This is a genomic window from Stenotrophomonas sp. 96582_Sma (assembly GCF_056480905.1).
Map to the genome: position 1 here is coordinate 842,496 of NZ_CM151122.1, position 57,671 is coordinate 900,166.

A 57,671-nucleotide genomic window follows, 5' to 3' on the forward strand; every position below is an offset into this window, starting at 1 on the left:
GGCCTCCCGCTGCGTGGCCAGCGCACCCGTACCAACGCCCGCACCCGCAAGGGTCCGCGCAAGGCGATCAAGAAGTAAGGGACTGAGAAATGGCTAAGCCCGCTGCTAAGACCAAGAAGAAGATCAAGCGCGTCGTCACCGACGGCGTTGCCCACGTCCACGCTTCGTTCAACAACACCATCGTCACCATCACCGACCGCCAGGGCAACGCTCTGTCGTGGGCGACCTCCGGTGGCGCTGGCTTCCGCGGTTCGCGCAAGTCGACCCCGTTCGCTGCCCAGGTGGCTGCTGAAAAGGCCGGTCGTGCTGCGCTGGACTACGGCGTGAAGTCGCTGGAAGTCCGCATCAAGGGCCCGGGTCCGGGCCGTGAGTCGGCCGTGCGTTCGTTGAACAACGTCGGCTACAAGATCACCAACATCATCGACGTGACGCCTATCCCGCACAACGGGTGCCGTCCGCCGAAGAAGCGTCGCGTCTAAAGGGAGCGATAAGAAATGGCTCGTTATATCGGTCCTACCTGTAAGCTCGCCCGTCGCGAAGGCGCCGACCTGTCCCTGAAGAGCCCGGCGCGTGCGCTGGACTCGAAGTGCAAGCTGGAGCAGAAGCCCGGCCAGCACGGCGCCACTGCCCGCAAGGGCAAGCTGTCCGACTACGCCACCCAGCTGCGTGAAAAGCAGAAGGTCAAGCGTATCTACGGCCTGCTGGAGCGTCAGTTCCGCAACTACTACAAGAAGGCCTCGACCAAGAAGGGCAACACCGGCGAGAACCTGCTGCAGCTGCTGGAAACCCGCCTGGACAACGTCGTCTACCGCATGGGCTTCGCCGTGACCCGTCCGGCTGCCCGTCAGCTGGTGTCGCACCGCGGCGTCACCGTGAATGGCAAGTCGGTCAACCTGGCTTCGTACCAGGTCAAGGCTGGCGACGCCATCGCTCTGTCTGAAAAGGCTGCCAAGCAGCTGCGCGTCCAGGAAGCCCTGACCGTCGCCGCCCAGCATGACCTGAGCCCGTCGTGGGTTGAAGTGGATTCCGGGAAGTTCACCGGCATCTTCAAGGCTGTTCCGGATCGTTCGGATCTGCCTGCGGACATCAACGAAGCGCTGATCGTCGAGCTGTATTCGAAGTAATTCACATTGGAGAGCCCCCGGCGACGGCCGGGGGTTCACTAGGAGAACCCGCAACATGACGGTTACCGCCAACCAGGTTCTGCGTCCTCGCGGTCCGCAGATCGAACGCCTTACCGACACCCGTGCAAAGGTCGTTATCGAACCTTTGGAGCGGGGTTACGGGCATACGCTGGGTAATGCCCTGCGTCGCGTGCTGCTGTCGTCCATCCCGGGCTTCGCCATCACGGAAGTCGAAATCGACGGCGTGTTGCATGAGTACACCACGGTCGAAGGTCTGCAGGAGGACGTGCTCGAAGTCCTGCTGAACCTCAAGGACGTGGCCATCCGTATGCACTCCGGCGACAGCGCCACCCTGTCCCTGTCCAAGCAGGGCCCGGGCGTTGTCACCGCTGCCGATATCAAGGTCGACCACAATGTGGAGATCCTGAACGGCGAACACGTGATCTGCCACCTGACCAAGGATACGGCGATCAACATGCGTCTGAAGATCGAACGTGGTTTCGGCTACCAGCCGGCTGCCGCGCGTCGTCGTCCGGACGAAGAAACCCGTGCCATCGGCCGTCTGGTCCTGGATGCCTCGTTCTCGCCGGTCCGCCGCGTCGCCTATGCCGTGGAAGCGGCCCGCGTCGAACAGCGTACCGACCTGGACAAGCTGGTCATCGATATCGAGACCAACGGCACCATCGACGCCGAGGAAGCCGTGCGCACCGCCGCCGACATCCTCAGCGACCAGCTGTCGGTGTTCGGTGACTTCACCCACCGCGACCGCGGTGCAGCCAAGCCGGCCAACAACGGCGTGGATCCGGTGCTGCTGCGCCCGATCGACGATCTGGAGCTGACCGTGCGTTCGGCCAACTGCCTGAAGGCTGAAAGCATCTACTACATCGGCGATCTGATCCAGAAGACCGAAGTGGAGCTGCTGAAGACCCCGAACCTGGGCAAGAAGTCGCTCACCGAGATCAAGGAAGTGCTGGCTCAGCGCGGCCTGTCGCTCGGCATGAAGCTGGAGAACTGGCCGCCGGCCGGTGTCGCCAGCCACGGCATGCTGGGCTGATATCGGTAATGCCTGAAGGCTCCACCGTTCGCGGTGGGGCCTTCAACGCAACACAACATGCCATGACGAACCCCAGGTTCGCGTGGCAGGTCGTCCAGGACGGGCGGCCAGGACCAACCGCAGTCCGCGCAGCAACGCCAGGATGGCGACAACGATCCGCACAGTCTCATCATTAACCAAGGAATATCACCATGCGTCACCAGAAGTCTGGCCGTAAGTTCAGCCGTACCAGCGCCCACCGCGAAGCGATGTTCAAGAACATGGCTGCCTCGCTGTTCAAGCACGAGCTGATCAAGACCACCCTGCCGAAGGCCAAGGAACTGCGCCGCGTTGCCGAGCCGCTGATCACCCTGGCCAAGGTCGATTCCGTCGCCAACCGCCGTCTGGCCTTCGCCCGCCTGCGCGACAACGAAGCCGTGGGCAACCTGTTCACCATCCTGGGCCCGCGCTACGCGAACCGTCCGGGCGGCTACCTGCGTCTGCTGAAGTGCGGCTTCCGCGCTGGCGACAACGCGCCGATGGCCTACGTCGAGCTGGTTGACCGTCCGGTCGTGGCCGAGGAAGTGGCCGAGTAATCGGACCGCTCCAATGCGACACAGCGAAAGCCCGGCCTCTGCCGGGCTTTTGCGTTTCCGGGGGCGGATCCCTTTCTGCAGGACAGGGCTCTGACCCACACCGTTCCGACAGGCGTCACCTGTGGCGGTTCGAATGGCGCGCACTCTCGGTTACGCTTGGCGCCTGATCCATTCGAGCGTTGACGATGAATCCACTGCGCTGGCCCTTCCGCGCCCAGTTCTTCCTGGGCTTCCTGATCTGCGCGGGCCTGCTTGGCTACGCGATCTTCCTGCAGCTGAAGATGGGCCTGGAGCCGTGTCCGCTGTGCATCTTCCAGCGCCTGGCCTTCGCTGCGCTTGGCCTGCTGTTCCTGATCGGTGCACTGCATGGTCCGTCCAACCGCCCCGGACGCGCGACCTATGGCGTGCTGGCGTTCATTGCCGCCGCAGTGGGCGTGGGCATCGCCGCGCGCCACGTCTACGTGCAGATGCTGCCGCCGGAAATGGGGTCCACCTGTGGCCCGCCGCTGGCCTTCCTGAGCGAAACCATGGGGCCGCTGGAAGTGTTCCGCACGGTGCTGACCGGCACTGGCAACTGCGGCAACATCGACTGGACCTTCCTGGGCCTGACCATGCCGATGTGGTCGGGCGTGTGGTTCGTGCTGCTGGCGCTGTGGGCGCTGGTGGTGTCGCTGCGCAAGGTCAAGCGCTGAAGCAGGGTAGTGCCGGCCGCTGGCCGGCACACCGCGGGAATGCCGGCCAGCGGCCGGCACTATCTCAGAAATCCTGCTGCAGGCTCAGGTAGGCGCCGCGGCGCGGTCCCCATTGCGGGGCGAACACGCCGACGCCACCGCCATCGCGCAGCTGGTAGCTGCGGTCCAACGCGTTGATCACCGCCAGCTGCACATGCAGTGGATGGCCGCTGTCGACGTTGAAGTCGTGCCCGGCGCTGAGGTTCACCTGCAGGTAGGACGGCAGCTCGCCACCGTTGGGTACGCCCTCGATGTCCGAACGCAGGCCACTGCCGAACACGTAGTTGGCCCCGATCCGGTTGTGCCCGGCGAAGGCGTAGCTGAGGCCACCCGACGAGGTCAGCTTCTGGTCGTGGTCCAGGTGGATCCAGTGGTTGGCCACATAGGCCAGCGCCTCGGGATCGAGGTTGTACTGGCTGGTGATGACATCCGTACCGATGGCCTTGTTCAGCGCCGCATTGAAGTAGGCGCTGAACGGGCCGTTGCTGTAGTCGGCACTGAACTCCAGGCCACGGATGTGTCCGCGGCGGTAGTTGAAGGTCGAGTAGATGTAGGCGGCGCCGAACTGGCCTTCGTCCTGCAGGCGGGCGACGCGGCGGTCGTAAGCGTCCAGGCCCAGGGTCAGGTGTTCACCCAGCTGCTGCGAGACGCCGATGTCGTAGTAGTCGCTGCGCTCGGCCAGCGGCGTGTTGTTGCCGCCGCTGGGCTGCTGGTTGGTGGTGCCGTCGTACAGGGCGATGTCGCTGCTGGCGATCAGTTCACTGGCCGGTGGCGTGAAATAGCGCGAATAGCCGGCATGCACGGTGGTGCTGTCGCTGGCATTCCAGACCACGCCCACGCGCGGGCTGAGCTGGCCCTCGGTGCGGCCGAAGGCCTTGTAGCGGTCACCGCGCAGACCGTAGTTGACGGTCCAGTCGTCGCCGATTTTCCACTCATCCTGTACGTACAACGCCAGCATGCTGGCATGGAAGGCGCTGTGGTCAGGAATCAGCAGCGGCGTGGTGCTGGACTGCTGGCCGCCGTCATCAACCGGGAACACCCAGGTGTTGCTGCTGGCCCGTGCGTTCTCGTAGTTGCCGTACAAGCCGTAGCGCAGCGTGTGGTCGTTGCCCAGTGGTGTGGAGAAGTCGGCCTGCAGGGTGTTGGCACGGTTGCTGCGCTGCACCTGCGAGGCGACGCCACTGAACACCAGATCGCCGATGACGTCCGGGTTGAACGCTGCATCGCTGTAGCGCTGCCCGGCGGACAGCTGGTAGGCGGTGTTGCCCAGCGTGCCCTGCAGTACCAGCATGCCGAAGCGGGTGGTCTCGCGCTGGGTCTCATCCAGCTGGCTGGAATCGAAGGTGGTGGTGTCCAGGTAACCGAACTGCGGCGTCTGCCCTGGATTGACCGGAATCTGGAAACGGTTGTTGGCGAAACCGGCGAACACGCTCAGGCGGGTGTTCTCGTTGACCAGGTAGGTCAGGTCGGCGAAGGCCTTGCCCTGGTGGGTATCGTCGTGCAGCGGCTTGCGCGAGTTGGTCGGATTCTCCAGGCCGACTTCGTTCTGGTCGTAGTTGCCGGTCAGGAACCAGCTCCAGCGTCCCTGGTTGCCCCACCAGGAGGCATTCGGGTTCACCTTGCCGAACGAGCCGGTGGTCAGTCCGGCGCTGCCACCGTTGCCCAGCTCGGCGCCATTGCGGGTGGTGATGTCGACCACCGCCGCGGTGCGCTCGCCGAACTGCGCCGGCAACGCGCCGTCCATCAGGCGGATTCTCTTGATGGTGCGCGCATCCAGGGTCTGGCCGAAGCCGGAAATCGACTCGGGCAGCAACACGCCGTTGATCCGGTACTGCAGGTTGGCGTGGTCGCCGCGCACGTGCACGCCGCCATAGGAATCCTGGACCACGCCGGGTGCCTGCAGCAGCACCTGGCTGAGCGGCGCGGAGGCGCCCAGCGGCTGCTTCTGGATGTCCTCGGCGGTGATCTGGTACTGGCTGCTGCCGATGTCCGGCGACAACGCGTTGCGGGCCTGGTCGAGCTGGGCGCTGACGGTGACCGTGTCCAGGTCCTTGACCGCAGGCCCGGCGCCATCGGCGGCGGCCGCGAAGGCGGGCAGGCTGGCCAGGGCCAGGGCGAAGGTGATGCCGGTAGCGAGGGGCGAGGGCTTCATGATGGGAAGAGTGATGGCAGGGCGTGGAAGGGGCCGGTCCATGACGTGGAAGTGTTACTCCGTAACAGATCATGCGCCAGCCTTGAGCGGCTGACCATGCGGGATCTGGCTGCTCGCATCGGCCTTTCCCTGCCGTTCAGGCGGCCTGGCCGAGCAGGTCGGCCCTTTGCGCCAACGGCTGGCTCTGCGACCATGACCGCCCCCCATCCCGGAAGTCTGCAATGAGCCTGTCCGCCGTTCCGCCCGTGCCCGATCCCGCCGCAGCCGCCACTGGCGCCGCCTGGTCGCCGGAGAGCTGGCGTGGCAAGACCGCGCTGCAGATGCCGACCTACCCGGACCCGGTGGCGCTGGACGCCGCTCTGCACGAACTGAAGCGGCTGCCGCCGCTGGTCACCTCCTGGGAAATCCTGGCGCTGAAGCAGCAGCTGGCCGAGGCGCAGGAAGGCAAGCGCTTCCTGCTGCAGGGCGGCGACTGCGCGGAGAACTTCAGCGACTGCGAATCGGGCACCATTTCCAACCGGCTGAAGGTGCTGCTGCAGATGAGCCTGGTGCTGGTGCATGGCCTGCGCCAGCCGGTGATCCGCGTCGGCCGTTTCGCCGGCCAGTACGCCAAGCCACGTTCGGCCGATACCGAGACCCGCGACGGCGTGACCCTGCCCAGCTACCGCGGTGATGTCATCAACGCGCCGGCCTTCACCGAAGCGGCACGGCTGCCGGATCCGAAGCGGATGCTGCAGGCCCACGCGCACTCGGCGATGACCATGAACTTCGTGCGTGCGCTGATCGACGGCGGTTTCGCTGACCTGCACCACCCCGAGTACTGGAACCTGGAATGGGTGAGCCATTCGCCGTTGGCCGCCGACTACCAGAAGATGGTGGCCTCGATCGGCGATGCAGTGCATTTCATGGAGACCCTGGCCGGGGCCCGCGTGCACAACCTCAACCGCATCGATTTCTACACCTCGCATGAAGCGCTGCTGTTGCCCTACGAGCAGGCGTTGACCCGGCAGGTGCCGCGCCAGCAGGGCTGGTTGAACCTGAGCACGCACTACCCGTGGATCGGCATGCGCACGGCCGCGCTCGATGGCGCGCACGTGGAATACCTGCGTGGCGTGCGCAACCCGATTGCGATCAAGGTGGGCCCGTCGGTGACGCCGGACCAGCTGCTGCGCCTGATCGATGTGCTCAACCCGCATGATGAGCCGGGCCGACTGAGCTTCATCCACCGCATGGGTGCAGCGCAGATCGCCGAGAAGCTGCCGCCGCTGCTGGATGCGGTCAAGCGCGATGGCCGCCGCGTGCTGTGGGTGTGCGATGCGATGCATGGCAACACCGAAAGCACTGCCAATGGTTTCAAGACACGCCGCTTCGACAACGTGCGTGGCGAAGTGGAGATGTCGTTCGATCTGCACGCGGCCGCAGGTACGCGACTGGGCGGTGTGCACCTGGAGCTGACCGGCGAAGACGTGACCGAGTGCACCGGTGGCGCGCGCGAACTGACCGAACGTGACCTGGAGCGCGCCTACCGTTCGACGGTGGACCCGCGGTTGAACTACGAGCAGTCGCTGGAGATCGCGATGGCGATCGTGCGCAAGCAGGAACAAGTGCGGTAAGGGTTTTTCGGCAGGGCTTGCAGCCCTGCACCTGCTGCAGTCAACGTCAACGTCAACAGCGGGCATTCCGTGGGTTGGCGGGGCGGTGTCGGAGTGCGGGGACGCCGCAAGTACGTCCATGTAGGCTTGGCAGCCGCATCCATGCGGCTGACACCCCGCACTCCGACACCGCCCCGCCTCTGACAGATTCCGGCGGCTGTTGGTAGGTGTCGACCTTGGTCGACACGGTAGATCCACGCTATGCGTGGATGAATTTCCAATGGAATCGAATATTTCGATATCTGTGAGATTTGAGCCGAGCATGGCTCGGCTCTACAAAAAATGCCGACAGATCGCAGAAAACTGTCGAAGGCGGGGTGGGGCCGGTTGCGGGGGCGTGAGCCGCATGGGCCCGAGGCATGCCTCGGGCGGGTTGGGCAGGACGCCCAACCCTGGTCTTGCCGTGTGCGCAGGACTGCGCACACGAGCAAGCGGCGACCGAGCTTACATGGGTGAGGGCGCTTTGCTTGCGAAGCACTGCTTTGCAAGCGCCCGAACGCACAGCCGCCGGCGGCTGGGCCGGGCCCCGGAGGGGGACTTGCAGCGTCCCCCGCAACCGGACCCGCCCCGCCACCCCACAGGAAACCCGCTTCTGCTTCGGCTGTTGCTGTTGCTGTTGCTTCGGCTCGCAGCAGGTGCAGGGCTGCAAGCCCTGCCGACCAACACCCTCCTTACGAACGACTGACGTGACACTCATGCGTCATGCGCGAGGCTGTCCGCTTGCTGTTCGAGTGGAGGTGGCAACGGTGCACTGGCAAAGCGCACAGGCCTACGCATGGCCGTTGGGATTGGCAGCAGTAGTGGGTGGCATCGGCGCGTGGCTGATCCTCTGGATCTACCATCGATTGAAAGGGCGTGATCGCCGGCGTGCACGCATCGGTCGCGTGCTCGGGTTACCACTGGCCACCGCATGGCCGCTGCTGTTGTTGATCCCCGCATTGCAGGCCACGCCACTGCAGGAGCCGGTGCTGGGCAACCTGCAGCATGTGCTGCACATCGCGCTGACCGCGTGCTTCATCTGGTTGCTGGTACGCGCGGTGGCGGCGGGCGAGCGCGCGATCCTGCGCAGTCATCCCATCGATGTCTCCGACAATCTGGAAGCGCGCCGCATCCAGACCCAGACGCGGGTGCTCAGCCGCGTGCTGATGGGCGGCATCATCGTGCTGGGCGCATCGCTGGTGCTGTTGACCTTCCCGATGGTGCAGAAGATCGGCACCGCGCTGCTGGCATCGGCAGGCCTGATCGGCCTGGTGGCGGGTATCGCGGCCAAGCCGGTGTTCGGCAACCTGATCGCTGGCCTGCAGATTGCGGTGACGCAGCCGATCCGGCTGGATGACGTGGTGATCGTCGAGGGCGAGTGGGGCCGCATCGAGGAGATCGGCAGCAGCTATGTGGTGGTGCGCATCTGGGATGAGCGACGGATGGTGGTGCCGCTGACCTGGTTCATCGAAAACCCGTTCCAGAACTGGACGCGGCGCAGCGCCGATCTGCTCGGCACCGCGTTCCTGTGGTTGGACTACCGTGCGCCGATTGCCGCGATCCGCGCTGAGCTGGAACGCATCTGCCGTGGCGAAGCGCTGTGGGATGGCCGGGTCTGCGTGACCCAGGTGACCGAGACCAGCGAGCGTGCGATCCAGGTGCGCCTGCTGGTCAGCGCGCGCAGCTCGGGCGATGCCTTCGATCTGCGTTGCCTGGTGCGCGAGCGCATGCTCGATTTCCTCGCCCGTGAGCATCCGCAGTCGCTGCCGCAGGTGCGTGCGCGGCTGCAACACGAAGATGAGCTGGATATGCCGCGCGGTCCACGTGCACGCACCGCGGATGTGCGTTCGCCGGGTGCTGAAGATGGTGAGGCGGCAATCGTGCCGGTGGAGCCGGAACCCGGACGGTAGCGCCGGCCGCTGGCCGGCAACTCCGGATCTGCCGGCCAGCGGCCGGCACTACCGGATCACGGCTCGCCAGCGTCGATCAGTGCGTCGGTATCGAAGTGCGGTGGGCGCCGCGCGCGCGTGCGCTGTTCGTAGGCGTAGGCCATCTCGATCAGCTTCGGCTCGCTCCAGGCGGTGCCCATGAACAGCAGACCCACCGGCAGACCATCGATCTGCCCCATCGGCACGGTGAGGCTGGGATAGCCGGCCACGGCGGCGGCGCTGTAGCTTTCACCGGGGAAGTCGTCGCCTTCGCTGCGGATCGGCCATGCCACGCCGGTGGTGGGCGCCACCAGTGCATCAAGCTGGTGGGCGGCGAGGGCGGCATCGATGCCTTCCGGGCCGGCCAGCCGGCGCGCATCGCTGCGGGCGCGGATATAGGCGGGGTCGGCCAGGCCGGCGGTGGCATCGGCCTCCACCAGCAGCTCCTGGCCGAACAGGCCCAGTTCCTGCTTGCTGTGCGCCTGGTTGAAGGCGATCAGTTCGGCCAGGCTGCGCAATGGTGCGCGGTGGGTGCTGAAATAGCGCTCCAGCCCGGCCTTGAATTCGTACAGCAGCAGCGTGCGCTCGGCCTCGGCCCAGGCGCCCTGGTTGGGCAGCTCCACCGGCACCACCACGGCGCCGGCGCGGCGCAGCTCGGTTGCCGCCTGTTCGATCAGTGGCGGCATGCCACGGTACTTCAGCAGCGGTGTCTGCAGCAGGCCGATGCGCTTGCCGCGCAGGCCCTGCGGGTCCAGTCGCGCGGTGTAGTCGTAGACCGCACGGCCGGGCATGGTCGCGGTGGCCGGATCGGCATCGTCGCGGCCGGCGATCGCGGTCAGCACGGCGGCAGCGTCGGCGACGCTGCGTGCCATCGGCCCGGCAGTGTCCTGGCTGAAGGAAATCGGGATGATGCCCTCGCGGCTGACCAGGCCGACCGTCGGCTTCAGGCCGACCACGCCGTTGATCGCCGCCGGGCAGACGATGCTGCCGTCGGTTTCGGTGCCGATCGCCACGCTGGCCAGGTTGGCGGCCACGGCCACCGCGCTGCCGCTGCTGGAACCACACGGCGAATGGCTGATGCGATAGGGGTTGCGGGTCTGGCCGCCACGCGCGCTCCAGCCGGAGATCGAATCATTGCCGCGGAAGTTGGCCCATTCGCTGAGGTTGGTCTTGCCCAGCACCACCGCACCGGCGTCGCGCAGCCGGCGCACCAGGTAGGCGTCATCCGGGCGGAAGCCCTGCAGGGCCAGCGAACCCGCACTGGTGGCCATCGGCGCGGCGTTGATGTTGTCCTTCAACAGCAGCGGGATGCCATGCAGCGGGCCGCGCAGGCGGCCGTCACGGCGTTCGCGGTCGCGCGCGGCGGCTTCCTTCAGGGCATCGGGGTTGAGCTCGATCACCGCGCGCAGGCGCGGCCCGGTGCGGTCCAGCGCGGCGATGCGCTGCAGGTAGGCCTGGGTCAGGGTGGTGCTGTCCAGTTCCCCGGCGGTCATCCGCGCCTGCAGGTCGGCGACATCGGTTTCGGCGTACGGGAACGGCACGTTGCGGCTCGCAGGTTCGGCCGCATGCGCGCTGGGCGTGGCCGGGCTGCAGCCAGCCGAAAGCAGCGCCGGCAGCGCGGCGAGCAGGCAGGTCAGCAGAGGCGGCAAGGACGGGCGCATGGGGCGGCTTGGTCGGCTCCAATCCCCAGTGTAGCCGGTGCTCAGCGGTGGCGCTTGCGCAGGTCGCGGGCGAGCACGTAGACCACGATCAGGTTGATCGCCAGGATCGTCCACGACGGCCAGCCGGGGTGGCGGATGATCGCGAAGATGTCGAAAGGCAGGTACAGGGCGGCGGTCAGGCAGCCCAGCCAGGAGGCCCAGGCCTTGGCCCGCCACAGGCCCCAGGCTTCGACCAGGTGCAGCAGGCCGTAGCCGATCATCCCCGCCGCGGCCAGGTGGACCGCGTCGGGGCTGATCATGTGCAGCAGCGAGGGCAGGGTGCCATGGTCCGGATCCAGGCTGAAACGCCGGATCAGGGCCATGATGCCGTGCCGTAGCGGCTGCGGTCCGAGCACTTCCAGCCCGGTGGCGGCCAACAGCGCCAGCATCGCCTTGCTCGCTTCGAGCAGGGCGATGACATGGAGACCCGGATGCCGGTGTGGATCCGGGTTGTAGCCGCTCTGGTTCACGGGGTGCTGGCTCAGCCGCCGCGCGAAGCCTTCTTGCGGTCGCTTTCGGTCAGGAACTTCTTGCGCAGACGGATCTCCTTCGGGGTGATCTCGACCAGCTCGTCGTCTTCGATGAAGTCCAGGGCCTGTTCCAGCGAGTACTTGATCGCCGGGGTCAGCTGGATCGCATCGTCCTTGCCCGAAGCGCGCATGTTGGTCAGCGGCTTGGTCTTGATCGCGTTGACGGTCAGGTCGTTGTCCTTGGAGTGGATGCCGACCAGCTGACCTTCATACACGTTGTCGCCTTCAGCAGCGAACAGCTTGCCGCGCTCCTGCAGCGGGCCCAGCGAGTAGGCCGGCGTGGTGCCCGGCGCATTGGCGATCATCACGCCGTTGATGCGCTTGGCGATCGCGCCCTGTTCCTTCGGGCCGTAGTGGTCGAACACGTGGAACAGCAGGCCCGAACCCTGGGTCAGGGTCTTGAACTCGTTCTGGAAACCGATCAGGCCACGGGCCGGGATCGAGTATTCCAGGCGCACGCGGCCCTTGCCGTCCGATTCCATGTTCTTCAGCTGGCCCTTGCGGGTGCCCAGCTTTTCCATCACGCCGCCCTGGTGGATTTCTTCGATGTCCACCACCAGCTGCTCGATCGGCTCCATCATCTGGCCGTCGATCTCCTTGATGATCACTTCCGGGCGCGACACGGCCAGCTCGTAGCCTTCGCGACGCATGTTCTCGATCAGCACCGACAGGTGCAGTTCGCCACGGCCGGAAACCAGGAACTTGTCGGCGTCTTCCAGCTGCTCGACCTTCAGGGCCACGTTGTGGACCTTTTCACGGTCCAGGCGGTCCTTGATCTGGCGGCTGGTCAGGAACTTGCCACCGGACAGGTCCTTGTTGCCGGCGAACGGCGAGTTGTTGACCTGGAAGGTCATCGAGATGGTCGGCTCGTCGACGGTCAGTGCCGGCAGCGCTTCCGGGAAGTCCGGTGCGCAGATGGTGTCGGAGATGGTCAGCTCCTGGATGCCGGAGATGGCCACGATGTCGCCGGCCTCGGCGGTATCCTGCTCGATGCGCTCCAGGCCCATGAAGCCCAGCACCTGCAGCACCTTGCCGTTGCGCTTCTTGCCTTCACGGTCGATGACCGCGACCTGCATGTTCTTCTTCAGGGTGCCGCGCTGGATGCGGCCGATGCCGATCACGCCCACGAAGTTGTTGTAGTCCAGCTGGCTGATGCGCATCTGGAACGGGCCTTCCGGGTCCACTTCCGGACGCGGCGCGTGCTGCATGATCGCTTCGTACAGCGGGGTCATGTCGCCGTCGCGCACGGTGTCTTCCAGGCCGGCATAGCCGTTCAGGCCGGAGGCGTAGACGATCGGGAAGTCCAGCTGCTCGTTGGTGGCGCCGAGCTTGTCGAACAGGTCGAAGACCTGGTCGATCACCCATTCCGGACGGGCGCCCGGACGGTCGACCTTGTTGACCACGACGATCGGCTTGAAGCCCATCGCGAAGGCCTTCTGGGTCACGAAGCGGGTCTGCGGCATCGGGCCGTCCATCGCATCGACCAGGATCAGCACGGTGTCGACCATCGACAGCACGCGCTCGACCTCACCGCCGAAGTCGGCGTGGCCGGGGGTGTCGACGATGTTGATCCGGTTCTTGATACCGGTCTTCTTGTCTTCCCAGGTGATGGCGGTGTTCTTGGCCAGGATGGTGATGCCGCGTTCCTTTTCCTGGTCGTTGCTGTCCATCACGCGCTCGGCGAGGACGGTACGCTCGGACAGGGTGCCGGACTGCTTCAGCAGCTGGTCGACCAGGGTGGTCTTGCCATGGTCGACGTGGGCGACGATGGCGATGTTGCGAAGATTTTCGATGGACATACGAAAGGGGGCCAGTCGGCGCCGGATTTGGAAAAAGAAGTCCAACATTATACGTCGAACTTGACGATTCGCGAAAAGGTGGATTTCACGCCCGTCACGGGGCCCATTCAGCTGGCGGTCCGCGGCGCCGGTCGAGGCCGCCTGGCCTGCACCACGGGGCACCCCGTCCCGTGGCTGAAGCCCGGATCTGCGCCCATGGTCGAAGCCGCCGCCGCCACGAGGCAGGTGTAAACTAGGTGGCTAGACGCGTTCCCCTCTGCATCAAGGATCTTCATGTCCCTCATCGCCACTTTCGACACCACCCAGGGCCCGATCAAGGTCGAGCTGTTCGCCGACAAGGCGCCGCTGACCGTGGCCAACTTCGTGAACCTGGTCAAGCACGGTTTCTATGACGGCCTGATCTTCCACCGCGTGATCGCCGACTTCATGATCCAGGGCGGCTGCCCGCAGGGTCGTGGCACCGGCGGCCCGGGCTACAAGTTCGAAGACGAGAAGAATGGCGTGAAGCACGAGGTCGGCTCGCTGTCGATGGCCAACGCCGGCCCGAACACCAACGGCAGCCAGTTCTTCATCACCCACATCAAGACCGACTGGCTGGACGGCCGCCACACCGTCTTCGGCAAGGTCCTGGAAGGCCAGGCCATCGTCGATTCGGTCAAGCAGGGCGACGTGATCCATTCGATCACCCTGGAAGGCGACGTCGACGCCGTGCTGGCCGCCCAGGCCGAGCGCGTCGCGGAGTGGAACAAGCACCTCGCCGCCTGATCCCCCTTCGAAACGGCCACCCTCGGGTGGCCGTTTCCCTGTTCCCCGCCGCCCGCCAGGCCTGCGTGGCCACGCCCGCGGCGTCCCATCAAACGCTTGCAAGCAAGAGGAAACCCCCATGAAAGCACCCGTTCGTGTTGCCGTGACCGGCGCCGCCGGCCAGATCGGTTATGCCCTGCTGTTCCGCATCGCCTCCGGCGAAATGCTGGGCAAGGACCAGCCGGTCATCCTGCAGCTGCTGGAACTGCCGGTCGACAAGGCCCAGGCCGCCCTGAAGGGCGTGATGATGGAGCTGGAAGACTGCGCCTTCCCGCTGCTGGCCGGCATGGTCGGCACCGATGATGCCGAAGTCGCGTTCAAGGACGCCGACATCGCCCTGCTGGTCGGCGCGCGTCCGCGTGGCCCGGGCATGGAGCGCAAGGACCTGTTGCTGGAAAACGCCAAGATCTTCACCGCCCAGGGCGCGGCGCTGAACAAGGTCGCCAGCCGTGACGTGAAGGTGCTGGTGGTCGGTAACCCGGCCAACACCAACGCCTACATCGCGATGAAGTCGGCCCCGGACCTGAAGCCGGAGAACTTCACCGCCATGCTGCGCCTGGACCACAACCGCGCGCTGAGCCAGCTGTCGACCAAGCTCGGCAAGCCGGTCGGCGGCATGGAGAAGCTGGTCGTGTGGGGCAACCACAGCCCGACCATGTACCCGGACTACCGTTTCGCCACCGCCGATGGTGCGTCGATCGCCGATGCGATCAACGACCAGGAGTGGAACGCCAACACCTTCATCCCGACCGTCGGCAAGCGCGGCGCGGCGATCATCGAAGCCCGTGGCTCGTCCTCGGCTGCTTCGGCCGCCAACGCAGCCATCGACCACGTGCGTGACTGGGTGCTGGGCAGCAACGGCAAGTGGGTCACCATGGGCGTGCCGTCCGACGGTTCCTACGGCATTCCGGAAGGCGTGATCTTCGGCTTCGCGGTGACCACCGAGAACGGCAAGTACACCCTGGTCAAGGATCTGCCGATCGACGACTTCAGCCAGAAGTACATCGACAAGACCCTGGCCGAGCTGGAAGAAGAGCGCGCCGGCGTCGCCCACCTGCTGGGCTGATGCAGGCGGTACCGGCGCGAGCCGGTACGTCTTCCATCGAGGTAGGTACCGGCCGTTGGCCGGTACGCAGCAACGGGGAAGCTCAGGCTTCCCCGTTTCTGTTTGAGGAATACAGGAACTGATGATCCACCTGCATTACATCGACGACGCGCTGCTGGTGGCCGAGAAGCCGGCCGGCCTGCTGTCCGTGCCTGGCCGCAGCGCCGAGAACCAGGACTGCGTGGTCGCGCGCCTGCAGGCGCTGTACCCGGATGCATTGACCGTGCATCGCCTGGACCAGGTGACCTCCGGCCTGCTGCTGCATGCGCGCGGCAAGGAGATGCAGGTGGCGTTGTCGATGCAGTTCGAGCAGCGCCAGGTTGGCAAGCGTTACGAAGCGATCGTGGAGGGGCTGCTCGAAGGCGATGCCGGCGAGGTGGACCTGCCACTGATCGTGGACTGGCCGAACCGGCCGAAGCAGATGGTCGATCACGAACGCGGCAAACCGGCGCTGACACGTTGGCACGTAATGGCACGTGATGTTGAAGCGCAGCGCACCCGCGTGGCGTTGGAACCGATCACTGGCCGCAGCCATCAGCTGCGCCTGCACATGGCCAGTCTCGGCCATCCCATCGTTGGCGATGTGCTGTATGACGCCGCGCCGGCGCAGCGTGTGCATCTGCATGCGCGCAGCCTGCGGTTCACCCATCCGGTGACGGGCGAAGCGCTCGCGTTCGAGTCCGCGACTCCGTTCTAGGGGTTCGGCAGGGCTTGTCTAGGGGTTCGGCAGGGCTTGCAGCCCTGCACCCGCAGAATCAACGTCAACGTCAGAAGCGGGCTATCCGTGGGTTGGCGGGACGGTGTCGGAGTGCGGGGACGCCGCAAGTACGTCCCTGTAGCTGCGCCTGCACATGGCCAGTCTCGGCCATCCCATCGTTGGCGATGTGCTGTATGACGCCGCGCCGGCGCAGCGTGTGCATCTGCATGCGCGCAGCCTGCGGTTCACCCATCCGGTGACGGGCGAAGCGCTCGCGTTCGAGTCCGCGACTCCGTTCTAGGGGTTCGGCAGGGCTTGTCTAGGGGTTCGGCAGGGCTTGCAGCCCTGCACCCGCAGAATCAACGTCAACGTCAGAAGCGGGCTATCCGTGGGTTGGCGGGACGGTGTCGGAGTGCGGGGACGCCGCAAGTACGTCCCTGTAGGCTTGGCAGCCGCATCCATGCGGCTGACACCCCGCACTCCGACACCGTCCCACCTTCGACAGATTCCCGCGGCTGTTGGCAACCACGGCCGTTGTTCCGCGCGGCAGTTGGTAGGTGTCGACCTTGGTCGACACGATTTCTCTGTCAGATATCGAATGAATCATCCACGCATGGCGTGGATCTACCGTGTCGACCAAGGTCGACACCCACCAGAGCAGTCGACCAAGGTCGACATCTACCAGAGCAATACGCCTTTCCGACAGATCGCAGGAAACTGTCGAAGGCGGGGTGGGTCCGGTTGCGGGGGCGTGAGCCGCATGGACGCGGCGACCGAGCCTCCATGGACGGATTTACGGCGCCCCCCGCAACCGGACCCACCCCGCCATCCCTCAATGGCCCCGCTTTTGACGTTGACGTTGACGTTGACGTTGATTCTGCAGGTGCAGGGCTGCAAGCCCTGCAGAACAAAACCCCACCCCCTACCAAGGTAGGGCGGCCCGCGCGGCAGCACCGGACTATCCTCGAACCCATGACTTTGTCTGGGAGGGCTGCGTCATGAACTACGAGGAAACCTACCGTCGCTCGATCGACGAGCCGGAGGCCTTCTGGGGCGAGGAAGCCAAGCGCATCCATTGGCACAAACCGCCGCAGCAGGTGCTCGACTACAGCAACCCGCCGTTCCGGCGCTGGTTCGTCGGTGGTGAAACCAATCTCTGCTACAACGCCGTCGACCGCCACCTGGCCGAGCGCGCCGACCAGCTCGCACTGGTTGCCATTTCCACCGAGACCAACAGCACCCGCGAGATCACCTACCGCCAGCTGTATCGCGAGGTGAATGACTTCGCCGCCGTGCTCAAGCACCTGGGTGTCGGCCACGGCGATCGCGTGGTGATCTACATGCCGAACATGGCCGAGGCGGTATTCGCGATGCTCGCCTGTGCGCGCATCGGCGCCGTGCATTCGGTCGTGTTCGGTGGCTTTGCCGCGCACAACCTGGCGCTGCGCATCGACGATGCCAAGCCCAAGCTGCTGATCGCCGCCGATGCCGGCATGCGCGGTGGCAAGCTGATTCCGTACAAGCCGATGGTCGATGCAGCCTGCGCCGAAGCCACGTCGCCACCGCCGCACGTGCTGATCGTGTCGCGTGGGCTGGATGCCGCCGAACCACGCGTGCCGGGCCGCGATGTGGACTACGCCGAGCTGCGTGCGCAGATCGGTGAAGTCGACGTGCCGGTGCAGTGGCTGGAAGCGAGCGAGCCGAGCTATCTGCTGTATACCTCCGGCACCACCGGCAAGCCGAAGGGCGTGCAGCGCGATGTGGGGGGCTATGCGGTGGCGATGGCACAGTCGATGGAAACGGTGTTCGACTGCAGGCCGGGCCAGGTGATGTTCTCCACCTCCGACGTCGGCTGGGCGGTCGGCCATTCCTACAACGTGTACGGCCCGCTGATCGGCGGCTGTACCTCGCTGCTCTACGAAGGGCTGCCGACGAATCCGGACCCGGGCATCTGGTGGGCGCTGTGCGAGCAGTACAACGTGCGCACGATGTTCTCGTCGCCCACCGCCATCCGCGTGCTGAAGAAGCACGACGCGGACTTCATCCATCGCCACGACCTGGGCGCGCTGAAGTACCTGTTCCTGGCCGGCGAGCCGCTGGACGAACCGACCGCGCACTGGATCAGCGAAGCGCTCGGCAAGCCGATCATCGACAATTACTGGCAGACCGAAACCGGCTGGCCGGCACTGACCCTGCTGCCGGGCCTGGAGATGAAGCCGGTGCGTTTCGGCTCGCCCGGGTTCCCCAATCTCGGCTACCGGATGAAGGTGATCGACGAGAACACCGGCGAGGAAGTGGCACCGGGGCAGAAGGGCGTGCTGGTGGTGTCGCCGCCGCTGCCGCCGGGCTGCATGAGCACGGTGTGGAACGACGACAGCCGTTTCCTGCAGAGCTACTTCAGCCACTTCAAGGAGCTGCTGTACAGCTCGCTGGACTGGGCGATCCGTGACGACGATGGTTATACCTTCATCCTCGGCCGTACCGACGATGTGATCAACGTGGCCGGGCACCGCCTGGGCACGCGCGAGATCGAGGAGGCCATCTCCAGCCATCCGCGCGTGGCCGAGGCGGCGGTGATCGGGGTCAAGGATGAACTGAAGGGGCAGGTGCCGCTGGTGTTCGTCACCCTCAAGCAGGGGCTGGATGGCGAGGATCCGGCGCCGGTGGTGGCCGAGATGATGGCCACGGTGACCACCTCGCTCGGCGCGGTCGCACGCCCTGCGCATGTGCACGTGGTCAATGCCTTGCCCAAGACCCGCTCTGGCAAGCTGCTGCGGCGCTCGCTGCAGGCGTTGGCCGAGCAGCGCGACCCGGGTGACCTGTCGACGCTGGACGACCCCAGCGCGCTGGAGGAGATCCGCCGCGCGCTGGGACGCTGACCCGGTAGTGCCGGCCGCTGTCCGGCACCCCCATCAATCCTGAGGTTGCCGGCCAGCGGCCGGCACTACCCGCAGCACTTGCGCTAAGCTCGGCCTGTCATCGACCTGCAACACGCGGTGCGCGCCGGGGAAGGCGCGTGCCGTCCGGGGATGGCACACAGGGGAGCGTGCCCTCAAGGGCGCGCAGGCATTGCGCATCGAGGGAGGGGGAAGCAATGGCATTGCTGCACGCCAAGACGGCTGCTGGCCGTCAGGAAATCGAAGACCGTGGTCGGCGTCTGCCGGCGGCACTGCGTTCGATCCTGCTGATGGTCGACGGCCATCGCGATGACACTGAACTGCGCGGCCTGTTCGAAGGCCTGCGGGCACCGCCGGATGCACTGGAGCAGTTGGCCGCGCAGGGCCTGATTGAAGTGATCGGCGGAAGTGTCGAAACCGCACCGACGCGCAGCATCAGCACCGGCCGTGAACAGGACCCGGCGCTGTACCAGCAGCTGTACGACGCGATGAGTGAGGCCGTGCGTCGGCATCTGGGCCTGAAGGGCTATTTCATGCAGTTGAAGATCGAACGCTGCACCGATGCGCTGGCACTGGAACGCCTGTGCCCGGAACTGCTGGCGGCGGTGGGCAAGGCGCGCAGCCCGGCATTGGCGCAGCGCTGGTGGCAGGAGACCCAGGCGGCCGTGGTCAATGGTGGCGGCGAGGTCGTGCAGGCCTGAGCCACCGCGTAAAGTGATCGGTTCACTTCCCCACAAGGAGTCCCGCGTGCAGGACGACCACGACGACACCGATACCCCCGGCTGGGACGCGATCAATGCGGCGCTGGCGCCGCTGTATGCCGGGCAGGAGCCGCGTCACTACGGCACCGCGCTTCCGTACACGCTCGGTGGCCAGGATCCGCTGGATGGCATCAGCGTGTACTGGGCGGATGCGCCGGTACCGCATTGGCATTACATCACCTACGGCTTCTCCGAGCTGTACGCCAAGGAGAGCAGTGATGCCACCGCCAGCGGCTATGGTTTCGAGCTGACCTTCCGCCTCGCTGCCGACGTCGGTGAGAACGCCGGCAGCACGCCGCCGGTGTGGCCGATGAACCTGCTGCAGAACCTGGCGCGCTATGTGTTCGGCAGTGGCAACGTGTTCGAGGATGGCCACCACCTCAATGCCAACGGCCCGATCGCGTTGGAGACCAACACGCGCTTGTGCCATCTGGCCTTCGTCGCAGATCCGCAGTTACCCGCACGCGACACTGCCAATGGCCACCTGCAGTTCCTGCAGCTGGTCGGGTTGACCGATGAGGAGATGGAAGCGGTCAAGCGCTGGTCGACGCGCGGCGTGCTGCAGGCGCTGCAACCGGCGATGCCGCTGTGGATCAGCGACCTGCATCGCGGCAACCTGCTGGAGGATCCGGCATTGGCCGCACAGGTGCAGGCCGGCAGCGAGCGCGAGGGCTCCAGCACCGGCATGTTGTTCATCGAGACGCTGGACTGGCGCCAGGAGGCGGGCGTCACCACCCTGGTGCTCGGTGCGGGCCAGGTGGCCAGCGTGTGCGAGCTGCTGCCATTGCGCCTGCGCCACGGCAAATCGCTGGAACTGGTCAGCCGCGAGCGGCAGTGGGAATTCATTCCGGCCGCGCGCGGTGAAACCGGCGAGGTATCGGCCGACAGCGCGCGCTGGGCACTGGACGAGACGGGTCTGGAAGCCTTGGCGGGCGTGCGTGCCGAGCGCGGCATCTACCCGGTGGCGGCGGCGCTGCGCATCGAAGTGGTGCCGACCTACCTGCGCGATGCCAAGGGCGAAGTGATCCGCCAGATCGGCTGAGTGTGGCGATTGCACCGATGGGGGCAGAGCCGTCTGCTGTGCAGACGGCTCCGACCCATGGTCTGGCTCAGGCCAGGCCTTCGGCCTTCAGCGCGGCCTGCACGCCGGCATCGGCATCCATGCGCGCCTTGTAGGCGGCCAGGTTGTCCAGGCCGGACAGGTCGACCTTGGTGCCGGCGGCCCAGCGCAGCGTGATGTAGAAGTACGGGTCGGCGAAGCTGCGGAAGCCGGCCAGCCACGGCTTGTCGGCCAGCTGCTTGTCGGCGGTCTCGAACAGGGCGCGCAGGCGCTTGTGCGCGGCGGCGCGGATCGCATCGAAGTGGCTCTCGTCGGCAATGAACTTGCCCGGCGCGAACAGCGGCGAGAAGGCAGGATGCACATCGGAATTGACGAAGGCCAGCCAGCGGGTGGCTTCGGCGCGCTGGCGCGGGCTGCCGTCGCCGCCGAGGCCGGCCTGCGGGAAGCTGTCGGCGATATAGCCCATGATCGCGGCGTTCTGCAGCAGCACGAAGTCGCCGTCGACCAGTGCGGGGACGGCACCGGCCGGATTGATCTTGAGGAATTCCGGGCCCTTCAGGGTGTCCTTGTTCAGCAGTTCAACCTCGAACGGCTGGCCGGTCCACTGCAGGGCGATGTGGTCGGCGGTGGAACAGGCACCGGGCTTGCTGTACAGCTTCATGGGAACTCCAGGTGATGCGGGCGGGAAACGCCCACTATCCCAGAGCTTGCCAGCGGGCGGCAACGCTGCCGCCAGCACGGATCGTTACGACTGCCGCGGCTTGAGGTTCTGCACCTTATAGAAGGTGTGATCGCCGATGGTGGCCACCTGGTAGGCATTGCGCCAGTTCGGGCTGGCAATGGACAGCGCGGCGAAGTGGCTGGCACCGGGCACGATCTCGCGGCGCTCGCCGGCCGGCAGCGCCCAGTTGCGCTCGGCGTCGAAGGCCACGTTCATCGCCTCGCTCCAGGCCGCATCATTGCCCAGCTGGGTGCCGGGCGAGACGATGGTCGGTGCGAACTGCTTGCGCGCGGTGACCACCTGGCACATGGAGTCGCCCCACAGGCCACTGTCGAGGCGGCGCAGGGCGACCTCGGCGACGGCCTGCTGGCCACGCAGGGTCTGGTCGCGGGCTTCCAGGTAAACGGTGGTGCTCAAACACAATGAATCAGCGGCCGGTTGAGGCAACAACTGCGACAGCCAGAGAATCCAGGCCAGTTTCATATAACTCCTTGCTCCGTGTGGGCCGCACCCTCCGGTTCCGGCCGCAGGGGCGACAGGAGGCGGGGTACGACTTGGCGTCATGGGGAGGCGGCCATCGGGGCCGCCCCGTGGGCAGCCCCAAAAGAAACGATCAGTACCGATCGAGGGGGCTGCGCCGGCTCACCGGAAACTGGCTGGTGAGCGGAAAGATGGCGCAAGGTAGGGGGGGATAGCCGAACGCATCGTGAACCGCCCGGCTTGACATTCAGGTTCGGCAGGGGTGACGGAAATCACATTCCGCCCCCCATTCAGGCGCTCATCAGAGCGCGGCGGCGACCCGGCTGCCCTGGTCGATGGCTCGCTTGGCGTCCAGTTCGGCCGCTACATCGGCACCCCCGATCAGCTGCGCGTTGATGCCGGCGGCCTGCAGTTCGGCCTGCAATGCACGATTCGGTTCCTGCCCGGCGCAGATCACCACATGGTCGACCGGCAGCAGCTGTTCGCTGCCTTCCACGCGGATGCGCAGGCCTTCGTCATCGACGCCCAGGTACTCGACGCCACCGAGCATGCGCACGCCCTTGGCCTTCAGCGTGGCGCGGTGGATCCAGCCGGTGGTCTTGCCCAGTCGCGCGCCGGGCTTGCCCGGGCTGCGCTGCAGCAGCCACAGCCGACGCGGTGATGCCTCGACCTCGGGCCGGCCCAGCGAGCCGCGGGCCTCGAACGCGCTGTCCACGCCCCATTCGGCCATCCAGCGTTCCGGATCGAGGGAGGGGGACTCACCGGCGTGGCTGAGGTACTCGCCGACATCGAAGCCGATGCCGCCGGCGCCGATGATCGCCGCATTGGTGCCCACTTCAACCCGGCCCAGCAGCACGTCCAGGTAGCTGACCACCTTGGCGTGGTCGGCGCCGGGGAAGTCGACCTTGCGCGGGGTGATGCCGGTGGCCAGCACCACCTCGTCGAAGCCGGCCAGGGTGGCGGCATCGGCGCGGGTGCCGAGGCGCAGCTGCACGCCGGTTTCGGCCAGCGTGTGGCGGAAGTAGCGCAGGGTCTCGTGGAACTCTTCCTTCCCGGGGATGCGCTTGGCCACGTTGAACTGGCCGCCGATCTCCTCGTTGGCATCGAACAGGGTGACCTGGTGGCCGCGCTGGGCAGCGACGGTGGCACACGCCAGGCCTGCCGGGCCAGCACCGACCACGGCAACTTTCTTCGGCGTGGCGGTGGGGCGATAGACCAGCTCGGTCTCGTGGGCGGCGCGCGGATTGACCAGGCAGCTGGCCAGCTTGTTCTCGAACACGTGGTCCAGGCAGGCCTGGTTGCAGGCGATGCAGGTGTTGATTGCCTCGGCGCGGCCGGCACGGGCCTTGTTCGGCCATTGCGGGTCGGCCAGCAGCGGACGCGCCAGCGACACCATGTCGGCACCGCCGCTGGCGAGGATGCGCTCGGCGACGTCGGGCATGTTGATGCGGTTGGTCGCCACCAGCGGCACCTTCACATGCGGCTTGAGCTTGGCGGTGACCCCGGCGAAGGCGGCGCGCGGCACCGAGGTGGCAATGGTCGGAATACGGGCTTCGTGCCAGCCGATGCCGGAATTGATGATCGTCGCGCCGGCGGCCTCGATGGCCTGCGCCTGCTGCACGATCTCCTCCCAGTTGCTGCCGTCCTCCACCAGGTCCACCAGCGACAGGCGGTAGATGATGATGAAGTCCGGGCCACAGGCCTCGCGGATGCGGCGCACGATCTCGACCGCGAAGCGCATGCGCTGGTTCGCATCGCCGCCCCAGCGGTCGGTGCGCTTGTTGGTGCGCGGGGCGATGAACTCGTTGATGAGGTAGCCCTCCGAGCCCATCACTTCCACACCGTCGTAGCCAGCCTCGCGGGCCAGCTTCGCGCTGCGTGCGTAGTCGGCGATATGGCGCTCGACGCCACTGGCCGACAACGCACGCGGGGTGAACGGGTTGATCGGTGCCTTCAGCTTCGACGGCGCCACCGACAGCGGGTGGTAGGCATAGCGGCCGGCATGCAGCAGCTGCAGGCAGATCTTCGCGCCGTGCTGGTGCGCGGCGGCGGTGAGCTGCCGATGCGGGCGTACTTCCCAGGGCCAGGACAGCTTGCCGCCGAACGGCTTCAGCCAGCCGACCACGTTCGGCGCGAAGCCGCCGGTGACGATCAGGCCGACACCGCCCTCGGCGCGTTCGGCGAAGTAGGCCGCCAGCCGCGGGAAGTCGCGGGCGCGATCCTCCAGGCCGGTGTGCATCGAGCCCATCAATACGCGGTTGCGCAGCTGGGTGAAGCCCAGGTCCAGCGGGGCGAACAGATGGGGGTAGGCGCTTTCGTTGGCTGGCGACATTGTCGATACGCTTGCGTACGGAAGCGCGAAGCGTGCCGCGAAACGGCGGCCGGGGCAAGGGCCGCTGGATCGCGCCTGCGGCGCTGCCCCCGAACTCCGGGGGGCGGTAGTGCCGGCCGCTGGCCGGGTACGCTCGGCACATACGTGCTGTCGCTCCCGCAATTCGCTGCGCGAACCGCGGGCCCCACTTACCGGCCTCCACGCCCCCGCGCCTGCGGCGCTCCCCCCGAACTCCGGGGGGTAGTGCCGGCCGCTGGCCGGGTACGCTCGGCACATGCGTGCTGTCGCTCCCGCAATTCGCTGCGCGAACCGCGGGCCCCACTTACCGGCCTCCACGCCCCCGCGCCTGCGGCGCTCCCCCCGAACTCCGGGGGGTAGTGCCGGCCGCTGGCCGGCATCCTGGGCAGATCAGGGTGCTTGCGGTTGCCGGCCAGCGGCCGGCACTACCGGGGTGCGACCGATCCCGAACCAGCCCAGCGTGACACCACACAGCGGACCGATCAGCAGGGCGAAGGCGAGGGTGCCGAGCCCAACATTGCCGCCCAGCCACCAGCCCAGCAGCAGCACGCTGCCCTCGATCAGGCTGCGCACCTTCCAGATCGGCCAGCCGGTGTGGGCATGCAGGCCGGTCATCAGGCCGTCGCGCGGGCCAGGGCCAAGCCTGGCGCCGATGTACAGGCCGGTGGCCAGGGCGACCAGCAGCATGCCCGCGCAGAACATCGCCAGCTGCCAGCCAAGGCCGACGGCCGGCGGCAGCAGCCATAGCCCGAACTGCGCGGAGGGGCCGATCAGCATCACGTTGAGAACGGTGCCGACACCCGGTTTCTGCCGCAGCGGCCACCACAGCAGCAACACCAGTGCGCCGATGACATTGGTCGCCAGGCCGAACGACAGCGGCGTCTGCGCGGCGATGCCCTGTGACAGGACATCCCAGGGCGCCACGCCGATGGCCGCACGGATCATCAGCGAGGCGCCGAAGCCGTATAGGAACAGGCCGGTGATCAGTTGCAGCAGGCGCAAGGGCAGGGCGGTGGGCATGGCGGTCTCGGGGGAGAGGAATCTGTTTCCACCGTAATCCCGATTCAGTCACTTCCATAGATACAGATGCCGACCAATCCGCCGCTACAGTGTCGTCGAGCGTGCTCGACTGCTCCTGATGAATCAGTCGAGCACGCTCGACGCTACGATCAGACCGCACGGCCGGGCATGGGCTCGGCTTTACAGCGGCGTTCCAGCTTGGCTCAGTCGCCCCAGCCTGCCAGCGCCAGCTTGCCCACCGTGCGTCCGCTGGCCAGGCGCTGATGCGCGATGTCCAGATTTGCCGCATTGATCGGGCCCAGGCTTTCACTGAGGGTGCCGCGCAGCTGGCCGGCATCGATCATGCTGGCCGTGCGGCTGAGGATGCGGTGCTGCTCGATGCAGTCGGCAGTGGCAAAGCGCGAGCGCGCGAACATGAACTCCCAGTGGATGCCGATGCACTTGGCTTTGTAGGGATCGCCGATGCGCAGCGGCCCACGCGGCTCGACGATCAGGCCTACATGTCCCTGCGGCGCCAGCAGCAGGCCCAGTTCGTCCCAGTAGTGATCGGTGTCGGCCAGGTTGAGTGCGACCTGCACCGTGTCGATGCCCAGCGCCTGCAGCTGGGCCTGAAGTGGTTGCCGGTGGTCGATCACGTGCCGGGCACCCATCTGCCGGCACCAGTCGGCCGAGGCCTCGCGCGACGCCGTGGCGATCACCTCGAAACCCGCATGGCGGGCCAGCTGGATTGCCATCGAGCCGACCCCACCCGCACCGCCGATCACCAGCAGGTGCTGGCCGGCGTGGCGGCGATCGTCCAGCCGCAGCGGCATGCGCTCGAACAGCAGCTCCCAGGCGGTGAGCGTGGTCAGCGGCAGCGCTGCGGCTTCAGCGAAATCCAGCGTGGTTGGCTTGCGCGCGACCAGGCGTTCATCCACCCAGTGGTACTGCGCATTGCAGCCGGGGCGGGTGACATCGCCTGCGTAATAAACCTCGTCACCGGAGGCAAACAGGCTCGCCTCGTCGCCGATTGCCTCGACCACGCCGGCAGCGTCCCAACCCAGCACGCGGGGTGCCTGGAGCGTGGCCGGATCCGTGCTGGCACGCTGCTTGCCATCGACGGGGTTGACTGAAACCGCCTCGACCCGGACCAGCAGGTCACGCCCCCGGGGAGGCAGCGGCGGAGGCAGGTGCATATCGCGCAGGGCAGGGGCGGATTCACGACTCAGGGCGACGGCTTTCATCACGGCTCCGGCTGGGTTCGTGGCTCCATCATAAGGTTCCTCACGTTTCCGCAGACGCGCTGAACCGTTTGATGCAGCGCGTTGCGCAATATGTCGTTTTCCCCGCCTAAACCCCGTCAAACCCTTGCAGCGTGAGGGTCTTGCGGATTTTCATCATCCTGTATAGGGTTTCAACGTCGGACCGGCGGACGGTCGGGCGCAACACTTCACATGTTACGGGACTGTTAACATGGCCTTCACCCGCCTGAGCATAATGTTCGCGGCGGTGGCGTGCTGAATCGGCTGTCGTACATCGACGCACTTGTGCTGGCCCATGCCTCTACCGGTTTCATACCCCCGAAATAGGAGCTGTACTCAATGAACAAGAAGATCCTTACTGCCGCGCTGCTGGGCGGCCTGGCTTTTGCCCAGGCAGCTTCGGCGCAGGAGTTCGATGACCGCTGGTACCTGACCGGTTCGGCCGGCTTCAACTTCCAGGACAGCGACCGTCTGACCAATGACGCTCCGTTCGTGACCCTGGGCCTGGGCAAGTTCATCAGCCCGAACTGGTCGCTGGACGGTGAGCTGAACTATCAGAACCCGAACTTCGATTCGAACAAGGACCTGAACTGGTCGCAGTACGGCGTCTCGCTGGACCTGCGTCGCCACTTCATCAAGGAAGGCCGCGGCTGGAACCCGTACATCGTCGGTGGCCTGGGCTACCAGAAGTCGGAAGAAGAGTACCCGGCGCTGAATGCCAACGGTCCGCGCCAGCGTAAGGACGGCAACGTTGCCGCCAAGCTGGGCGTCGGCCTGCAGACCACCTTCGAAAAGCGCGTTGCTGTCCGCGCCGAAGTGGCCTACCGCGCTGACTTCGACGACCAGAGCGTTGCCGCTCCGAAGGAAGACTGGTTCGGTGACGTGCTGGCTTCGGTCGGCGTCGTGATCCCGCTGGGCCCGGCTCCGGTCGCGGCTGCTCCGGCTCCGGCTCCGGTTGCCCCGAGCTGCGCCGACCTGGATGACGACGGTGACGGCGTCAACAACTGCGACGACAAGTGCCCGAACTCGCAGCCGGGTCAGACCATCGGTCCGGACGGTTGCCCGGTTCCGGTCTCCATCGACCTGAAGGGCGTCAACTTCGACTTCGACAAGTCGAACCTGCGTCCGGACGCCGTGGCGATCCTGAGCGAAGCCACCGAGATCCTGAAGCGTTACCCGGATCTGCGCGTTGAAGTTGCCGGTCACACCGACTCGAAGGGTACCGACGCTTACAACCAGAAGCTGTCGGAGCGTCGCGCTACCGCCGTGTACAACTACCTGACCAAGAACGGCGTTGACGCCGGTCGCCTGGTCGGCCCGATCGGCTACGGCGAGAGCCGTCCGATTGCTCCGAACACCAACCCGGATGGTTCGGACAACCCGGAAGGTCGCGCCAAGAACCGTCGTACCGAGCTGAACGTCCAGAACTAAGTTCTGACGCTCTGCCAGTAGGACACAGCAGGACCCGGCTTCGGCCGGGTCTTGTTGTTTCTGCGGCCCGAAATCCGCGTGTCCGTCGGTCCGGGAACAACCGTTCGTCGGGTTTTTATCCGTAAAACCAATGAGTTGCCGTATTCATTGAAAGTGGCGCTTGAAAGCTGTCGCGGCATTGCTAAACTCGCCGCGTCACTTCCTTTCCTGGATGCCCTTCATGTTGCGCTCTGCATCGGCCGCCTTCCTGGCGCTGGCCCTGGTTCCCGCCGCCCACGCTGCGGTCGATTGCTCGGTCAACACCAGCGCTTCGCCGCTGCCGTTGCCGGCCACGACCATCGCGCCGGTGGCCGACGAGCTCTACATCCGTGGCAACCAGCTGGGCATGCCGGCCGGCGTGCTGAGCAGCAACTACGATCCGTCGCAGTCGCTGGACCAGGTGCTGCAGCGCCTGCGCATCGATGGTTGCCAGAACATCGCCAAGGCCATTCCGAGCGCCCCGGCAGTGAAGCCGAACGATCCGGCGGCCTACAAGCCGCAGACCGAATTCGACAACACGCCCTGGCGCTTCGACATGAGCCAGAACGGCAAGCGCATGACCGCCGAAGAGTTCGACGCCTGGATGAAGGCGCGTGGCGTGCGTGTGGTCAAGGCGCGTCCGGCTCCGGCCGCCACTCCGGCCCCGGCCGAAGCACCGGCTGAGACCAAGCCGGTCGACAAGAAGTAAGCGCCGCGGGGAGCAGAGGCTTGCGCACGCGCCGCCCACCTGCCGCCCCCGCCGCCCGCTCCCACGCATCGCGTGGGCGTGCGACTCCCGCTGCCACAGCCGCCGGTGTCCGTCATGGCCTGGCGCGCGTGCTGTCCAAGGCCGGTGTGTGTTCGCGCAGCGAGGCCGCGCGCTGGATCGCCGATGGCCGCGTGCGCGTCTCCGGCCGCATCGTGCGGGATCCCGAATTCCCGATTGGGCAGCCGGCGCCGCCGATCGAGGTCGATGGCCAGCCGATGGGCGCGCCGCAGCGCCTGTACCTGATGCTCAACAAACCGCGTGGGGTGGTGACCACCGCGCAGGACGAACGTGGCCGCGACACCGTGTACCGCTGCTTCGATGGTGCCGGTCTGCCGTGGATCGCGCCGGTCGGGCGCCTGGACAAGGCCAGTGAAGGGTTGTTGCTGTTCAGCAACGATCCGCAGTGGGCCGCGCGCCTGACCGATCCAGAGACCGGCCCGCAGAAGACCTATCACGTGCAGGTGGATCGTCTGCCCGATGAGGACACCCTGGCCGCGCTGCGCGCCGGTGTCGAAGACGAGGGCGAGTTCCTCGTCGCCCAGGCTGTGCGCGTGCTGCGCAGCGGCGATAAGACCGCGTGGCTGGAGGTGGTCCTCGACGAGGGCCGCAACCGCCACATCCGCCGCCTGTTGGCGGCCTTCGACCTGCAGGTGCTGCGCCTGGTCCGGGTTGCGATCGGCGGGCTGCAGCTCGGCGATCTCGGCAAGGGCCAGTGGCGGGTGCTGGAGGTCAGTGACCAGCAGCGGCTGGGGGCCGCTGCACCGGGCTGATCATCGCCCGCGGCCGGCGGTTGCCGGCCACCGTTCCAGGCGTAGGGGGCGTCTGGCTGCTGAATTTCCCGAACGGAGCCTGCCCATGTACCACCCGACCCTCAACCAAACCCTGCGCTGCGCAGGCCTGCTGCTGCCGATGGTGCTGCTGACCGCCTGTGGTGGCCACAAGAAGGTGGCCAAGGCGGAAATGCCGGCCGAGACCCCGGTGGTGGAAGTGAAGACCCCGGAGCTGGATGGTCGCGGCAGCTACCGCTTCCTGATGAGCAACGGCGACAAGAAGATGACCGCCGATGAGTTCGATGCCTGGATGAAGGCCAATGGCATCCGCGTTGCCAAGGGTAACGGCCAGGATGCTGCCGCCAAGCCGGTGGTGGTGGCCAGCAAGGACGAGCCGAAGGGCAAGAAGAAAAAGAAGTGATGCCGGGAAGGTGCCGACCTCGGTCGGCACGCCCTCACGCCCGGTAGGTGCCGACCTTGGTCGGCACGCTTTGGCCGGTGGGGATCAACCCTTGATCACGCCCAGCTCGACACCGATGCGGGTGAACGCATCGATCGCGCGGTCCAGATGCTCGCGACTGTGCGCGGCGCTGATCTGGGTGCGGATGCGGGCCTGGCCCTTGGGCACCACCGGGAAGAAGAAGCCGATCGCGTAGATGCCTTCTTCCAGCAGGCGCTCGGCGAACTTCTGCGCCAGCGGTGCGTCGTACAGCATCACCGGGCTGATCGGGTGTACGCCCGGCTTCACGTCGAAACCGGCGGCGACCATCTTTTCGCGGAAGTAGCGGGTGTTTTCCACCAGGGTGTCGCGCAGATCGTCAGCGGCGGCCAGCATCTCGAACGCTTTGATGCCGGCGGCCACCACATGCGGCGGCAGCGAGTTGGAGAACAGGTACGGGCGCGAACGCTGGCGCAGCAGCTCGATCACCTCGGCGCTGGCGCAGGTGAAGCCGCCCAGTGCACCACCCATGGCCTTGCCCAGGGTGCCGGTGATGATGTCGATCTTTTCCAGCACGCCCTTCACTTCGGCCGAGCCGCGGCCGCTGGCACCGAGGAAGCCGGTAGCGTGGCATTCGTCGATGTGCACCAGCGCGTTGTACTTCTTCGCCAGCGCGGTGATCTCGTCCAGCGGCGCAATGAAGCCGTCCATCGAGAACACGCCGTCGGTGGTGATCAGCTTGGTCTTGCAGCCGGCGGCGTCGGCGGCCTGCAGCTGGGCTTCCAGGTCGGCCATGTCGCAGTTGGCATAGCGGAAGCGCTTGGCCTTGCACAGGCGCACGCCGTCAATGATCGAAGCGTGGTTCAGCGCATCGGAAATGATCGCGTCGTTCTCGCCGAGCAGCGGCTCGAACAGGCCGCCGTTGGCATCGAAGCAGGCCGCGTACAGGATGGTGTCCTGCTTGCCGAAGAAGTCGGCGATCTGCTTCTCCAGCTGCTTGTGCAGGTCCTGGGTACCACAGATGAAGCGCACCGAGGCCATGCCGAAGCCGTGGGTATCCAGCGCATCCTTGGCGGCCTGGATCAGGTCCGGATGGTCGGCCAGGCCCAGGTAGTTGTTGGCACAGAAGTTCAGCACCTTGCGGCCGTCCTCGAGGGTGATCTCGGCCGACTGCGGGCTGGTGATGATCCGCTCGGACTTGAACAGGCCCTGGGCGCGGATGGCGTCCAGTTCCTCGGCGTAGTGGCGGGTCAGGGCGGAGGAGGCGTCGGTCATGGCGTGGGCACGGCTCTGAACGGGGAAACCGCTGATTCTACCGGGCATCGCCGCTTGCCGACCGGCCCGGATGGGGCATCGCCACGGCCGGCACATGTTGCATCGCAATAGCAAACTGGTTAAAAATTCGTGAACCGGAGCTGTCCCGCTCCGGCCGCTACGCCCGCTCCCCGCCTTCCACGCCACCGCCCCCACCGGAGACGCTCATGAAGCACGCCCGTGCCTGCCTCGCCATTGCCGCTGCCCTGACCCTGGCCGCCCCGTTCGCCGCCAGCGCCCAGGAAAACGAATCGCCGTACAGCTGGAACGTCACCGCTGTTTCCGATTACCTGTTCCGTGGTGTGTCGCAGACCGACGAGGATCCGACCCTGCAGGCCGGTTTCACCTACACCAGCCCGGTTGGCCTGTATGCCGGCGTTTGGGGTTCGGGCGTGGACTTCGGTGCAGGTGATCCGAAGACCGAGGTCGACTACCTGATCGGCTACGGCGTGGACGTCACCGAGCGCGTCAACGTCGACGTGCTGCTGAACCGCTACACCTACCTGAAGTCCAGCCACCAGAACTACAACGAGCTGATCACCACCACCACGCTGGATGACACCTACAAGCTGACGGTGGCCTACACCAACGATGTATGGAACAGCAGCACCGATGGCTGGTACTTCGGCCTGGGCGGCAGCTGGGGCCTGCCGAAGGATTTCACCCTGAATGCCAATGTCGGCCGCAGCACGTTTGAAGACGGCATCGCCAAGGATTACACCGACTGGAATGTCGGCGTTGAGCGCCAGTTCGGGATGGCCAAGGTCGGCCTGGGCTACTACGGTACCGACGGCAACGGCCGCGACAACTCCGGCAAGCTGGCCCACAGCCGCGTGATGCTGAGCGTGGCCATCGGCAAGTAACGCCGCAGGCGTTACCGGTAGTGCCGGCCGCTGGCCGGCAACATCGGGATGGCAAAGAAAAAGGCGCCCATCGGGCGCCTTTTTCAATTTCAAGGTGTGCCGAGCAAGCTCGGCACCCACCCATCGCGCGCGGCGAAGGGTCAATTCCAGCTCAACACCACCTTGCCGGCCTTGCCTTCTTCCATCAGGTCGAAGCCCTTCTGGAAGTCGTCGATCGGCAGCTGGTGGGTCATCACCTTGCCGAGCGGGAAGCCGGACAGCACCAGCTGGGTCATCTTGTACCAGGTCTCGTACATCTTGCGGCCGTAGATGCCCTGCACGGTCAGGCCCTTGAAGATGATCTTGTCCCAGTCGCAGCCGGCGCCCTTGGGCATGATCCCGAGCATGGCGATCTTGCCGCCGTGGTACATGCAGTCGAGCATGTCGTTGAACGCGCGCGGGTTGCCGCTCATTTCCAGGCCCACGTCGAAGCCCTCCATGTGCAGTTCCTTCATCACGTCCTTCAGCGACTGGTTGGCCACGTTGACCACGCGGGTGGCACCCATGTCGGCGGCCAGCTTCAGACGGAAGTCGTTGACGTCGGTCACCACCACGTTGCGTGCACCGATGTGCTTGCAGATGCCGGCGGCGATGATGCCGATCGGGCCGGCACCGGTGATCAGCACGTCTTCACCGATCACATTGAACTCCAGCGCGCAATGCGCGGCGTTGCCGTACGGATCGAAGAACGCGGCCAGCTCGGACGGAATCTGGTCCGGGATCGGCCACAGGTTGCTGGCCGGCATCACCATGTACTCGGCGAAGGCGCCGTTGACGTTGACGCCGATGCCGACGGTGTTCGGGCACAGGTGCGGGCGGCCGCCACGGCAGTTGCGGCAGTGGCCGCAGACGATGTGGCCTTCGGCCGAGACGCGCTGGCCGATTTCATAGCCGGTCACGGCCGAGCCGAGTGCGGCGACGCGACCGACGAACTCGTGGCCGATGGTCAGGCCCGGCTTGATCGTGCGCTGGCTCCACTCGTCCCACAGGTAGATGTGCAGGTCGGTGCCGCAGATCGCGGTCTTCTCGAGCTTGATCAGGACCTCGTTCGGGCCCGGGGTCGGAACCGGAACTTCTTCCAGCCAGATGCCCTTGGCCGCTTCGCGCTTGACCAGGGCCTTCATCGTTTGCTGCGCCATCGGGGTGGAACTCATCAGGGGGAAAGCGCGGATTATAGGGTGCCGCGCGGATTTCCCATGTTGCGCTGCGGGTGCAGTGACGGAACGAAAGGCGTGTGTTGGCGGGCGTTTCGAACGTGCTGCAAACAGCGGCGCCTCCCTGATCCGGGAAAGGGGGCGTGGTCACCCTGGCCAGGACACGCAAAAGCCCCTCCATGGTGCTCGATGGCGCCATCCGTGGCGCCAACGGTCCCGGCCAGGGTGACCACGCCCCCTCTGGACGATTCCATGTGCGCGGCCGACGTGCGCATGGCAGAGCAAGAAGTAGGCCCATGACTTCCGGGGTTCGGGCCGGGGCAGGGCGGCGGGCTACAATCGAAGGTTCCACTACCAGGGGCCGCTCCATGCGCTCGAACCTGCTTGCATTCTCCATCGTCGCCAGCCTTGGGCTGGCCCAGGTCGCCCATGCCGCTGAAGGCATGTGGGTGCCGCAGCAGCTGCCGGAAATCGCCGGCCCGCTGCAGAAGGCCGGCCTGAAGCTGTCCCCGGAACAGCTGGCCAACCTGACCGGCGACCCGATGGGCGCGGTCGTCGCCCTCGGCGGCTGCACCGCCAGCTTCGTCTCGCCGCAGGGCCTGGTGGTCACCAACCACCACTGCGCCTACGGCGCCATCCAGCTGAATTCGACCGCGCAGAAGAACCTGATCAAGGACGGCTTCAACGCGCCGACCCTGAAGGACGAACTGAGTGCCGGCCCGAACGCCCGCGTGTTCGTGCTCGACCAGATCACCGACGTCACCGCCCAGGCCAAGGCCGCCATTGCTGGCGCCGGCAACGATCCGCTGGCCCGCAGCCGCGCGCTGGACGCCTTCGACAAGGCCCAGGTCGCCGCCTGTGAAGCCGATGCCGGCTTCCGCTGCCGCCTGTACAGCTTCTCCGGCGGCAACACCTACCGCCTGTTCCGCAACATGGAAATCAAGGACGTGCGCCTGGTCTACGCGCCCCCGGGCAGCGTCGGCAAGTTCGGCGGCGACGTCGACAACTGGATGTGGCCGCGCCACACCGGCGACTTCTCGTTCTACCGGGCCTATGTGGGCAAGGACGGCAAGCCGGCCGCCTTCGCCGCCGACAACGTGCCGTACCAGCCCAAGCACTTCCTGAAGTTCGCCGACCAGCCGCTGGGCGCAGACGACTTCGTGATGGTGGCCGGCTACCCGGGCCGCACCAACCGCTATGCACTGGCCGGTGAGTTCAACGAAACCGCCAGCTTCACCTACCCGACCATCGCCAAGCACTACAACGCAGTGCTGAAAATGATCGCCGACGCCGGCAAGGCCGACGCCGACGTCAAGGTGAAGTACGCAGCGACCGCCGCCAGCATGAACAACGTGGCCAAGAACTACCTGGGCCAGCTGGAAGGCTTCAAGCGCATCGACGCCGCCGGCCAGAAGCAGGCTGAAGAAGCCGCCGTGCTGGCCTGGCTGAAGAAGCAGGGTGCTGCCGGCAAGCCGGCCCTGGCCGCCCACGCGCAGCTGCTCAAGCATCTGGATACCAGCAAGTCGACCCGCGAACGCGACCTGTTCGTCGGCCAGTTCAACAACACCTCGGCCGTTGGCGCAGCGATCACCCTGTACCGCCTGTCGATCGAACGCAGCAAGCCGGATGCCGAGCGCGAAGCCGGTTACCAGGAACGCGACCTGACCACCATCGAAGGTGGCCTGAAGCAGATGGACCGTCGCTACGTGGCAAAGATGGACCAGCAGCTGCAGACCTACTGGCTGGACCAGTACGTGGCCCTGCCGGCCGCGCAGCGCGACAACGAAGTGCTGAACAAGTGGCTGGCCGGCAGCGATGCCGCTGCGGTCAAGTCGCTGGTGAACAAGCTGGGCGGCACCGAGCTGGGCAGCCTGGACAATCGCCTGAAGTGGTTCAAGGCCGACCGTGCCGCGTTTGAAGCCAGCAGCGATCCGGCCATCCAGTACGCCGTGGCCGTCATGCCGGCACTGCTGAAGCAGGAAGAGCAGAAGAAGATCCGCGAAGGCGAATCACTGACCGCCCGCCCGCTGTACCTGCAGGCCGTGGCCGACTACAAGAAGAGCCAGGGCGAGTTCGTCTATCCGGATGCCAACCTGTCGCTGCGCATCACCTTCGGCAACGTCATGGGCTATGGCAAGGACGGCGTGAAGTACACCCCGTTCACCACCCTGGAAGGCGTGGCGGCGAAGGAAACCGGTGAAGATCCGTTCGATTCGCCGAAGGCGCTGCTCGATGCGGTCAAGGCCAAGCGTTACGGCGGCCTGGAAGACAAGCGCATTGGTTCGGTGCCGGTGAACTTCCTGTCCAACCTGGACATCACCGGCGGCAACTCCGGTTCGCCGGTGCTGGATGCCAACGGCAAGCTGGTCGGCCTGGCCTTCGATGGCAACTGGGAATCGGTCAGCTCCAACTGGGTGTTCGACCCGGTGATGACCCGCATGATCGCCGTCGACAGCCGCTACATGCAGTGGATCATGCAGGAAGTGGCGCCGGCGCCGCAGCTGCTGAAGGAACTGAACCTGGTCAAGTAAGGTTCGCGGTTCGGGGCGGTCCATCCACGCATGGCGTGGATCTACTGCCTGTACCGAGGGTAGTGCCGGCCGCTGGCCGGCAACCTCGACCAGATATCCGGAGTTTCCGAAACCCCGCGACCCACGTCGCGGGGTTTTTTCATGCCCGGCCCGGCCCGGTGCGCCGAACAGGTATCATCCCTGTTCCGCGTACTTCACAGGATGTGAACGAAACGCGGAAACCTCCTCCCCCCAGGACCCCTTGCACGCATGCGCATCCTGCTTGCCCGCCACGGCGAAACGCCGTGGAACGCCGAAGGCCGCTACCAGGGCCAGATCGATATTCCGCTTTCGCCGATCGGTGAAGCCCAGGCCCAGGCACTGGGTGCCCGCCTGGCCTCGGTGGACATCACCCGTGCCGTCGCCTCGCCGCTGTCGCGCGCCCAGCGCACCGCGCAGCTGGCGCTTGGCGCCGCGCGTGCCGACATGCTGCTGACCGAGCCGGAGCTGCAGGAAATCGCCCACGGTGAGTGGGAAGGCCTGCTCGCCAGCGAGATCAACGAAAAGGATCCGTCGCGCCTGCAGGCCTGGCGCGAGGAGCCCGATACCGTGCTGATGCCCGGTGGCGAATCGCTGCGCCTGGTGCTGGAACGCAGCTGGCGTGGCCTGGCCCGTGCCACCGAAGGCCTCGGCGAGCACGACACCCTGCTGGTGGTTGCCCATGACGCGGTCAACCGCGTGATCCTGTGCAAGGTGCTGGGCCTGCCGATTTCCCGCCTGTGGACCTTCCGCCAGGCACCGACCACGCTCAACCTGCTCGAAGGCGCCGACCTGGACAGCCTGGAAGTGGTGCGCCTGAACGACTGCGCCCACCACACGCCGTTCTTCGGCGAAGCCAAGCACCGCGCACTCTGACCCGCCACACCGAACCACCTGTACCTGCTGGAAGCACTGCCGTGACGAACACCCCGACCACCCTGGCCGATTGGCTGGATTACATTGAACGCCAGCACCCGGCGACCATCGACATGGGCCTGGAGCGCGTGCGCGCCGTGGCCACGGCGATGGGTCTTGGCGCGCCGGCCGGGCGCACCATCGTGGTCGGTGGCACCAACGGCAAAGGCTCCACCGTGGCCTTCATCGAGGCCATCGGCCGTGCTGCCGGTTGGAAGGTGGGTGCCTACACCTCGCCGCACCTGCTGCGCTACAACGAGCGCGTGCGCATCGACGGGCAGGACGTGGACGATGCGGCGCTGGTTGCTGCGTTCAATGCCGTCGAAGCGGCACGCGGCGACACCACGCTGACCTATTTCGAGTACGGCACGCTCGCTGCTTTGCAGCTGTTCGCCGACGCCGGGCTGGACCTGGCGGTGCTGGAGGTGGGCCTGGGCGGCCGCCTGGATGCGGTCAACATCGTCGACGCCGATGTATCGGTGATCACCACCGTGGACATCGACCATGCCGAGTGGCTGGGCGAGGACCGCGAAGCGATCGGCGCCGAGAAGGCCGGCATCATCCGTGGCTGGAAGCCGGTGATCCTGGGCGAGACCGATCCGCCGTCCAGCGTGCTGGCGCGTGCCTATCTGGTCGGTGCCAACGCGATCCGCGGCGGCAGCGATTACTTCTACGAGCCGATCGACGCCCAGCGCTGGCGCTGGCGCGACGTCGGCCTGCGCATGGAGCTGCCGACCCCGGCGCTGGCCGGCCCGATCCAGCTGGCCAATGCCGGTGCTGCCATCGCCGCCCTGCGCGCGCTGGACAAGCCGGTGCCGCGTGCGGCGTGGGCCGCGGGCATCGCAGCAGCGCGTATCTCCGGCCGCATGCAGGCATTCGAGCGCGACGGCGTGCAGATCCGCGTGGACGTGGGCCACAACCCACAGGCGGCGGGCCAGCTGGCGCGTGCGCTGAAGGCCGAAGTGTCAGCCGGCCGCACCCTGGCGGTGTACGCCTCGTTGCAGGACAAGGACGCGGCGGGTGTGGTGCAGGCCCTGCAGGACGTGGTGGGCGAGTGGACCCTGGCCGGGCTGGACGGTCCGCGTGGGCAGAGCGCCGCTCAGCTGCAGGCACGCCTGAGCGGTACGGTGGCGGCCAAGGCACCGCTGGCCGATAGCGTCGAACAGGCCCTGGCGCAGGTGCTGGCCCAGGCTGAGCGGGGTGACCGGGTGTTGGTGTTCGGCTCCTTCCATACCGCCGCTGCGGCCCTGCAGTGGCTGCAGGGCGACGCCTGATCCGCGTTCAGCCAACGCCGACGCCGGCCGGTCCGGCACCCGTATAATCGACGGCAATCTCCGGACAGTTGCCTGCCTCACGTGGATACGCCTCTGAAACAGCGTCTGATTGGTGCCATCGTGCTGGTGGCACTGGCCGTGATTTTCCTGCCGATGCTGGTCAAGGGACCCGCACCCGACAGCGGTGTCGCCAATGTGCCGATCGCCGCGCCGGATGCGCCGGCCGATGGCCAGTTCGAAACCCGTGAGCTGCCGCTGGTCGCCCCGGCCGGTGGTGCCACCGGCCTGCAGACCGGGCAGGCCAAGCCGCTGCAGGAGGCTGCCACGCCGGCTACGCCGCCGACCGTGGACACCTCGCCGGCAGTCGCCGCCGGCAACTATGCGGTCACCTTCGGTGCCTACGGCAGCAAGGCCGACGCCGATGCGGTGATCGCCTACCTGAAGCGCTCGCAGCTGCCGGGCTTCGCTGAAACGGCCACCATCAACGGCCGCCAGGCATGGCGCGTGCGCGTTGGACCTTACGCCGACCGTGCCCAGGCCGAAGCGGCCCGCCTGCAGGCGGTGAAGATCCGTGCGGATGTGAAGGCCGAAGTGATCACCCTGGACGCGGCGGCCGGCAGCAGTACTCCGGTTGCGGCCGCCCCGGCACCGGCTGCGCCGAGCGCCAGCACCCCGTCCGCAGCTGTTGCGCCCTCGGCCAGCGGCAACCCGGTCCGCAGCGAAAGCCTGCCGCCGAGCACGCCAACGGCGACCGCGCCGCCGGCCGCCAAGCCGGAACCGCCGAAGCCGGCGCCGAAGCCCGAACCGAAGCCGGAGGCCACCGCCAGCAAGCCGGCGACGGTGCCGACCACACCGGCAGCACCGGCTGCCAGCGGCGTCGGCTTTGCCGTGCAGCTGGGCGCGTTCGGTCAGGCCAACGATGCCAATGCCCTGCGCGACAAGGTTCGTGCCGCTGGTTTCAGCGCTTTCGTCGAGCAGGTGCGCACGGACAAGGGAACCCTGCATCGCGTCCGCGTCGGGCCGGTGGCCAACCGCGCTGACGCCGAGCAGCTGAAGGCGCAGGTCGCCGCCAAGGTCGGCGTGGCCGGCATGGTCCGACCGCACCCATGACCCACGCGCAGCCCCGTTGCCAGCGCCGCCGAAGGAGCGGGGCGCCATGATCGACGTGGTGCTGCTGATCGTGATCGCCGCCTCGACCCTGCTGGGGATGCTGCGCGGCTTCGTCGGAATCGTCATCGGCACCCTGTCGTGGCTGCTGGCCGCGTGGGCGGCCTTCGCCTTCGGTAATGACGCGGCCCACTGGTGGGCCGCGCCGGCGGCCCCCGGAGGCGAGCACTTCGTCGGTGGCTACCTGGGGGTCGGCATCGGCGTGATGATCGTGGTCGCGGTGATCGGCATGGTCATCAAGGCCCTGGTCCACCGCAGCATGCTGACCAGCCTGGACCGCCTGCTGGGCGGGGTGCTGGGCGCGGTGCGAGGCGGCCTGATCGCCGCGGTCCTGCTGCTGCTGGGCAGCTTCACCCCGCTGACCGCCGAACCCTCCTGGCAGCGCTCGGCGGTGCGTCCGTTGCTGAACCCGACCGTGGCCTGGATGAACAGCAAACTGCCGCACTGGGAGGTTCCCGGGGCCGATCTGCTGCCCAAGGCCTTGCCGACCGACGCGCTGTCCCCATCTGCATTGATGGAGTTGGGCAAGAACGCAGGCGCCGGGTTGGGAAAGCCGGGCGCGGCAGGCGATAATGGCATCCTCAACCAGGTAGTGGCAGGCAGCGGATGGCTGCGGCCTGCGAAAGCGGAACAGGGCGATTCCTACGATCCGGCCGAAGTGCGCCCGGACGCTCCTGCACTGCCGGACAGTATCGAGCCGGGCGATCCGGCCAACGTCGACCGCGCGCGCGGCGACCACCGCGGCCAGGTACGGCCACCTTCCTTGTAACTGGGCACAGCCCAGCGGAGACCTCGCACCATGTGTGGCATCGTCGGAATCGTCGGCAACCAGAACGTCGCCGGGCAGTTGTATGACGGCTTGACCGTTCTCCAGCACCGTGGCCAGGATGCGGCGGGCATCGCCACCGCCAGCGGCAGCCGCCTGCGCGTGCAGAAGGCCACCGGCCTGGTCCGCGATGTGTTCGATGCCCGCACCATGTCCACCCTGGAAGGCAGCGTCGGCATCGCCCATGTGCGCTACCCGACCGCCGGTTCGGAAGGCATGGACGAGGCACAGCCGTTCTACGTCAATTCGCCGTACGGCATCGCGCTGGCCCACAACGGCAACCTGATCAACACCGAAGCGCTGCGCCAGCAGGTGTTCGAACAGGACCGCCGCAACGTCAACACCGATTCGGACAGCGAAGTGCTGCTGAACGTGTTCGCCTATGAACTGGAGCAGCAGCGCCAGCTCAGCCCGGAAGCCGCGATCCGCGCGGTGGCCGGCGTGCACCGCCGCTGCAAGGGTGGCTATGCGGTGGTCAGCGTGGTGCTGGGCCTGGGCCTGGTCGCCTTCCGCGATCCGCATGGCATCCGGCCGCTGGTACTGGGCAAGCGCAGCCACGCCGAAGGTGACGAGTACATCGTCGCCTCCGAGTCGGCCGCGCTGGACGTGCTGGGCTTCCAGCGCGTGCGCGACGTGCAGCCGGGCGAAGCGCTGGTGATCACCGCGCGTGGCGAGCTGTTCTCGGAAATCTGCGCCGAGCCGGCCGAGCACACCCCGTGCATCTTCGAATACGTGTACTTCGCGCGCCCGGATTCGATGATCGACAACGTCTCGGTGCACAAGGCGCGCATGCGCATGGGCATCAAGCTGGGCGAGAAGATCCTGCGCCTGCGCCCGGACCACGACATCGACACCATCATCCCGATCCCGGATACCTCGCGCGATGCCGCGCTGGAGATCTCCAACGTGCTCGGGGTGAAGTACCGCGAAGGCTTCATCAAGAACCGCTACATCGGCCGCACCTTCATCATGCCGGGCCAGGGCGAACGCGTGAAGTCGGTGCGCCGCAAGCTCAACCCGATCCACCTGGAGTTCCGCAACCGCGTGGTGCTGCTGGTGGACGATTCGATCGTGCGCGGCACCACCAGCCAGCAGATCGTGCAGATGGCCCGTGATGCGGGCGCGCGCAAGGTCTACCTGGCCAGCGCGGCACCGCCGGTGCGCTACCCGAACATCTACGGCATCGACATGCCGGCGGCCGAAGAGCTGGTCGCGCACAACCGCACCGTGGAAGAGATCGAAGCCCACCTGGGCTGCGACTGGCTGATCTACCAGGACCTGGAAGACATGGAAGCGGCGGTGAGCGAGGGCAACCCGGCGCTGCGCAACTTCGATTCGTCCTGCTTCAACGGCCACTACCCGACGGGTATCGAGCCGGGCTACTTCGAGCGCATCCAGCAACTGCGTTCGGACGACGCCAAGCACAAGCGCCGCGCCTGAGGTCCAGGCGTGGTCGATGTACCCGACGTTGGTGGCGACCTGCTGCGCGCTGCGCAGCAGTGCCTGGCCGAAGCCGACCCGCTGCGCAAGGTGGCGCTGACCCAGGCCTATGCCGCCGCGTTCCGTGCTGGCCGCCTGAAGGTGGCGGCCGACGCGCTACCGCCAGAGCCGATCCGCATGCCCGGCCGGCCGCCGCAGCTGGTGCTGGTGCATCCGCGTGAAGTGCCGCGGCGTGGACTGGGCGGAGTGGAAGGGCGTGCCGCCTTCATCCACGCCATCGCCCATATCGAACTCAACGCGATCGACCTGGCCTGGGATGCGGTATACCGCTTCCGTGGCCTGCCGCCGGCGTTCCATGCCGACTGGGTCAGCTGTGCCGACGACGAATCGCGGCACTTCATGCTGTTGCGCGAACGCCTGCAGGTGCATGGCCACGACTATGCCGATTTCCCAGCGCACAACGGCCTGTGGGAAATGTGCGAAAAGACCGCCCATGACGGCCTGGCACGCATGGCACTGGTGCCACGCGTGCTGGAGGCGCGCGGCCTGGACGTAACGCCCGGCATGATCGGGAAGCTGCGCAATGTCGGCGATGGCGAAACCGCCGATGTGCTGGAAGTGATCCTGCGCGAGGAAGTGGCGCACGTCGCTGCCGGTTCGCGCTGGTACCGCTGGTACTGCGACCGCGCCGCTGTCGAGCCGCGTGCGCGCTTCAAGGAACTGCTGGTGGAGTACGCCGGCGGCTACCTGCATGGGCCATTCAACATCGAAGCGCGCCTGCTGGCCGGGTTCGATGCGGATGAGTTGGCCAACCTGATTGAACAGGCCGGTTGAAGAAAAGGGGACGGAGGGGATTAAGTCGTTTGTGGCACAAACGACTTAATCCCCTCCGTCCCTTTTTTCATGCGTTCGGCAACACCACGCGCTTGCCATCCACCGTTGGCCGGTTGATGTAGAACAGGCCGGGACCCGGCCGGTACGGCAGTTCGCTGACGCCGGCATCGGCGGCGTAGGTCAGTGCGGTGTCGCCCAGTGCATCGAAGTTCCAGTGCGCCGACTGCATCAGGTAACGCCGTCGCAGCAGCGCCTCCTGTGTCTGCGTCAGCGGCTGTCCGGCCACCAGTCGGCGTGCAATCGGCTGCAGGGCGGACGGCAGCTCCCAGCCGGGAACTCCAGCGGCATTGGCGGTCCATTGCACGCCAGCATCGATGGCCTGCTGCTGCATCACCTGCAGTGCGATCAGCTGGTAACGCCAGTCGATGCGCCGACGCAGCACCACCGCGGCGGTCACATACAGCACCGGCGACAACAGCACGCTGCGGCTGCCGGCGCGACGCTGCTGCTGCCACTGGTGCCAGACATCCACCCAGATCTCCTTTTCACCCACGCCCAGCTGCTGCCGCCAGCGTTCGGCGTCGGCCTGCGTTTCGGCGTAGGCCGTGGTGGCCTGCAGCAACGCCAGTGGAGGGACCTGGTAGTCGGAAACCGCTGGGCGGCGCAGCTGCTGCCGGCGCGGACGGCTGAGCAGCTTGGGCCCTTCTTCCAGCTGGTTGTAGCCACCGCCGATGTTGGCGTGCACGCCGGGCAGGGCGATCTCGGTGAACGTTGGCGCGACGCTGGTCAATGGATAGTGTTGGCGATGCTCGTCACGCGCGGCCAGTTGCACGACGTGTGCCGCGATGCCACTGCGCAGGGCGAGCTGCGGGTGTTGATCGGCGCGGCCACCATTGACTGCAACCACGGTGTCGAACAGTCCGATGAAGCGCAGCACCGGCGTGACGGCGGCGAAGTCCGCAGTGCAGGGCAGGCCGGCGCCCTGCAGCAGCTGGCGCCAGCGCGCGCTGTCCCAGGCCTGCAGCTGGTTTGCGATATCACGTGCCGCGGCAGCACCGCGCGAATAGCCGAACAGATCCAGCTGCACGCCACGCAGCGGTCGCTGCCAGCGCGCGGACAGCTCGGCCAGTGCCGCCGGCAGCAGCACCTGCAGCGCGCGCTGCACTTTCGCGCGAACGCCACTGGCACCGATGCCGAAGGCCAGTCCGATCAGATCGTCATCGGCATCATCGCGGGTCCCCACGCCCTCGACATAGATCGACAGCGAAGGCGCGGCCATCGCATCGCGGCGGCTGTCCGGATACAGCTGCTGCAGGCGCGCGATGTTGGTCAGGCCGTTGTCGTAGCTGCTGGTCAGCCGGCTCTGGTAGGTCGAATCATCATCCGCGCGCAGCTGCGCCGGGCGTGGCTGCGGAACCTGTGGGCGACCGCGTGCCAGGTTGTGTGCGTTGTTGCGGGTGCCATCGAAGAACAGGCCGATCCGCAGCAAGCCGACATCTTCGTCCGTGTCCTGCGATGGTGCCATGTGCATTCCCCGTCGTGGCTGCGTCACGGTAGCGCGAAAGCGGTGTATTGGCGAAGTGTAGTGACGCTTTTGACCTTACTTAACGCAGATGCGGTCGATCACAGTTCCTGATTTTCATTCCCATCTTCTATTGAATTCACACGACCCGCGCAGGCCAGATGGCCAGACCCGGTAGACCCGGGCGTGCTGCATCAACGCTGTTCACATCATTCAAGGAGCGACGCAATGTTGTCCAGATCGATTGGCAAAGCGGCAGGTGGCCTGGTGTTGGGTTTGTCGGTGGCAGCGGCCGCGCATGCGGCACCGTTGTTCGAGCCGGTGACGGTCATCAGCCGCGCATCGGCAAACAGTGAGCCCGCGCTGGGCAAGCTGCTGGCCACCCCGTCCACCGCGACGGTACAGGAAGTGCGTGTCGACGCTGCTGCCACTGCGCAGCCGCAGCTGGAGTTCGAACTGCTTGGCCAGCGCGTGCAGGCGGTGCGCAGCAAGATGGAAGCCCTGCCCGATGGCGGCAGCATCTGGTACGGCCAGTTGCGCTCGCCGTCCGATCGGCTGACTGCCGCCACTTCGAATGGCCAGGATGATCCTGGTAATTCAGTGATCCTGGTGCGTTCGGGCAACACCCTCACCGGTTCGATCCGCAAGGACGGCAAGCTGTATCGCCTGCGCCCACTGGGCAACCGGCATGTACTGGTGGAAGTGGATGAATCGCGGATGCCGGCCGACCATCCGGCCGACTACAACCAGCTGCCGAAAATCCCGATGGGCAACAATGACCGCATCGGCATCGCGCAGGCCTCGTCCGGTACCCCGGCCACCATCCGCGTGCTGGTGGTGGCAACCAATGCAGCGGTAACGGCCTATGGCGGCAACATGCAGTCGCTGGTGCAGCTGGCGGTGGCCGAATCCAACCAGGGCTACGTCAACAGCAACGTGGGCATCACCCTGCAGCTGGCCGGCTATGAAACCACCAGCTACACCGAATCCGGCAACTTCACCACCGACCTGACCCGCTTCCGCAACACCAGCGACGGCTACATGGACAGCATCCACACCAGCCGCAACAACACTGCGGCCGATGTCGGCGTGCTGCTGATCAACAACACGAGCTACTGCGGGTTGGCCTCGGGCATCGGTTCGACGGCATCGACGGCGTTCGCGGCGGTGTACTGGGATTGCGCGACCGGCTATTACTCCTTCGCGCATGAGATCGGCCACCTGCAGAGTGCGCGGCACGATATCGCCAGTGATCCCAGCACGTCGCCCTATGCCTATGGGCACGGCTATCGCTACGAGCCGTCCTCCGGTTCGCGCTGGCGCACGATCATGGCTTATGACTGCTCGGCCGGCTGCCCGCGCCTGAACTACTGGTCCAACCCGAACATCAACTACAACGGCATCCCGATGGGCAATGCCAGCACCGCCGACAACCAGCGCGTGCTGGTCAATACCAAGGCCACCATCGCGGCCTTCCGCTGAGGCCAACCGCCGACCGAGGTCGGCGTCTACCCGGGTGCGTTCACCTGCCCTGGTAGATGCCAACCTTGGTTGGCACCCCGCGATCCATCATTCGCGCGCGAGCGTATCCAGCGACCAGCCGCCGGCATCCACGCGCAGCACCGATCCCTGTTCGTACCAGTCACCCAGCACGATGCGGTTGCAGGCGCGGCCACCGGCCTGCAGCGTGTGCACCGCCGGGCGATGGGTGTGGCCGTGGATCATGGTGTCCACGCCATGGCGCACGAAGGTGGCATCGACTTCGGCGGGTGACACGTCGGTTACCGACTCGAACTGCGCACGATCATCCTGCTTCATTTCCGACTGGCGGGCCTGGCTGGTTTCCCGGGCCTTCTGCGCGAAGGCGATGCGTGCGGCCAGCGGCTGCGACAGGAACTGCGCTTGGAACACCGGGTCGCGCGTCTGTGCACGGAACTGCTGGTAGGGGATGTCATCGGTGCACAGCAGGTCGCCGTGCTGCAGCAGCACCGGGCGGCCGTACAGCTCGATCACGCACGGGTCGGGCAGGATGCGCAGGCCGGCGCGGCGTGCGTAGTCCTCGCCGAGCAGGAAATCGCGGTTGCCTCGGATGAAGTATGCAGGCACGCCGCTGTCGGTCAGCACCTTCAACGCATCGGCCACCGCATCGGCGGCGGGCGAGGGGGTGTCGTCGCCGATCCAGGCTTCGAACAGGTCGCCGAGGATGTACAGCGCATCGGCGCCGGGCGCCTGCTCGCGCAGGAAGCGCAGGAACAGGTCGGTGATCTCCGGACGGCTGGGGTCCAGGTGCAGGTCGGAAATGAACAACGTGGTCATGCAGGCATTCTAGGGCATCCACCGCCGGGCATGGCCCGGCGCTACCGAAGGGATCTGACCCCGGGGGCTACACCGGCAGCGGCAACCAAGCCAGGCTGGCCGATGCCAGCAGGATGGCAATGCCGGTGGCGGCCAGTACATCGGACGGGTAGTGCAGGCCCAGCACCACCCGCGACAGCGCGACGCCGAAGGTGAACGGCACCAGCAGCGGCGCCAGCCACGGGTAGTAGGCCAGCGCGACGATGGTGAACGACACTGCGTGCAGGGTGTGCCCGGAGGGGAAGCTGAACTCGTCCAGCGGCGCCACCCAGGCACGGATGCGCAGATCGGCCGCATACGGGCGGGGGCGCCGTGTCCAGCGCTTGAGGCCCTTGTAGAGCAGCAGGGCGGCCAGGCCGGTGGCGGCCATGTGCACCGATGCACGCAGTCCGTCGAAGCCGTCCACCGCCACCAGCGCGCCCATCAGCACGTACCAGAACACGCCATCGCCGAGCCGGCTGATGACCGAGAACAGGCGACGCACGCGGCGACGCCGGCAGTAGTGGTTGGCCCGGCGGCAGAGCCGCGCCTCGCGGCCGGCCAGCAGCTCAAGCGGCGTGGTGCGCATGGCCGCTCCTCCGCGACTGGGCCAGCTCGGCCAGCAGGGCATCGAATTCGGCAACCACCTGCTGTGGATGCAGGCGCTTCATCGCACGCGCGGCGCTGCTGCCGAATTCGCGGCGCCGTGCATCATCGGCGGCCAGCTGCACAGCTGCCTCGATGAACTGCTCATCGTTTTCCACGGCCGCACCGTTCTCGCCATCACGCAGGTATTCGCGGGCCGCACCGTAGTCGAAAGCGACGGTGGCCAGGCCGCTGGCCATGCTTTCCAGGGTCACGTTGCCAAAGGTCTCGCTGCGGCTGGGGAACAGGAACAGGTCACCGCTTGCGAAATGCCGTGCCAGGGATTCGCCGCGCTGGATGCCGCAGAAAATGAAATCGGGGTTTTCATGTGCCAGTTTTTCGCGGGCCGGACCATCACCCACCCAGACGAAGCGGGCTTTGGGCCGGATCTGCTGCAGGCGGCGGAAGGCTCTCACCGCCAGGCCAAGGTTTTTTTCCGCAGCGATGCGGCCGACATGGATCGCGACCAGGCCGTTGCCGTCCACGCCCCATTCCTCGCGCAGCGCCGGGTCGCGCCGGCCCGGATCGAACTGCTGGCTGTCGACCGCGCGTGCCAGCAGGCGCACGCGTTCGAAGCCCTGTTCACCGAGGAACTGCTGCAGCTCGCGGGTGGGCACCAGGGTTGCATCGGCCTGGTTGTGGAACCGGCGCATCCAGCGCATCGCGGCAGCCTGCAGCCAGGCCACGCCGTAGTCGGGCAGGTACTCGTCGAAGCGGGTATGGAAACCACTGGCGACCGGAATGCCAAGGCGGCGCGCGGTGCGCAGCGCCGACCAGCCCAGCGGGCCTTCGGTGGCGATGTAGACCGCATCGGGACGCTGCTGCTGCCAGTGACGGTTGAGCCGGATCGGTGCAGGCAGGCCGAAGCGCAGGCCGGGGTAGCGCGGCAGTGCGGCGCCCGGCACCAGCAGCGTGCCCGGTGCCGAGTCCAGTGCTTCGCTGGTCTGGCGTGGCCGGATCAGGTCGATGTCATGGCCGGAATTGCGCAGTCCCTGCTCCAGGCCCTGCACGGTGAGGGCAACGCCGTTCACTTCCGGCGGGTAGGTCTCGGTGACGATGGCATAGCGCATGGCGGGCCTCCGGGTTTCCGGCATGCTCGGGCCTGGCGATGTAGCCGATATGACCGCTTTGCGACCACGGGATGACGGTGGTCAGGTCCCTGTACGAAGCCACGGCCCCGAAGGGCCGTGGCGGTCGTGCAGGGGGCGCGGTGGATCAGAAGCGCTGCTGGTATTTCATGTAGATGAAACGACCAATGTCGAAGCCACCGTAGTAGGAGAAGTTGGCGCTCGGCTGGCTGTACATGGCCGGTCCCTGGCGGCCGAACACATTGTTGGCACCGATCGAGACGGTCGCATCCCATGGCAGGTTGTAGCGCGCCTGCACGTCGTGGAAGGTGACCGATCCGCGACGGTTGTAGTCACGGCTGCCACTGAACCACGGCGCGCGCTGGCCCGGGTGCGAGCACTCACCCGGATACGTGGCTGCATCCAGGCAACGCTCCTTGACCGCGGAGAAATAGCGCAGGCCCCAGTTAAGGCCGAGGTTGCCACGCTCCCAGCCCAACGATGCGTTGGAGCGCACACGGAAGCCGATGCCGCCGTTGCTGGCGATGCCATTGCTGGGAATGGGCGGCGCATCCGCCTCGTTGGTGGTCCGTTCTTCCGCGGCGACCACATAGGTGGTCTTCCAGTCGGCGCTCAGCGTGCCCCAGGACGTTTCGATCTTGTGGCCGATCTCCAGGTCATAGCCTTCGGCCTGGCGGAACCCGCTGTTGCGGCTGCCATAGTTGAGCGTGTTGACGATGCCCAGTTCCGGGTCGCGGGTGAAACTGCCGCAGCGCTCGGCGATGCCCAGTTCGTAGCAGTCGCGGAGGATGTCGTTGGGATGGTCGGCGACGATGGTGTTGTCGATGCGGATCTTCCACCAGTCCAACGCAATGTTCAGTCCTTCGGCAAACGTCGGGCTCCAGACCAGCCCCAGCGTGCGGCTGGTCGAGGTTTCCGGCTTCAGGTCGGGATTGGAGCCGTTGGTGAAGGGCAGGGGCGTCTGCCCGCTGCTGCCGGTGATCGGCTCGTTGCCCTGGCCGAGCTGGCGGTAGCTGTCCGCGTTGGCGATGTCGGCGGCGCAACGTGCACGTACCTCCGGGCTGCTGGCGGCGGCGCCATAGACCGTATCGCAGGGGTCACGGAAGCCGGTGGTGAAGGTCTGCGAGCCGCCGCCGTACAGATTCGAGATGGTCGGCGCACGGAAACCCTGGGCCCAGGTGCCACGGACCAGCAACTGGTCGATCGGCTTCCACGAGATGCCGAACTTGCTGTTGAGGGTTCCGCCGAAGGTGGTGTAGTCCGAGTAGCGCGTTGCCATGTCCAGGGTCAGCTGGCGTGCACCGGGGAGGTCGCTCAGCACCGGCACGCTCAGCTCCAGATAGGCCTCGTCGACACGGTAGCCACCGCCGGTCGGGCCCGCCGCCAGGTTGGTGGTGGCGCCGGTCTGGGCCAGCGCGTCGGGAATGAAGCGACCCTCCTCGCGGCGGCTCTCCACACCCAGGGCGAAGCCCAGTTCCCCGGCGGGCAGCGTGGCAAGGCCGCCACTGAGGCTGGCGAACAGGTTGCGGGTGGTGTTGCGGCCACGGGTGAGTTCCTCGGGGAACAGCCAGTCCTGCAGTTCGCCATTGCCGGTCAGGCCGTACGGGTCCTCCTGGCCATACGGCACCAGTGGATTCCAGGGCTTGCAGCCGGCAATCGGTGCATCCGGTGTACCGCATTCCACCTTGCCGGTGGCCGGGTTGTAGAACGAAGGACCGGTGGAATCGGCAACGCGCTGCTTGTGCAGGTCGCCGGTGGCACGCTGCTCCAGCTCGCTGCGGTTGTACTGGTAGCCGGCTTCCCAATCGAAGTCGCGACCGGCGAACTGGAAGCTGCCTTCAAACGCTGCAATACCCTGCCAGGTGGTCAGTTCGCTGGTGCTGATGCGTGGAATCTCCCAGGTGCGGCGGTTCCAGTGCACGTCGCTTGGGCGTTCATAGCCGTGGTGGCGGCCGAACGGATTGAACCAGCTGTCGGCGGACATCGGCGTGATGCCGGCCGCACCGGACTGGAACGGATAGCCGGCAATCTGGCGCGTGGTGGTGCGTCGGTTGTAGGCCAGCTGGGTGTTGAAGCGGATCTGGTCGTTCAGATCCATGCGTGCATCGACGAAGAGCGAATCGCGCTTGATCGGCGTCTGCACGTGCATCTGTTCATTGCTGTTGCTGACATCACCGGTGAACGGTGTGTTGTCACTGAGGTGGAAGCTGTCCGGCCCGCCCGGCTGGCTGCCGCGATCGAGCGAATAGCTGCAGCCACGGGCGCTGCTGCAGCCCGGGCCCTTGAAGCCGACGATGCGCCCCCACTGCCCGACCGTGGTCCAGCCATCGTCCGGATGACGATCGGTATAGGTGTAGGCGCTGAAGCCGCGGTCCTTCGCCCAAACGCCCTTTTCTTCGACATGCTCGGCGGCGACACTGATCGAAGCGCGGTCATTCGACCAGCCGGCAACCACGTCGTACTGGGTGCGGGCACCATCGCCTTCGCTGAACTGCCCGTGGTAGACGTTGGCGGTCACGCCCTGGACGTTGCGCCGGGTGATGATGTTGACCACGCCGGCCATCGCGTCGGAACCGTAGATGGCCGAGGCGCCGTCCTTCAGCACTTCCATGCGTTCCACGGCAGCGGCGGGAATGCTGGATATATCCTGGTAACCCGAAGTGGTCATGCCCAGGCGCTTGCCGTTGACCAGCACCAGGGTGCGCTGTGCACCGAGGCCGCGCATGTCCACGTAGCTGCCGCCTGCGGCCTCGCCCGCACTGAGCGGGCTGGCACGGCTCAAGGCCGGGCTGCCGGTTGCGGTCAGGTTCTGCAGGATGTCGGCAACGGAATTGAAGCCCTGCCGCTCGATGTCGGCGCGGCTGATGGTCAGCACCGGCTGCGCGGTTTCCAGGTCGACCTGGCGGATGCGCGAACCGGTGATCTCGATACGGTCCAGCGTGGTGGCTTCCGGTGCGTGCTGGGCGAATGCGGGGAGGGCCAGTGCGGTGGTGGCCGTCATCGCCAGTGCACGACGGATCGCCAACCCGAGCTCGGGAATACGGATGGTCATGGGTCTCTCTCTCAGTCTTCGAAGTCTTCGGAACACAGCCAAGCGGGGCTGCGTCAACTCCACCGCGGCGGTGGATGTTCGAACCTAGTGAAGATGGATGGGGAGACGTATGGGCAAGCGACGAAAGCGCTGCAGACGGCCGTGACGCTTCTGCACAAAGCGGAAGCAAATCAATCGATTGCTCCAACCTGTGGCATCGCGGCGGACGCAGCGCAGAGGACCGTGTCCCTGATTGAACGCATCACGGTCAATGTGGAAAGCGACAGTCTGCGCGGAGGCAGAAAAAAACCACGGCCCCGAAGGGCCGTGGTCGTCGAGCTTCAACAGCGCGGATGGATCAGAAGCGCTGCTGGTACTTCATGTACATGAAACGACCGATGTCGTAGCCACCGTAGTAGGAGAACGACGAGTTCGGCTTGCTGTACATCACCGGCGCTTCCTTGCCGAACACATTGTTCGCGCCCACCGAAACGGTGGCATCCCACGGCAGGTTGTAGCGGAACTGCACGTCGTGGAAGGTCACGGCACCGCGCTCGTTGTACGCGGTCGGCGACTTCAGCCACGGAGCCAGGAAGGTCGGATCGGAGCATTCGTCCGCATAACGCGAGGCGTTGAGGCAGCGCTCCTTCACACCGGAGTAGTAGCGTGCCGTCCAGCTGACGCCGAAGTCACCCACATCCCAGCCCAGCACCAGGTTCGAGCGCACGCGGAACGCAAGGCTGGTGGCGGTGCCGATGGTGTTGGCAACGCCGTTGATCGGCGTGATCGCTTCGCGGACATCGTTGGTGGAGCGGTAGACGTTCTTGCTCACATAGGTGCTGGTCCAGCCTGCGCTCAGCTTGCCGTAGCTGGTGTCGACGCGGTAGCTGACATCCAGGTCGTAACCTTCGGTCTCGGCAAAGCCGGCATTGCGGTTGCCGAACTTCAGGCCGGTGACGATGCCGTTGGACGGGTCACGGCTGAAGCGGCTGCAGCGCGATTCGATGCCCTGCTCGTAGCAGTCCCTCAGGATCTGGTTCGGGCTGTCACCGACGATGGTGTTGTCGATGCGGATCTTCCACCAGTCCAGTGCCACGTTGAGGTTGCTGAGGAAGGTCGGGCTCCACACCAGGCCCAGCGTCTTGCTGGTCGAGGTTTCCGGAACCAGCAGCGGGTTCGAACCGGACACGAACGGCGTTGGGGTCGCATCCTGCGCCGTGGTCACCGGGGTGTTGCCCTGCTTCAGCTGGCGGAAGTTGCCGGCATCGGCGATGTCACGTGCGCATCGCGCGCGGACTTCAGCACTGCCCTTGGCCGAGCCGAACACGGTGTCGCACGGATCGCTGAACTGCGCGAAGGTCTCCGAACCACCACCGTACAGGTCGTTGATGGTCGGGGCGCGGAAGCCTTCTGCCCAGGTACCACGGACCAGCAGCTGGTCGATCGGCTTCCACTTGAAGCCGAACTTGCTGTTGAGCGTGTTGCCGAAGGTGTTGTACTTGGAGTAACGGGTGGCGGCACTGAAGCTCAGCTCACGCGCACCGGGCAGGTCGGCCAGCACCGGCACGCTGAGCTCCAGGTAGGCTTCCTTCACGTTGTAGCTGCCACCGGTCGGGCCTGCGGCCAGGTTGGTGGTGGCGCCGGTCTGGGCCAGGGCATCGGGGGTGTAGCGGCCATCTTCCTTGCGGCTTTCCACGCCGAAAGCGAAGCCCAGGTCGCCGGCCGGCAGGGTCATGATGCTGCCGGACAGGTTGGCGAACGCGTTCTTGGTGGTGGTGCGGCCGGTGGTGCGTTCCGCAGGGAACAGCCAGGCCATCAGTTCTTCATTGCCGGTCAGCCCGTTCGGATCGTTCTTGCCGTAGGGCACCAGCGGGTTCCACGGCGTGCAGCCGCTGATCACCGCGCCCGGACGGCCACACATCACCTTGCCGGTGGCCGGATCCAGGAACGACGGACCCACAGCATCGCGCACGCGCTTCTTGTGCAGGTTGCCGGTGGCGGTAGCGGTCAGCTCGTTGCGGTTGTACTGGTAGCCCACGTCCCAGTCGAAGTAGCGCTGGCCGATCTCGAAGCTGCCATCCAGCGACACTACCGCACGGTAGGTCTTCAGTTCGCTGGTGCTCACACGCGGGATTTCCCAGGTGCGGCGGTTCCAGGCCACGTCGGTAGGCTTGGCATAGCCGTGCTGGTTGCCGAACGGATTGAAGTAGCTGTCCTTGGACATCAGGCCGGTGGCGGTCGGGTCGCCCGAGATGGACACCGAGCTGGACTGCAGGGGGTAGCCTGCAATCTGGCGCTCGGCCGAACGCTTGTTGTAGCCGAATTCGGTGCGCAGGTTGACCTGGTCGGTGATCTTGAAGCGACCGTCGAAGTACACCGAATCACGCTTGAGCGGATACATGACGTGCATCTGTTCGTTGGCGTTGCTGACGTCGCCGGTGAACGGGGTCGCATCGGTCAGGTGGTAGTTGGCCGGGTTGGTCGGGTCAGCACCACGGTTGAGCGAGTAGCCGCAGCCGTCCTTGGTGTTGGTGCAGCCCGGGCCGCCCTTCAGGCCGGTGACCTGGCCCCACTGGCTCAGCGTGGTCCAGTTGGAGGCATCGTTCGGGTGGCGGTCGCTCACGCCGTACTTGCTGAACCAGCGGTCCTTGGCCCAGACGCTCTTTTCTTCGGAGTGTTCCAGTGCCAGGGTCAGCGACACGCGGTCATTGCTCCAGCCACCCACCACGTCGAAGCGGTCGCGCGCGCCGTCACCTTCGCTGTACTGGCCGTGGTAGACGTTGGCGGTCACACCGTTGACGTTGGAACGGGTGATGATGTTGACCACGCCGGCCATCGCATCGGAACCGTAGATGGCCGACGCGCCATCCTTCAGCACTTCGATACGCTCCACCGCCGACACCGGCAGCGAGGACACGTCCTGCAGGCCCGAGGTGCTGATGCCCAGGCGCTTGCCGTTGACCAGCACCAGGGTGCGCTGCGCGCCCAGGTTGCGCATGTCGATGTAGGTGCCGCCGGTGTTTTCGCCCGAGCTCAGTGCGTTTGCACGGCTGATCGCCGGGCTGCCCATGGCGGTCACGTTCTGCAGGATGTCGGCCACCGAGCTGAAGCCCTGGCGCTCGATGTCCAACCGGCTCAGTGCCAGGACCGGCTGAGCGGTCTCCACGTCCACCTGGCGGATGCGCGAGCCAGTGATCTCGATGCGATCCAGGGTGGTCGGCGCGGCGGTGCTGCCACTCTGGGCGAACGCAGGCAGGGCGGCCAGCGTCGCAGTGGTTGCCAGGGCGTAGCGGATGGCCTGCCCCAGGGGGGTGGTACGTGAAGTCATGACGAGCTCTCTCTCTCTCAGGTCGTGCAGGGACGCCAAAAGGGGCGTCGAAGAAATCGGCCGCCCACAAGCGGACCGATGACCCGATAGTAGTCTCGTTGGTTAATGCTGTGTAAAGAGGTCGTGTCGATTTGTACCAGGCTTCATCGTCAGATTTCACGAAAGCTCAACAAAAGCAGTCGCTTAGCTGTAACGCTGAATGCGCTCCCCCGACTTGATCTGCTGCGTCGCAGCAGGTCAACCGGGGGCGCATGCGCGAACCGTAACGGTGTGTGACCTTCTTTCCCTCGCGGGAAAGCGTGAGCCTCAGGCTACGAAGGGCCGGAACTGGATGCCCAGCCCGGCGATGCCGTCGGTCTCGCCGATCAGATCGGCGCGCAGCAGTGGCCGGGCATCAATGAAGGCCTGCGGCACGATCAACGACAGGCGGTTGTCGTCGGCGGTCAGTTCCAACGCCGGCAGTGGATCGTCCTCATGGGCACGATTGAGCAGCACCGCCAGGCGCAGCAGGGCGGCCAGCCGGCGAGCGGTCAGCAGCAGGCGCTCGGGCAGGGCGTCGAAGGCGGCCTTGGTCACGCTGCGGCGATGGCTGCGCACCAGCGCGGCCAGCATCTGCTGTTCCTGCCGCGAGAAGCCGGCGATATCTGAGTGTTCCAGCACGTAGCTGCCATGCACGTGGTAGCCGCTGTGCGCGATCATCAGGCCCAGCTCGTGCAGGCGCGCGGCCCAGCCGAGCATGCGCGCGTCGTCGGCATCGAGCCGCCAGCGTTCCTGCACCTGTTCCAGCAGTGACAGCGCGGTGTCCTGCACACGGTCGGCCTGCACGGTATCGATGCCGTAGCGCTGGCTGAGCGCGGACACCGATTCATCGCGCAGATCGTTCTCGCCAGCGCGGCCGACGATGTCGTAGAGGATGCCTTCGCGCATCGCGGCCTTGCTGACCAGCAGCTTCTGCAGGCCCAGTGCCTGGAAGGCGGCCTCCAGCACCAGGATGCCGCCGGCAATGATCGGGCGGCGGTCGCTGGACAGTCCCGGCAACTGGATGTCGTCGATCTTCTTGGCCTTCAGCAGTTCGTCGCGCAGTTGCGGCAGGGCCTCGGCGGTAATCGCGCCCTTGCTCAGCTTCATCGTCGCGCAGATCTCGCTGATCGCCTTGTGCGTGCCCGAAGAACCCAGCGCTTCCTGCCAGCCCAGCGCGCGGTACTTGCTGGCGAAGGGCTGGAACTCGCGACCGATCTCGGCCAGCGCGTCCTTCCAGCGCTTCTTGCTCAGCTTGCCGCCGGGGAAGAAACGCCGGGTGCTGGCAATGCAGCCGGCCTGCAGGCTTTCGCGCTCCAGGGTCTGCATGCCCATGCCGATGATGAATTCGGTGGAGCCGCCGCCGATGTCGATGACCAGCCGGCGCTGGCCGGGCTTGGGCGGTTGTGCATGGGCCACGCCCAGGTAGATCAGGCGCGCTTCTTCGCGGCCGCTGACCACTTCGATGGCGTGCCCGAGCGCGGTTTCGGCGGGAACCAGGAACGACTGCGGTGAACGCAGCTGGCGCACGGTGTTGGTGGCCAGTGCGCGCACCCGGTGCGGCGGTACATTGCGGATGCGCTGGCCGAAGCGGGCCAGGCATTCCAGCGCGCGCTGCCGGGCAGCGGAGGAGAGTCCCCCTTTGCCATCCAGGCCGTCGGCCATGCGCACCGTCTCGCGCAGGCGGTCGATTACCCGCAGCTGGCCGAGCGTGTAGCGCGCGATGACCATGTGGAAACTATTGGAGCCAAGGTCGATGGCGGCCAGCAGGTCGCCATCCTGCAATGCGGGCGGAGTCGTGGTGGTGTGCGGCATGGACGAATGTTAGCCGAAGGGGCGGTGTGCTCGTCACCGCGCGACCTTCACATTTTGGAAGAGGGGAGTGCGGCTGGGCTGCGCCCTGCACCTGCAGAGGCAACGTCAACGTCAAGAGCTGGCTATCCGTGGGATGGCGGGGTAGGTCCGGTCGAGGGGGACGCTGCAAGTCCCCCTCCGGGGCCCGGCCCAGCCGCTGGCGGCTGGGCGTTCGGGCGCTTGCGAAGCGGTGCTTCGCAAACAAAGCGCCCTCACCCATGTAGCTTCGGTCGCGCCATCCATGGCGCTCACGCCCCCTCAACCGGACCCACCCCGCCTTCGACAGATTTCTGCGATCTGATGGTGGGTGCCGACCGTTGGTCGGCACTGATCCTATCCAGCCCCAAATCGGTGCCTACCGCTCCTGGTAGGTGTCGACCTTGGTCGACACACCGGGTTACAGACCCTGCATCAGTGCCATCTGCGCAGAATGCGGTGCCTCGTCGTGGGCGGGCGCACGCTTGTGGTAGATGCCGTCGGCATCCAGTTCCCAGGCGTTGAGGTTGTCGTCCAGGTAGTTCTGCAGGACCTCGCGGTAGACCCGCTTGGCCAGCTCCGGGTCGAGGATCGGAAAGCAGGTCTCGACCCGGCGCAGCAGGTTGCGTTCCAGCCAGTCGGCGCTGGCGCAGTACATCTCCGGTGCGCCGTCGTTGCCGAACCAGTAGACGCGGCTGTGCTCCAGGAAGCGGCCGACGATCGAGCGCACGCGGATGTTGTCCGAGATGCCCGGCACACCCGGGCGCAGGGTGCAGGCGCCGCGGATGATCAGGTCGATCTGCACGCCGGCCTGCGAGGCGGCGTACAGCGCGCGCACCACCTGCGGTTCGTTCAGGGCGTTCATCTTGGCGATGATCCGCGCCGGGCGGCCGGCGGCGGCGATGCGCGTCTCGCGCTCGATGCGGCCGAGGATGCCGGTGTGCAGGGTGAAGGGCGACTGCAGCAGGCGCTTGAGCTTCATCTTCGAGGCCAGCCCGGACAGCTGCTGGAACAGCAGGTGCACATCGTTGCCGATGTCCGCATCGGCGGTGATCAGGCTGATGTCGGTGTACGCACGGGCGGTACCGCTGTGGTAGTTGCCGGTACCAAGGTGCACATAGCGGCGCAGCTTGCGGCCCTCGCGGCGCACGATCAGCAGCATCTTGGCGTGGGTCTTGTAGCCGACCACGCCATACACCACCTGCACGCCGGCCTCCTGCAGGCGATCAGCCAGGCCGAGGTTGGCTTCCTCGTCGAAGCGGGCGCGCAGTTCGACCACCACGGTCACGTCCTTGCCGTTGCGTGCGGCCTGGATCAGTGCATCGACAATCAGCGAATCCTTGCCGGTGCGGTACAGGGTCTGCTTGATCGCCAGCACGTTGGGATCGACCGCCGCCTGCCGGATCAGGTCCAGCACGGCGGTGAAGGCATCGAACGGGTGATGCAGCAGCAGGTCGTGGCGCGCCACTGTCTCGAAGATGCCGTCGCTGTCGCGCAGCGTGCGCGGGGTCATCGGCGGGTACTTCAGGTCCGGCTGTGCGATCAGGTCGTACAGCTGGATGATGCGGTTGAGGTTGACCGGGCCGTCGATGCGGTACACCGCGTTCTCGGTCAGGCCGAAGTTCTGCAGCAGGGTGCGCACGATGTCGCGTGGCATGTCCTGCGCGATCTCCAGGCGCACCGCCGGCCGGTAGCCGCGGTCGACCAGTTCAT

General features: G+C 66.4%; 46 protein-coding genes and 1 pseudogene (2 of these 47 cut by a window edge). 28 read left to right on the forward strand and 19 right to left on the reverse strand.

The window, feature by feature from the left end; translation table 11 throughout:
• The 6 genes from rpsM to ACZK2R_RS03910 form a co-directional block, all read left to right on the forward strand.
• Nucleotides 1-78: the end of a 30S ribosomal protein S13 gene (gene rpsM / locus ACZK2R_RS03885; RefSeq protein WP_004154500.1), read on the forward strand. 279 nt of this gene lie to the left of the window's left edge; the window shows 78 of its 357 coding nt (coding positions 280-357); its start codon lies beyond the left edge, outside the window; the stop codon is at nucleotides 76-78.
• Between the two features lie 11 nt (nucleotides 79-89).
• Complete coding sequence (gene rpsK, locus ACZK2R_RS03890; protein WP_004145443.1) at nucleotides 90-479, forward strand: 30S ribosomal protein S11; 390 nt, start codon at nucleotides 90-92, stop codon at nucleotides 477-479.
• Between the two features lie 15 nt (nucleotides 480-494).
• Nucleotides 495-1,124: a 30S ribosomal protein S4 gene (rpsD, locus tag ACZK2R_RS03895; RefSeq protein ID WP_004145446.1), complete on the forward strand. Its 630-nt coding sequence runs from the start codon at nucleotides 495-497 to the stop codon at nucleotides 1,122-1,124.
• Nucleotides 1,125-1,179: 55 nt separating this feature from the next.
• Entirely contained in the window at nucleotides 1,180-2,178 is a 999-nt protein-coding gene (locus ACZK2R_RS03900) for a DNA-directed RNA polymerase subunit alpha (RefSeq protein WP_010483975.1), read from the forward strand.
• A 191-nt stretch (nucleotides 2,179-2,369) separates the two neighbouring features.
• On the forward strand, nucleotides 2,370-2,753 hold the full coding sequence (gene rplQ / locus ACZK2R_RS03905) for a 50S ribosomal protein L17 (protein WP_005408217.1): 384 nt from the start codon (nucleotides 2,370-2,372) through the stop codon (nucleotides 2,751-2,753).
• 185 nt (nucleotides 2,754-2,938) lie between these two features.
• On the forward strand, nucleotides 2,939-3,445 hold the full coding sequence (locus ACZK2R_RS03910) for a disulfide bond formation protein B (protein WP_010483974.1): 507 nt from the start codon (nucleotides 2,939-2,941) through the stop codon (nucleotides 3,443-3,445).
• A 64-nt stretch (nucleotides 3,446-3,509) separates the two neighbouring features.
• Here the strand turns inward: ACZK2R_RS03910 and ACZK2R_RS03915 are convergent, their stop codons facing one another.
• Nucleotides 3,510-5,636 (reverse strand): TonB-dependent receptor, encoded by a 2,127-nt coding sequence (locus ACZK2R_RS03915; protein WP_180838782.1) that lies wholly within the window; start codon nucleotides 5,634-5,636, stop codon nucleotides 3,510-3,512.
• Between the two features lie 221 nt (nucleotides 5,637-5,857).
• Here ACZK2R_RS03915 and ACZK2R_RS03920 point away from each other — a divergent pair, with 221 nt between their 5' ends.
• Together ACZK2R_RS03920 and ACZK2R_RS03925 are read left to right on the forward strand one after the other, a co-directional pair.
• Nucleotides 5,858-7,249, forward strand: coding sequence for a class II 3-deoxy-7-phosphoheptulonate synthase (locus tag ACZK2R_RS03920; RefSeq protein ID WP_032129763.1), 1,392 nt, complete (start codon nucleotides 5,858-5,860; stop codon nucleotides 7,247-7,249).
• A gap of 785 nt (nucleotides 7,250-8,034) precedes the next feature.
• Nucleotides 8,035-9,177 carry a mechanosensitive ion channel family protein gene (locus ACZK2R_RS03925; RefSeq protein WP_125896002.1) on the forward strand — a complete coding sequence of 381 codons (1,143 nt, stop codon included), beginning with the start codon at nucleotides 8,035-8,037 and terminating at the stop codon, nucleotides 9,175-9,177.
• Nucleotides 9,178-9,233: 56 nt separating this feature from the next.
• Here the strand turns inward: ACZK2R_RS03925 and ACZK2R_RS03930 are convergent, their stop codons facing one another.
• Genes ACZK2R_RS03930 through typA form a run of 3 tightly spaced genes read right to left on the reverse strand, consistent with a single transcriptional unit; the run spans nucleotide 9,234 to nucleotide 13,224 of the window.
• Nucleotides 9,234-10,856 carry an amidase gene (locus tag ACZK2R_RS03930; protein ID WP_049401441.1) on the reverse strand — a complete coding sequence of 541 codons (1,623 nt, stop codon included), beginning with the start codon at nucleotides 10,854-10,856 and terminating at the stop codon, nucleotides 9,234-9,236.
• 41 nt (nucleotides 10,857-10,897) lie between these two features.
• Nucleotides 10,898-11,365 carry a DUF2127 domain-containing protein gene (locus ACZK2R_RS03935; protein ID WP_005408223.1) on the reverse strand — a complete coding sequence of 156 codons (468 nt, stop codon included), beginning with the start codon at nucleotides 11,363-11,365 and terminating at the stop codon, nucleotides 10,898-10,900.
• An 11-nt stretch (nucleotides 11,366-11,376) separates the two neighbouring features.
• Nucleotides 11,377-13,224 carry a translational GTPase TypA gene (typA, locus tag ACZK2R_RS03940; protein WP_088024560.1) on the reverse strand — a complete coding sequence of 616 codons (1,848 nt, stop codon included), beginning with the start codon at nucleotides 13,222-13,224 and terminating at the stop codon, nucleotides 11,377-11,379.
• 273 nt (nucleotides 13,225-13,497) lie between these two features.
• Between typA and ACZK2R_RS03945 the strand changes: the two genes are divergently transcribed.
• The 7 genes and pseudogenes from ACZK2R_RS03945 to ACZK2R_RS03975 all read left to right on the forward strand — a co-directional run bounded on the left by ACZK2R_RS03945 (nucleotide 13,498) and on the right by ACZK2R_RS03975 (nucleotide 20,530).
• Nucleotides 13,498-13,989, forward strand: a complete 492-nt coding sequence (locus tag ACZK2R_RS03945; protein ID WP_004153629.1) for a peptidylprolyl isomerase — start codon at nucleotides 13,498-13,500, stop codon at nucleotides 13,987-13,989.
• 118 nt (nucleotides 13,990-14,107) lie between these two features.
• A complete protein-coding gene (locus ACZK2R_RS03950; protein WP_004153634.1) occupies nucleotides 14,108-15,094 on the forward strand; it encodes a malate dehydrogenase in 987 nt (328 codons plus the stop codon).
• A 121-nt stretch (nucleotides 15,095-15,215) separates the two neighbouring features.
• Entirely contained in the window at nucleotides 15,216-15,830 is a 615-nt protein-coding gene (locus tag ACZK2R_RS03955; protein ID WP_180838760.1) for an RluA family pseudouridine synthase, read from the forward strand.
• A 142-nt stretch (nucleotides 15,831-15,972) separates the two neighbouring features.
• Nucleotides 15,973-16,131 (forward strand): annotated as a pseudogene (locus ACZK2R_RS03960) (RNA pseudouridine synthase); the annotation flags it as partial.
• A gap of 697 nt (nucleotides 16,132-16,828) precedes the next feature.
• Nucleotides 16,829-18,709, forward strand: coding sequence for a propionate--CoA ligase (gene prpE / locus ACZK2R_RS03965; protein WP_049400974.1), 1,881 nt, complete (start codon nucleotides 16,829-16,831; stop codon nucleotides 18,707-18,709).
• 215 nt (nucleotides 18,710-18,924) lie between these two features.
• Complete coding sequence (locus ACZK2R_RS03970; RefSeq protein ID WP_125895961.1) at nucleotides 18,925-19,428, forward strand: hypothetical protein; 504 nt, start codon at nucleotides 18,925-18,927, stop codon at nucleotides 19,426-19,428.
• Nucleotides 19,429-19,474: 46 nt separating this feature from the next.
• Nucleotides 19,475-20,530, forward strand: coding sequence for a suppressor of fused domain protein (locus tag ACZK2R_RS03975; RefSeq protein ID WP_180838759.1), 1,056 nt, complete (start codon nucleotides 19,475-19,477; stop codon nucleotides 20,528-20,530).
• Between the two features lie 67 nt (nucleotides 20,531-20,597).
• Here ACZK2R_RS03975 and ACZK2R_RS03980 read toward each other — a convergent pair whose 3' ends face one another.
• The 5 genes from ACZK2R_RS03980 to ACZK2R_RS04000 all read right to left on the reverse strand — a co-directional run bounded on the left by ACZK2R_RS03980 (nucleotide 20,598) and on the right by ACZK2R_RS04000 (nucleotide 26,342).
• Complete coding sequence (locus ACZK2R_RS03980) at nucleotides 20,598-21,209, reverse strand: glutathione S-transferase N-terminal domain-containing protein (protein ID WP_478445474.1); 612 nt, start codon at nucleotides 21,207-21,209, stop codon at nucleotides 20,598-20,600.
• Between the two features lie 84 nt (nucleotides 21,210-21,293).
• Nucleotides 21,294-21,752, reverse strand: a complete 459-nt coding sequence (locus tag ACZK2R_RS03985) for a cell wall hydrolase (RefSeq protein WP_004154513.1) — start codon at nucleotides 21,750-21,752, stop codon at nucleotides 21,294-21,296.
• Between the two features lie 298 nt (nucleotides 21,753-22,050).
• Nucleotides 22,051-24,081, reverse strand: coding sequence for an NADPH-dependent 2,4-dienoyl-CoA reductase (locus ACZK2R_RS03990; RefSeq protein ID WP_180838757.1), 2,031 nt, complete (start codon nucleotides 24,079-24,081; stop codon nucleotides 22,051-22,053).
• A 408-nt stretch (nucleotides 24,082-24,489) separates the two neighbouring features.
• Nucleotides 24,490-25,119: a membrane protein YczE gene (gene yczE / locus ACZK2R_RS03995; RefSeq protein WP_253146072.1), complete on the reverse strand. Its 630-nt coding sequence runs from the start codon at nucleotides 25,117-25,119 to the stop codon at nucleotides 24,490-24,492.
• A 203-nt stretch (nucleotides 25,120-25,322) separates the two neighbouring features.
• Nucleotides 25,323-26,342, reverse strand: coding sequence for a zinc-binding alcohol dehydrogenase family protein (locus ACZK2R_RS04000; RefSeq protein ID WP_180838307.1), 1,020 nt, complete (start codon nucleotides 26,340-26,342; stop codon nucleotides 25,323-25,325).
• A 357-nt stretch (nucleotides 26,343-26,699) separates the two neighbouring features.
• On the opposite strand from ACZK2R_RS04000, the gene ACZK2R_RS04005 reads away from it, so the two are divergent.
• The 4 genes from ACZK2R_RS04005 (at nucleotide 26,700) to ACZK2R_RS04020 (ending at nucleotide 29,769) form a co-directional block, all read left to right on the forward strand.
• Nucleotides 26,700-27,791, forward strand: coding sequence for an OmpA family protein (locus ACZK2R_RS04005; protein WP_010483958.1), 1,092 nt, complete (start codon nucleotides 26,700-26,702; stop codon nucleotides 27,789-27,791).
• A gap of 220 nt (nucleotides 27,792-28,011) precedes the next feature.
• The gene (locus ACZK2R_RS04010; RefSeq protein WP_010483956.1) at nucleotides 28,012-28,518 is read left to right on the forward strand and encodes a hypothetical protein; all 507 of its coding nucleotides are present in this window, start codon (nucleotides 28,012-28,014) and stop codon (nucleotides 28,516-28,518) included.
• A 20-nt stretch (nucleotides 28,519-28,538) separates the two neighbouring features.
• Complete coding sequence (locus ACZK2R_RS04015; RefSeq protein WP_180838308.1) at nucleotides 28,539-29,348, forward strand: pseudouridine synthase; 810 nt, start codon at nucleotides 28,539-28,541, stop codon at nucleotides 29,346-29,348.
• Nucleotides 29,349-29,433: 85 nt separating this feature from the next.
• Nucleotides 29,434-29,769, forward strand: coding sequence for a hypothetical protein (locus tag ACZK2R_RS04020; protein ID WP_049463434.1), 336 nt, complete (start codon nucleotides 29,434-29,436; stop codon nucleotides 29,767-29,769).
• Nucleotides 29,770-29,853: 84 nt separating this feature from the next.
• Here ACZK2R_RS04020 and kbl read toward each other — a convergent pair whose 3' ends face one another.
• Nucleotides 29,854-31,062 (reverse strand): glycine C-acetyltransferase, encoded by a 1,209-nt coding sequence (kbl, locus tag ACZK2R_RS04025; RefSeq protein WP_154262458.1) that lies wholly within the window; start codon nucleotides 31,060-31,062, stop codon nucleotides 29,854-29,856.
• A gap of 206 nt (nucleotides 31,063-31,268) precedes the next feature.
• On the opposite strand from kbl, the gene ACZK2R_RS04030 reads away from it, so the two are divergent.
• Complete coding sequence (locus ACZK2R_RS04030) at nucleotides 31,269-31,964, forward strand: TorF family putative porin (RefSeq protein ID WP_071229157.1); 696 nt, start codon at nucleotides 31,269-31,271, stop codon at nucleotides 31,962-31,964.
• Between the two features lie 140 nt (nucleotides 31,965-32,104).
• Here the strand turns inward: ACZK2R_RS04030 and tdh are convergent, their stop codons facing one another.
• The gene (gene tdh, locus ACZK2R_RS04035) at nucleotides 32,105-33,127 is read right to left on the reverse strand and encodes an L-threonine 3-dehydrogenase (RefSeq protein ID WP_010483949.1); all 1,023 of its coding nucleotides are present in this window, start codon (nucleotides 33,125-33,127) and stop codon (nucleotides 32,105-32,107) included.
• A 398-nt stretch (nucleotides 33,128-33,525) separates the two neighbouring features.
• Here tdh and ACZK2R_RS04040 point away from each other — a divergent pair, with 398 nt between their 5' ends.
• The 7 genes from ACZK2R_RS04040 to ACZK2R_RS04070 all read left to right on the forward strand — a co-directional run bounded on the left by ACZK2R_RS04040 (nucleotide 33,526) and on the right by ACZK2R_RS04070 (nucleotide 42,162).
• Nucleotides 33,526-35,688, forward strand: a complete 2,163-nt coding sequence (locus ACZK2R_RS04040; RefSeq protein WP_049400929.1) for a S46 family peptidase — start codon at nucleotides 33,526-33,528, stop codon at nucleotides 35,686-35,688.
• A 249-nt stretch (nucleotides 35,689-35,937) separates the two neighbouring features.
• Nucleotides 35,938-36,582 (forward strand): histidine phosphatase family protein, encoded by a 645-nt coding sequence (locus ACZK2R_RS04045; protein WP_010483945.1) that lies wholly within the window; start codon nucleotides 35,938-35,940, stop codon nucleotides 36,580-36,582.
• A 41-nt stretch (nucleotides 36,583-36,623) separates the two neighbouring features.
• The gene (folC, locus tag ACZK2R_RS04050; protein WP_180838309.1) at nucleotides 36,624-37,895 is read left to right on the forward strand and encodes a bifunctional tetrahydrofolate synthase/dihydrofolate synthase; all 1,272 of its coding nucleotides are present in this window, start codon (nucleotides 36,624-36,626) and stop codon (nucleotides 37,893-37,895) included.
• Nucleotides 37,896-37,976: 81 nt separating this feature from the next.
• Entirely contained in the window at nucleotides 37,977-39,005 is a 1,029-nt protein-coding gene (locus ACZK2R_RS04055; RefSeq protein WP_180838310.1) for an SPOR domain-containing protein, read from the forward strand.
• Between the two features lie 46 nt (nucleotides 39,006-39,051).
• Nucleotides 39,052-39,831 (forward strand): CvpA family protein, encoded by a 780-nt coding sequence (locus ACZK2R_RS04060; RefSeq protein WP_049400926.1) that lies wholly within the window; start codon nucleotides 39,052-39,054, stop codon nucleotides 39,829-39,831.
• A 30-nt stretch (nucleotides 39,832-39,861) separates the two neighbouring features.
• On the forward strand, nucleotides 39,862-41,328 hold the full coding sequence (gene purF, locus ACZK2R_RS04065; protein WP_032129068.1) for an amidophosphoribosyltransferase: 1,467 nt from the start codon (nucleotides 39,862-39,864) through the stop codon (nucleotides 41,326-41,328).
• Between the two features lie 9 nt (nucleotides 41,329-41,337).
• On the forward strand, nucleotides 41,338-42,162 hold the full coding sequence (locus ACZK2R_RS04070) for a ferritin-like domain-containing protein (protein WP_180838311.1): 825 nt from the start codon (nucleotides 41,338-41,340) through the stop codon (nucleotides 42,160-42,162).
• Nucleotides 42,163-42,229: 67 nt separating this feature from the next.
• Here ACZK2R_RS04070 and ACZK2R_RS04075 read toward each other — a convergent pair whose 3' ends face one another.
• Nucleotides 42,230-43,687, reverse strand: a complete 1,458-nt coding sequence (locus ACZK2R_RS04075) for a DUF2235 domain-containing protein (RefSeq protein WP_180838312.1) — start codon at nucleotides 43,685-43,687, stop codon at nucleotides 42,230-42,232.
• A 225-nt stretch (nucleotides 43,688-43,912) separates the two neighbouring features.
• On the opposite strand from ACZK2R_RS04075, the gene ACZK2R_RS04080 reads away from it, so the two are divergent.
• Nucleotides 43,913-45,166 carry a zinc-dependent metalloprotease gene (locus ACZK2R_RS04080; RefSeq protein WP_180838313.1) on the forward strand — a complete coding sequence of 418 codons (1,254 nt, stop codon included), beginning with the start codon at nucleotides 43,913-43,915 and terminating at the stop codon, nucleotides 45,164-45,166.
• Nucleotides 45,167-45,253: 87 nt separating this feature from the next.
• Here the strand turns inward: ACZK2R_RS04080 and lpxH are convergent, their stop codons facing one another.
• The 7 genes from lpxH to ppk1 form a co-directional block, all read right to left on the reverse strand.
• Nucleotides 45,254-46,000, reverse strand: coding sequence for a UDP-2,3-diacylglucosamine diphosphatase (gene lpxH, locus ACZK2R_RS04085; RefSeq protein ID WP_125895363.1), 747 nt, complete (start codon nucleotides 45,998-46,000; stop codon nucleotides 45,254-45,256).
• Between the two features lie 67 nt (nucleotides 46,001-46,067).
• On the reverse strand, nucleotides 46,068-46,607 hold the full coding sequence (locus ACZK2R_RS04090; protein WP_180838314.1) for a phosphatase PAP2 family protein: 540 nt from the start codon (nucleotides 46,605-46,607) through the stop codon (nucleotides 46,068-46,070).
• Complete coding sequence (locus ACZK2R_RS04095; protein WP_125895362.1) at nucleotides 46,588-47,733, reverse strand: glycosyltransferase family 4 protein; 1,146 nt, start codon at nucleotides 47,731-47,733, stop codon at nucleotides 46,588-46,590. Before ACZK2R_RS04095 ends, ACZK2R_RS04090 begins: the two co-directional genes overlap by 20 nt.
• A 145-nt stretch (nucleotides 47,734-47,878) precedes the next feature.
• A complete protein-coding gene (locus ACZK2R_RS04100) occupies nucleotides 47,879-50,803 on the reverse strand; it encodes a TonB-dependent receptor domain-containing protein (protein ID WP_180838315.1) in 2,925 nt (974 codons plus the stop codon).
• Nucleotides 50,804-51,140: 337 nt separating this feature from the next.
• Complete coding sequence (locus ACZK2R_RS04105) at nucleotides 51,141-54,110, reverse strand: TonB-dependent receptor domain-containing protein (protein WP_032129076.1); 2,970 nt, start codon at nucleotides 54,108-54,110, stop codon at nucleotides 51,141-51,143.
• Between the two features lie 306 nt (nucleotides 54,111-54,416).
• Nucleotides 54,417-55,943: an exopolyphosphatase gene (gene ppx, locus ACZK2R_RS04110; RefSeq protein ID WP_180838316.1), complete on the reverse strand. Its 1,527-nt coding sequence runs from the start codon at nucleotides 55,941-55,943 to the stop codon at nucleotides 54,417-54,419.
• Between the two features lie 436 nt (nucleotides 55,944-56,379).
• A protein-coding gene (ppk1, locus tag ACZK2R_RS04115) for a polyphosphate kinase 1 (protein ID WP_032129077.1) crosses the window boundary here: on the reverse strand, nucleotides 56,380-57,671 show its 3' portion. It continues 796 nt past the right edge of the window; the window shows 1,292 of its 2,088 coding nt (coding positions 797-2,088); its start codon lies off the right edge, out of view — the gene reads right to left on this strand; it ends in the stop codon at nucleotides 56,380-56,382.

Coding starts and splice junctions, on each gene's coding strand:
- rpsK (WP_004145443.1), top strand. CDS start 90: ATGGCTAAGCCCGCTGCTAAGACCAAGAAGAAGATCAAGCGCGTCGTC.
- rpsD (WP_004145446.1), top strand. CDS start 495: ATGGCTCGTTATATCGGTCCTACCTGTAAGCTCGCCCGTCGCGAAGGC.
- ACZK2R_RS03900 (WP_010483975.1), top strand. CDS start 1,180: ATGACGGTTACCGCCAACCAGGTTCTGCGTCCTCGCGGTCCGCAGATC.
- rplQ (WP_005408217.1), top strand. CDS start 2,370: ATGCGTCACCAGAAGTCTGGCCGTAAGTTCAGCCGTACCAGCGCCCAC.
- ACZK2R_RS03910 (WP_010483974.1), top strand. CDS start 2,939: ATGAATCCACTGCGCTGGCCCTTCCGCGCCCAGTTCTTCCTGGGCTTC.
- ACZK2R_RS03915 (WP_180838782.1), bottom strand. CDS start 5,636: ATGAAGCCCTCGCCCCTCGCTACCGGCATCACCTTCGCCCTGGCCCTG.
- ACZK2R_RS03920 (WP_032129763.1), top strand. CDS start 5,858: ATGAGCCTGTCCGCCGTTCCGCCCGTGCCCGATCCCGCCGCAGCCGCC.
- ACZK2R_RS03930 (WP_049401441.1), bottom strand. CDS start 10,856: ATGCGCCCGTCCTTGCCGCCTCTGCTGACCTGCCTGCTCGCCGCGCTG.
- typA (WP_088024560.1), bottom strand. CDS start 13,224: ATGTCCATCGAAAATCTTCGCAACATCGCCATCGTCGCCCACGTCGAC.
- ACZK2R_RS03945 (WP_004153629.1), top strand. CDS start 13,498: ATGTCCCTCATCGCCACTTTCGACACCACCCAGGGCCCGATCAAGGTC.
- ACZK2R_RS03950 (WP_004153634.1), top strand. CDS start 14,108: ATGAAAGCACCCGTTCGTGTTGCCGTGACCGGCGCCGCCGGCCAGATC.
- ACZK2R_RS03955 (WP_180838760.1), top strand. CDS start 15,216: ATGATCCACCTGCATTACATCGACGACGCGCTGCTGGTGGCCGAGAAG.
- prpE (WP_049400974.1), top strand. CDS start 16,829: ATGAACTACGAGGAAACCTACCGTCGCTCGATCGACGAGCCGGAGGCC.
- ACZK2R_RS03970 (WP_125895961.1), top strand. CDS start 18,925: ATGGCATTGCTGCACGCCAAGACGGCTGCTGGCCGTCAGGAAATCGAA.
- ACZK2R_RS03980 (WP_478445474.1), bottom strand. CDS start 21,209: ATGAAGCTGTACAGCAAGCCCGGTGCCTGTTCCACCGCCGACCACATC.
- ACZK2R_RS03985 (WP_004154513.1), bottom strand. CDS start 21,752: ATGAAACTGGCCTGGATTCTCTGGCTGTCGCAGTTGTTGCCTCAACCG.
- ACZK2R_RS03990 (WP_180838757.1), bottom strand. CDS start 24,081: ATGTCGCCAGCCAACGAAAGCGCCTACCCCCATCTGTTCGCCCCGCTG.
- yczE (WP_253146072.1), bottom strand. CDS start 25,119: ATGCCCACCGCCCTGCCCTTGCGCCTGCTGCAACTGATCACCGGCCTG.
- ACZK2R_RS04000 (WP_180838307.1), bottom strand. CDS start 26,342: ATGAAAGCCGTCGCCCTGAGTCGTGAATCCGCCCCTGCCCTGCGCGAT.
- ACZK2R_RS04005 (WP_010483958.1), top strand. CDS start 26,700: ATGAACAAGAAGATCCTTACTGCCGCGCTGCTGGGCGGCCTGGCTTTT.
- ACZK2R_RS04010 (WP_010483956.1), top strand. CDS start 28,012: ATGTTGCGCTCTGCATCGGCCGCCTTCCTGGCGCTGGCCCTGGTTCCC.
- ACZK2R_RS04020 (WP_049463434.1), top strand. CDS start 29,434: ATGTACCACCCGACCCTCAACCAAACCCTGCGCTGCGCAGGCCTGCTG.
- kbl (WP_154262458.1), bottom strand. CDS start 31,062: ATGACCGACGCCTCCTCCGCCCTGACCCGCCACTACGCCGAGGAACTG.
- ACZK2R_RS04030 (WP_071229157.1), top strand. CDS start 31,269: ATGAAGCACGCCCGTGCCTGCCTCGCCATTGCCGCTGCCCTGACCCTG.
- tdh (WP_010483949.1), bottom strand. CDS start 33,127: ATGAAGGCCCTGGTCAAGCGCGAAGCGGCCAAGGGCATCTGGCTGGAA.
- ACZK2R_RS04040 (WP_049400929.1), top strand. CDS start 33,526: ATGCGCTCGAACCTGCTTGCATTCTCCATCGTCGCCAGCCTTGGGCTG.
- ACZK2R_RS04045 (WP_010483945.1), top strand. CDS start 35,938: ATGCGCATCCTGCTTGCCCGCCACGGCGAAACGCCGTGGAACGCCGAA.
- ACZK2R_RS04060 (WP_049400926.1), top strand. CDS start 39,052: ATGATCGACGTGGTGCTGCTGATCGTGATCGCCGCCTCGACCCTGCTG.
- purF (WP_032129068.1), top strand. CDS start 39,862: ATGTGTGGCATCGTCGGAATCGTCGGCAACCAGAACGTCGCCGGGCAG.
- ACZK2R_RS04075 (WP_180838312.1), bottom strand. CDS start 43,687: ATGGCACCATCGCAGGACACGGACGAAGATGTCGGCTTGCTGCGGATC.
- ACZK2R_RS04080 (WP_180838313.1), top strand. CDS start 43,913: ATGTTGTCCAGATCGATTGGCAAAGCGGCAGGTGGCCTGGTGTTGGGT.
- lpxH (WP_125895363.1), bottom strand. CDS start 46,000: ATGACCACGTTGTTCATTTCCGACCTGCACCTGGACCCCAGCCGTCCG.
- ACZK2R_RS04090 (WP_180838314.1), bottom strand. CDS start 46,607: ATGCGCACCACGCCGCTTGAGCTGCTGGCCGGCCGCGAGGCGCGGCTC.
- ACZK2R_RS04095 (WP_125895362.1), bottom strand. CDS start 47,733: ATGCGCTATGCCATCGTCACCGAGACCTACCCGCCGGAAGTGAACGGC.
- ACZK2R_RS04100 (WP_180838315.1), bottom strand. CDS start 50,803: ATGACCATCCGTATTCCCGAGCTCGGGTTGGCGATCCGTCGTGCACTG.
- ACZK2R_RS04105 (WP_032129076.1), bottom strand. CDS start 54,110: ATGACTTCACGTACCACCCCCCTGGGGCAGGCCATCCGCTACGCCCTG.
- ppx (WP_180838316.1), bottom strand. CDS start 55,943: ATGCCGCACACCACCACGACTCCGCCCGCATTGCAGGATGGCGACCTG.